This window comes from Empedobacter sedimenti (assembly GCF_030005555.1).
Classification (GTDB): domain Bacteria; phylum Bacteroidota; class Bacteroidia; order Flavobacteriales; family Weeksellaceae; genus Empedobacter; species Empedobacter sedimenti.
Window position 1 is genome coordinate 1 of sequence record NZ_JASCQG010000018.1, and the last position, 42,649, is coordinate 42,649.

The 42,649-nt window shown below is 31.3% G+C and carries 39 protein-coding genes; 20 read left to right on the forward strand and 19 right to left on the reverse strand.

The window, feature by feature from the left end; all coding sequences use genetic code 11:
- The first annotated feature begins 449 nt into the window (after positions 1-449).
- From QHG34_RS14385 to QHG34_RS14405, 5 genes are all read left to right on the forward strand, one after another.
- Positions 450-1,832 (forward strand): NAD(P)-binding domain-containing protein, encoded by a 1,383-nt coding sequence (locus QHG34_RS14385; RefSeq protein ID WP_282630926.1) that lies wholly within the window; start codon positions 450-452, stop codon positions 1,830-1,832.
- Between the two features lie 130 nt (positions 1,833-1,962).
- Positions 1,963-2,571, forward strand: a complete 609-nt coding sequence (locus QHG34_RS14390) for a trimeric intracellular cation channel family protein (protein ID WP_282630927.1) — start codon at positions 1,963-1,965, stop codon at positions 2,569-2,571.
- Between the two features lie 38 nt (positions 2,572-2,609).
- Complete coding sequence (locus QHG34_RS14395; protein ID WP_282630928.1) at positions 2,610-3,215, forward strand: trimeric intracellular cation channel family protein; 606 nt, start codon at positions 2,610-2,612, stop codon at positions 3,213-3,215.
- Between the two features lie 2 nt (positions 3,216-3,217).
- A complete protein-coding gene (gene hutG, locus QHG34_RS14400; protein WP_282630929.1) occupies positions 3,218-4,159 on the forward strand; it encodes a formimidoylglutamase in 942 nt (313 codons plus the stop codon).
- Positions 4,160-4,283: 124 nt separating this feature from the next.
- A complete protein-coding gene (locus QHG34_RS14405) occupies positions 4,284-5,150 on the forward strand; it encodes a sigma-70 family RNA polymerase sigma factor (protein WP_121933638.1) in 867 nt (288 codons plus the stop codon).
- Between the two features lie 37 nt (positions 5,151-5,187).
- Here QHG34_RS14405 and mgtE read toward each other — a convergent pair whose 3' ends face one another.
- A complete protein-coding gene (mgtE, locus tag QHG34_RS14410) occupies positions 5,188-6,507 on the reverse strand; it encodes a magnesium transporter (protein ID WP_282630930.1) in 1,320 nt (439 codons plus the stop codon).
- A gap of 103 nt (positions 6,508-6,610) precedes the next feature.
- Here mgtE and QHG34_RS14415 point away from each other — a divergent pair, with 103 nt between their 5' ends.
- From QHG34_RS14415 to rpe, 4 genes are all read left to right on the forward strand, one after another.
- Positions 6,611-6,997 carry a hypothetical protein gene (locus QHG34_RS14415; RefSeq protein ID WP_282630932.1) on the forward strand — a complete coding sequence of 129 codons (387 nt, stop codon included), beginning with the start codon at positions 6,611-6,613 and terminating at the stop codon, positions 6,995-6,997.
- Positions 6,998-7,071: 74 nt separating this feature from the next.
- The gene (locus QHG34_RS14420; RefSeq protein WP_282630933.1) at positions 7,072-7,668 is read left to right on the forward strand and encodes a hypothetical protein; all 597 of its coding nucleotides are present in this window, start codon (positions 7,072-7,074) and stop codon (positions 7,666-7,668) included.
- A gap of 61 nt (positions 7,669-7,729) precedes the next feature.
- Positions 7,730-8,326 (forward strand): hypothetical protein, encoded by a 597-nt coding sequence (locus tag QHG34_RS14425; protein ID WP_282630934.1) that lies wholly within the window; start codon positions 7,730-7,732, stop codon positions 8,324-8,326.
- Between the two features lie 84 nt (positions 8,327-8,410).
- Positions 8,411-9,058 carry a ribulose-phosphate 3-epimerase gene (rpe, locus tag QHG34_RS14430; RefSeq protein ID WP_282630935.1) on the forward strand — a complete coding sequence of 216 codons (648 nt, stop codon included), beginning with the start codon at positions 8,411-8,413 and terminating at the stop codon, positions 9,056-9,058.
- Positions 9,059-9,137: 79 nt separating this feature from the next.
- On the opposite strand, the gene QHG34_RS14435 is transcribed toward rpe, so the two are convergent.
- Complete coding sequence (locus QHG34_RS14435; protein WP_282630936.1) at positions 9,138-10,226, reverse strand: acyltransferase family protein; 1,089 nt, start codon at positions 10,224-10,226, stop codon at positions 9,138-9,140.
- A 101-nt stretch (positions 10,227-10,327) separates the two neighbouring features.
- Here QHG34_RS14435 and QHG34_RS14440 point away from each other — a divergent pair, with 101 nt between their 5' ends.
- The 3 genes from QHG34_RS14440 (at position 10,328) to QHG34_RS14450 (ending at position 12,152) form a co-directional block, all read left to right on the forward strand.
- The gene (locus QHG34_RS14440) at positions 10,328-10,828 is read left to right on the forward strand and encodes a regulatory protein RecX (protein WP_282630937.1); all 501 of its coding nucleotides are present in this window, start codon (positions 10,328-10,330) and stop codon (positions 10,826-10,828) included.
- Between the two features lie 95 nt (positions 10,829-10,923).
- On the forward strand, positions 10,924-11,571 hold the full coding sequence (locus QHG34_RS14445) for a DUF2306 domain-containing protein (protein WP_282630939.1): 648 nt from the start codon (positions 10,924-10,926) through the stop codon (positions 11,569-11,571).
- Positions 11,572-11,594: 23 nt separating this feature from the next.
- Positions 11,595-12,152: a hypothetical protein gene (locus tag QHG34_RS14450; protein WP_282630940.1), complete on the forward strand. Its 558-nt coding sequence runs from the start codon at positions 11,595-11,597 to the stop codon at positions 12,150-12,152.
- Positions 12,153-12,198: 46 nt separating this feature from the next.
- Here QHG34_RS14450 and QHG34_RS14455 read toward each other — a convergent pair whose 3' ends face one another.
- Positions 12,199-12,831 (reverse strand): CatA-like O-acetyltransferase, encoded by a 633-nt coding sequence (locus QHG34_RS14455; RefSeq protein WP_282630941.1) that lies wholly within the window; start codon positions 12,829-12,831, stop codon positions 12,199-12,201.
- Between the two features lie 74 nt (positions 12,832-12,905).
- Here QHG34_RS14455 and QHG34_RS14460 point away from each other — a divergent pair, with 74 nt between their 5' ends.
- Positions 12,906-13,532 (forward strand): Crp/Fnr family transcriptional regulator, encoded by a 627-nt coding sequence (locus QHG34_RS14460; protein WP_282630942.1) that lies wholly within the window; start codon positions 12,906-12,908, stop codon positions 13,530-13,532.
- A gap of 154 nt (positions 13,533-13,686) precedes the next feature.
- On the opposite strand, the gene QHG34_RS14465 is transcribed toward QHG34_RS14460, so the two are convergent.
- From QHG34_RS14465 to QHG34_RS14490, 6 genes are all read right to left on the reverse strand, one after another.
- Positions 13,687-14,631 carry an EamA family transporter gene (locus QHG34_RS14465; RefSeq protein ID WP_282630943.1) on the reverse strand — a complete coding sequence of 315 codons (945 nt, stop codon included), beginning with the start codon at positions 14,629-14,631 and terminating at the stop codon, positions 13,687-13,689.
- Between the two features lie 23 nt (positions 14,632-14,654).
- Complete coding sequence (locus QHG34_RS14470; protein ID WP_282630945.1) at positions 14,655-16,193, reverse strand: serine hydrolase; 1,539 nt, start codon at positions 16,191-16,193, stop codon at positions 14,655-14,657.
- Between the two features lie 43 nt (positions 16,194-16,236).
- Positions 16,237-16,581: a DUF4260 domain-containing protein gene (locus QHG34_RS14475; RefSeq protein WP_282630946.1), complete on the reverse strand. Its 345-nt coding sequence runs from the start codon at positions 16,579-16,581 to the stop codon at positions 16,237-16,239.
- A gap of 89 nt (positions 16,582-16,670) precedes the next feature.
- Positions 16,671-18,467 carry a translation elongation factor 4 gene (gene lepA, locus QHG34_RS14480; protein WP_282630947.1) on the reverse strand — a complete coding sequence of 599 codons (1,797 nt, stop codon included), beginning with the start codon at positions 18,465-18,467 and terminating at the stop codon, positions 16,671-16,673.
- An 86-nt stretch (positions 18,468-18,553) separates the two neighbouring features.
- Positions 18,554-19,648 (reverse strand): hypothetical protein, encoded by a 1,095-nt coding sequence (locus QHG34_RS14485; protein ID WP_282630948.1) that lies wholly within the window; start codon positions 19,646-19,648, stop codon positions 18,554-18,556.
- Between the two features lie 23 nt (positions 19,649-19,671).
- Positions 19,672-21,522, reverse strand: a complete 1,851-nt coding sequence (locus tag QHG34_RS14490; RefSeq protein ID WP_282630949.1) for a helix-turn-helix transcriptional regulator — start codon at positions 21,520-21,522, stop codon at positions 19,672-19,674.
- A 228-nt stretch (positions 21,523-21,750) separates the two neighbouring features.
- Here QHG34_RS14490 and QHG34_RS14495 point away from each other — a divergent pair, with 228 nt between their 5' ends.
- The 4 genes from QHG34_RS14495 (at position 21,751) to prfH (ending at position 25,394) form a co-directional block, all read left to right on the forward strand.
- Positions 21,751-22,071 carry a DUF4870 domain-containing protein gene (locus QHG34_RS14495; protein ID WP_282630950.1) on the forward strand — a complete coding sequence of 107 codons (321 nt, stop codon included), beginning with the start codon at positions 21,751-21,753 and terminating at the stop codon, positions 22,069-22,071.
- Between the two features lie 540 nt (positions 22,072-22,611).
- Positions 22,612-23,373 (forward strand): hypothetical protein, encoded by a 762-nt coding sequence (locus tag QHG34_RS14500; protein ID WP_282630951.1) that lies wholly within the window; start codon positions 22,612-22,614, stop codon positions 23,371-23,373.
- A 2-nt stretch (positions 23,374-23,375) separates the two neighbouring features.
- The gene (locus QHG34_RS14505) at positions 23,376-24,767 is read left to right on the forward strand and encodes an RtcB family protein (RefSeq protein ID WP_282630952.1); all 1,392 of its coding nucleotides are present in this window, start codon (positions 23,376-23,378) and stop codon (positions 24,765-24,767) included.
- Positions 24,768-24,773: 6 nt separating this feature from the next.
- Positions 24,774-25,394, forward strand: coding sequence for a peptide chain release factor H (prfH, locus tag QHG34_RS14510; RefSeq protein WP_282630953.1), 621 nt, complete (start codon positions 24,774-24,776; stop codon positions 25,392-25,394).
- A 26-nt stretch (positions 25,395-25,420) separates the two neighbouring features.
- Here the strand turns inward: prfH and QHG34_RS14515 are convergent, their stop codons facing one another.
- The 7 genes from QHG34_RS14515 to QHG34_RS14545 all read right to left on the reverse strand — a co-directional run bounded on the left by QHG34_RS14515 (position 25,421) and on the right by QHG34_RS14545 (position 35,821).
- Positions 25,421-26,557, reverse strand: coding sequence for a hypothetical protein (locus QHG34_RS14515; protein WP_282630954.1), 1,137 nt, complete (start codon positions 26,555-26,557; stop codon positions 25,421-25,423).
- 61 nt (positions 26,558-26,618) lie between these two features.
- The gene (locus QHG34_RS14520; protein ID WP_282630955.1) at positions 26,619-31,454 is read right to left on the reverse strand and encodes a DNA repair ATPase; all 4,836 of its coding nucleotides are present in this window, start codon (positions 31,452-31,454) and stop codon (positions 26,619-26,621) included.
- 87 nt (positions 31,455-31,541) lie between these two features.
- The gene (locus QHG34_RS14525; RefSeq protein ID WP_282630956.1) at positions 31,542-33,626 is read right to left on the reverse strand and encodes a flotillin family protein; all 2,085 of its coding nucleotides are present in this window, start codon (positions 33,624-33,626) and stop codon (positions 31,542-31,544) included.
- 102 nt (positions 33,627-33,728) lie between these two features.
- Positions 33,729-34,421 carry an OB-fold-containig protein gene (locus QHG34_RS14530; RefSeq protein ID WP_282630957.1) on the reverse strand — a complete coding sequence of 231 codons (693 nt, stop codon included), beginning with the start codon at positions 34,419-34,421 and terminating at the stop codon, positions 33,729-33,731.
- An 18-nt stretch (positions 34,422-34,439) separates the two neighbouring features.
- A complete protein-coding gene (locus tag QHG34_RS14535) occupies positions 34,440-34,640 on the reverse strand; it encodes a DUF4177 domain-containing protein (RefSeq protein WP_282630958.1) in 201 nt (66 codons plus the stop codon).
- A 71-nt stretch (positions 34,641-34,711) separates the two neighbouring features.
- The gene (locus tag QHG34_RS14540) at positions 34,712-35,416 is read right to left on the reverse strand and encodes a PspA/IM30 family protein (protein WP_282630959.1); all 705 of its coding nucleotides are present in this window, start codon (positions 35,414-35,416) and stop codon (positions 34,712-34,714) included.
- Between the two features lie 12 nt (positions 35,417-35,428).
- The gene (locus tag QHG34_RS14545) at positions 35,429-35,821 is read right to left on the reverse strand and encodes a type III secretion system chaperone family protein (RefSeq protein ID WP_038332747.1); all 393 of its coding nucleotides are present in this window, start codon (positions 35,819-35,821) and stop codon (positions 35,429-35,431) included.
- A gap of 93 nt (positions 35,822-35,914) precedes the next feature.
- Between QHG34_RS14545 and QHG34_RS14550 the strand changes: the two genes are divergently transcribed.
- The gene (locus QHG34_RS14550; protein WP_282630960.1) at positions 35,915-36,574 is read left to right on the forward strand and encodes a helix-turn-helix domain-containing protein; all 660 of its coding nucleotides are present in this window, start codon (positions 35,915-35,917) and stop codon (positions 36,572-36,574) included.
- 30 nt (positions 36,575-36,604) lie between these two features.
- Here QHG34_RS14550 and QHG34_RS14555 read toward each other — a convergent pair whose 3' ends face one another.
- On the reverse strand, positions 36,605-37,171 hold the full coding sequence (locus tag QHG34_RS14555; RefSeq protein WP_282630961.1) for a hypothetical protein: 567 nt from the start codon (positions 37,169-37,171) through the stop codon (positions 36,605-36,607).
- A 10-nt stretch (positions 37,172-37,181) separates the two neighbouring features.
- Positions 37,182-38,390 (reverse strand): acyltransferase family protein, encoded by a 1,209-nt coding sequence (locus tag QHG34_RS14560; RefSeq protein WP_282630962.1) that lies wholly within the window; start codon positions 38,388-38,390, stop codon positions 37,182-37,184.
- A gap of 108 nt (positions 38,391-38,498) precedes the next feature.
- On the opposite strand from QHG34_RS14560, the gene aspA reads away from it, so the two are divergent.
- Positions 38,499-39,896, forward strand: a complete 1,398-nt coding sequence (gene aspA / locus QHG34_RS14565) for an aspartate ammonia-lyase (RefSeq protein WP_282630963.1) — start codon at positions 38,499-38,501, stop codon at positions 39,894-39,896.
- Between the two features lie 97 nt (positions 39,897-39,993).
- Here the strand turns inward: aspA and QHG34_RS14570 are convergent, their stop codons facing one another.
- Positions 39,994-41,136 carry a DEAD/DEAH box helicase gene (locus tag QHG34_RS14570; protein ID WP_282630964.1) on the reverse strand — a complete coding sequence of 381 codons (1,143 nt, stop codon included), beginning with the start codon at positions 41,134-41,136 and terminating at the stop codon, positions 39,994-39,996.
- A 245-nt stretch (positions 41,137-41,381) separates the two neighbouring features.
- On the opposite strand from QHG34_RS14570, the gene QHG34_RS14575 reads away from it, so the two are divergent.
- Complete coding sequence (locus QHG34_RS14575) at positions 41,382-42,554, forward strand: trans-sulfuration enzyme family protein (protein ID WP_282630965.1); 1,173 nt, start codon at positions 41,382-41,384, stop codon at positions 42,552-42,554.
- Positions 42,555-42,649 lie beyond the last annotated feature (95 nt).

Genomic DNA, 42,649 nt, shown 5'->3' on the forward strand with positions numbered 1-42,649 from the left:
ATCACTTATCACTTATCACTTATCACTTATCACTTATCACTTATCACTTATCACTTATCACTTATCACTTTAAATGCCTTAGGGATACTAGAGGAAATCCTTTTTTGTTGATTGAATGAAATTGATATCATAACAAAAAAGATTGCAGCGAATAGCCCGACCGAAGGGAACGCCATAATAATTACGCTTATCATTATGTTTCATTAATATTTGTCCATCTGCTACAATTTTAGTAAATTGAAGAATAATTTAATTTGAATAAAATTTTATTTATTCAGCAAGAGATTTTCTATCTCTTTATATGTTGTAATCTATGGATTGCACATTCTATTCTGTTTTACACAGTTTTATAGAAGTTTGTTTCTATATCAAGTCGTTTCAGACATAAAAAATCAATTGCTATCGAGAGATAGTTGAGTAGTTCATATAAGTTTAATTAAAAACAATTCATGAGTTTAAAAGTAGGCATTATCGGGGCTGGACCAAGTGGTTTGGCAATGTTAAGAGCATTTGAGTCAGAAGAAAAGAAAGGTAACAAAGTTCCAGAAATTAAATGTTTTGAGAAGCAAGACAACTGGGGAGGAATGTGGAACTACACTTGGCGTACAGGAGTAGGTAAATACGGAGAGCCATTGCATGGCAGTATGTACAAATATTTATGGTCGAATGGACCAAAAGAATGTTTAGAATTTGCAGATTATACATTTTCTGAACACTTTGGTCAAACAATATCTTCTTATCCACCAAGAGAAGTATTATTCGATTATATAGAAGGGAGAATTAAACAAAGTAATGCACGAAAGTACATTCAGTTTAATACCGTTGCAAGGTGGGTAGATTATGTAGAGGATATAAAACAATTTCGCGTTGTTTTTGATGATTTAAAGAAAAACGAAACGTTCGAAGAGTATTTTGATTATTTAATTGTCGGAACAGGACATTTTTCTACACCAAATATGCCTTATTTTAAAGGTATAGAGAATTATACAGGAAATGTAATGCATGCGCATGATTTCCGCGGAGCTGATCCATTTAGAGACAAAGAAATTTTATTGATTGGTAGTAGTTATTCGGCAGAAGATATTGCGGTACAATGCTATAAACACGGAACTAAATCGGTCACAATTTCTTATCGTACAAATCCAATCGATTGTAAATGGCCAAATGGAATAGAAGAATTACCTTTGGTAACACATTTTGAGGATAAGAAAGCATTTTTCAAAGACGGAACATCAAAAGAGTTTGATGCAGTGATTATGTGTACAGGTTATCAACACAAATTTCCGTTTTTACCAGATAATTTTCGTTTAAAAACAAAAAACTGTTTGTATCCAGAAGGAATGTATAAAGGTGTAATATCAGATGTTAATGCTCAATTGTTATTTTTGGGAATGCAAGATCAATATTACACATTTAATATGTTTGATGCACAAGCATGGTTTGCACGTGATTATATTTTGGGACGAATTGATTTGCCTTCAAAACAGGATATTCAAAACGATATTCAGAAATGGATTGATTATGAAAAACAATCAATTTCAGCTGATGATCATGTAGATTTTCAAACTGATTATTTGAAAGATTTAATTCATTTAACGGACTATCCAATGTTTGATTTGGATAAAGTTGCTAATATGTTCAAATCTTGGTTAAAAGATAAAGAAGAAAATATTTTAACGTACCGAGACAAAACATATACATCAGTAATGGATCAAACAAAAGCAGAAAAACATCATACACCTTGGATGAAAGAGTTAGATGATAGTTTAGAACGCTATTTGGATGAAGATCCAATTGATGAGAAACAATTAGAAAAAACAAATTATTATTAATATTAACAAAAAGACTAACAAATGTGTTGGTCTTTTTTTATTTTCGATTGTATATTTATAAACATCAATTAATAAAGAAAAGTGTTTATTTTTGATCTTAGGCAATACAATATGATTTAATACAATAGAAATGGAAATTCAATATTTTTTCGAATTATTTGGAACACTTTTTTTTGGTATTTCAGGAGCTTTAGCAGCTGATGAAAAATCTGGAAATGATTGGTTCGGAGTTACATTTATAGCTTTTCTTACATCGATTGGTGGTGGTACTATTCGTGATATTTTATTATCCGTTGAAATTATGTGGATTAAAGATGTTAATTTAATTTATGCAGTTGCAATAGGAGTTATTTTAGCTGCGATTTTTTATAAACCGTTATTGAAGCTTCGTAAAACCTTTATGCTTTTTGATACACTAGGTATTGCATTATTTACAATTGTAGGTTTAGAAAAGGCATTAAATCTAGGTATTCATCCTGTAATTGCACCAGTTATGGGTATGTTTACAGCTGTTTTTGGATCGATTATTCGCGATATGATGTTGAACGAAGTTCCTATTATTTTCAAGAAAGAAATCTATGCCTTCGCATGTCTTTGTGGAGCAATTATTTACATGATTTTATGGAAATTAGATATTGATCGTAACATTAACTTCTTTGTCTCTGGTGCAGCAATTGTTGCTATTCGCCTTGCCGCAATCAAATACAATTTATCTTTACCGAAGTTCAAAAGTCATTAATTTATAGATTCGTATCTTTGCGAATTAATTTTTTATAGATGGAAATTCAATATGTTTTTGAATTGTTCGGGACGGTTGTTTTTGCAATTTCTGGTGCTTTAGCTGGAGATGAAAGACAAAAACATGATTGGTTCGGAATTGCTTGTTTTGCTTTTATAACAGCCGTTGGTGGCGGAACTTTACGTGATTTATTCTTAAATAGTTATCCATTGGTTTGGATAGATGACATGAATGTTATTTATGCAGTTTTTGCTGGAATTTTATTAGCAGGATTATTTTTTAAATACTTTTCACGTTTACGAACAACATTAATGCTTTTCGATACATTAGGAATTGCCTTATTCACAATAGTAGGTTTAGAGAAAGCTCATTCTTTGGGTGCAAACGATTTTATTTCTGTGATGATGGGAATGATGACGGCTGTGATGGGAGGTATGTTGCGAGATGTCTTAATGAATAGAACACCATCTATTTTTGTGCAAGAAATTTATGCAACAGCCTGTATTATTGGAGGTGTAGCTTATTTAGTTTTTGATGATTTTGGATTAGATCGTAATATCAATTTTATCGTTTCGGGCGCTATTATTGCTGCGATTCGTATTCTGACTGTAAAATATAATTTGTCGTTACCTAAATTTTATTAATCATGCAAAAAACACTATTTAATCAAGAAAATTGGACTGGAAGAATAGATTCTGAAGATGGAGAATTAGGATTAAGAATTCATCAAGTGATTTCTGATTATGATAAATTTGAATCATCATCTATTCAACCAAAAGTACTTTTAGGATTCTGTTCGGAAGAAGGTGTTGAACGAAATAAAGGACGAATTGGTGCGAAAAATTCGCCAGATTTGATCCGAAAAAGTTTAGCAAATTTGCCTTTACATTTTTCTGAAACTGATTTTATTTTCGATGCTGGAAATATTCACTGTGATGATAAAAATTTAGAATCTGCACGAGAAGAACAAATTAATCAAGTTAATAAAATCATCCAACAAAATCATTTTCCGATTGTAATTGGAGGTGGGCACGAAACAGCTTTAGGAAATTTTTTGGCTTTAGCAAAATCATACAAAAATATTGGAATCATCAATCTTGATGCACATTTTGATTTGAGAACACCAAATCCTCACTCTACTTCAGGAACGCCTTTTTACGAAATGGCTAAGTATTGTGAAGTGAATAAAATGAATTTCAATTATATTCCAATCGGTATTCAAGAATTAGGAAATACGAAAGCATTATTTCAACGAGCAGAAAATTTAGGCGTTCATTTTATTTTAGCAGATGAAGTGCACTTCAATTTGAATAAGGTTTTAGATGATTTGAAAACGATCATTCAACCATTTGATGCACTTTATGTGTCGCTGGATATGGATGTTTTTGATGCATCTTTTGCGGCAGGTGTGAGCGCAACGACAATTAATGGATTAACACCTTTACAAATTAAATATATTTTGAAGGTTTTAATGAACTCAAACAAAGTGAAGATCTTTGATTTAGTTGAATATAATTCGCTTTTTGATGTTGATAACTATACAGCGAAACTCTCTGCTCAAATGATTTATGAAGTTTTAAGATGTTAATTTTTAAATATTTTACAATTTTTTGTAACCTTTTTGAGTTATCTGCGTATACATATATACAGGTGTTCATAAGTCACCAAAAGAAATCGATAATAATCATTAATAATAGGAGGGTTTTAGTTAAATGAGACAGCTTAAAATTACAAAGCAGGTAACGAATCGTGAAACTGCGTCATTAGATAAATATTTACAAGAAATTGGTAAAGTAGATTTAATTACTGCAGAAGAAGAGGTTGAGTTAGCTCAACGCATTAAAGCGGGAGACCGTGTTGCCTTAGAAAAATTAACAAAAGCAAACTTACGTTTCGTGGTTTCTGTTGCGAAACAATATCAGAATCAAGGATTAAGTTTACCAGATTTAATTAATGAAGGAAATTTAGGTTTGATTAAAGCAGCGCAACGTTTTGACGAAACGCGTGGTTTCAAATTTATCTCTTATGCTGTTTGGTGGATTCGTCAATCTATCTTACAAGCATTAGCAGAGCAATCTCGTATTGTACGTTTACCATTAAATAAAATTGGATCGATCAATAAAATTAATAAAGCATATGCTTTATTAGAGCAAGAACATGAGCGTGCTCCATCTGCAGAAGAAATTTCTGAAGTATTAGATATGTCCGAAGGTGATGTAAAAGAGTCGATGAAAAACTCTGGTCGTCACGTCTCAATGGATGCGCCATTAGTAGAAGGAGAAGATTCTAACTTATATGATGTATTAAACATTGGTGAATCTCCATCTCCAGATATGCAATTAATGATAGAATCTTTACGTGTAGAGATTGAGCGTGCATTGCAAACATTAACGCCTCGTGAAGCTGATTTAATTCGTTTATACTTCGGTTTAAACGGTCAACACCCAATGACGTTAGAAGAAATTGGAGAAACATTTGATTTAACAAGAGAACGTGTTCGTCAAATTAAAGAAAAAGCAATTCGTCGTTTAAAACATACTTCAAGATCTAAGATTTTGAAAACGTATATCGGACGATAAAAAATACAAAATCCAGCCAATTGGCTGGATTTTTTGTTTATAATAATTTTCCGCTAAGTAACATTGCTGCAATTGTAAAGTAAATAATTAACCCCGAAACATCGACCAAAGTTGCGACGAATGGTGATGATGCAGTTGCAGGATCAAAACCTATTTTTCTCAAAATAAATGGAACCAAAGAGCCAGAAAGTGTTCCCCACAAAACAATAACAATTAAGGATAATGCAACTGTTAATGCTATGTAAAGCCAATATTCTCCATAGTTATAAATTCCGGTTAGTTGCCAAATAGCAATTCGTATAAATCCTACGAAACCAAGAATTCCTCCCAAGATTAATCCCGAAGCAAATTCCTTTTTCATCACATACCACCAATCTTTTAATTTCAATTCGCCCAAAGCCATCGCACGAATAATCAGTGAAGCTGCTTGTGAGCCCGAGTTTCCTCCACTCGAAATAATTAATGGAACAAATAAGGCTAAGACAACAGCTTTTGCAATTTCTTCATCATAATAACTCATTGCAGAAGCGGTAAACATTTCGCCAACAAAAAGAATGACCAACCAACCTGCACGTTTTTTGATCAATTCTACAATCGGAGTTTTGGTATATGAAACATCCAGCTCTTCCATACCACCGAATTTCTGAATATCTTCGGTGTCACGAATTTTCATTCGATCAAGGATGTCATCAAAGGTTACAATTCCGACTAAAATTCCTTTTTCAGTTACAATAGGAATCGTAAATCGATCATATTTCTCAAAAATTTCAAAAGCGTCTTCAATTTCGATGGTTGTTTTGAGCGAAATAAAATTTCTATCCATTAAATCTGAAACTTTTGTATCCTCGTCGGCCAATAATATTTGTCCAATTTTAAGGTCATCAATCAATCGATTTTGATCATCTACGATAAAAATATAATTTAAAGTTTCGGCTTTTTTTCCATACTTTTTGATGTGTGCTAAAACTTGTTGTACCGTGTAATGTTCTTTTACTTGGATGTAGTTTGGCGTCATCAAGCGCGCAATCGAATCTTCTTTGTATCCAATTAAATTGAGTGCGATAAGACGTTCTTCTGGATTTAGAAGATTAATTGAGTGTTTGATTAATTCGTCTGGGAAATTTTCAAAAAGTTCGGTTCTATCATCAGGATCTAAATTATTTAAGACTTCGGCCAAATCTTTGTCCGTCAAACTTTTGACTATTTCTTGCTGAATATCAGGCTCAAAATAGGAGAATACATCAACTTTATCATCATTAGAAAGCATATAAAAAGCAATGTTTCTGCTTTTTACATCTAATTCCGCCAATTGTTCTGCAACATCAGCAGGGTGTTGATTTAGCATATTATTTTCCATAAATTTGATGTTTTTTTATTCCATTTTGCAAAGTAAGTCCTTTTTAGATGAAGGAATATATGGAGTACACTTTTTTTCGCTAATTTTAATGTAGAATTAATTTATGAATGATCCTAAAATCAAAGAAATAGTTGACTTTATTCAATCTGTTAAGGTTGATGATCGCTTTGTGGGAATTTGGTCTGGAACAGATCATGGAAAATTTTTTAAAGGCGAAACAAATAGTTGGATTGTAACCAGAAGAAATGATGGTACAATGACTGTTAGTTTCAAAACAATACATAGTGATGATCGGGTAACTTATTCTGAAGACGAAGGAATTTGGTGTGTGCAAAACGAAGATTATTACGAGTTTAGAGAGTCTGACGAAAAGCCGGATCATTATACTTATTTATTTTTATCAAGAGATTCTATTCAATTTATTATTAATGAAGAATTGAAAGACGAAGAGCCTTATAATTTTATTGATACGAAAGTTTTTTTGGATTAAGTAATAATTAAATCTTAATAAACATCTCAAATAAAGTGATTTAAAATAATTATATTCGTTTTATTTGACATTTTATGAGAAAAATTTTATTTATTTTTTTACTATCTACTTCACTATTTGCACAAGAAAAAGCTACCAATTTACTTAATGTAGGGTTAGATGTTATCGGTTTTGGCGTACAATACGAGAAAGCTATTAACGATAATGTAACTACAGTTGGTTCGGTAGAATATATGGCTAATTTTTATTCAGTTGATCATCCATTAGAATTTGATTTGAAAACTATTTATACCTTAAAATTATCATTAGAAGGTCGTTATTATTACAATTTTGAGCAACGAATGGCTAGCGGGAAAACGACCACTAATAACTCTGCAAATTATTTTGGATTAAGAGGAAGTATTTTTCCGGATTGGTTAACTACAACTAATGAAGATGGCGCTGTTTTAGAAAAAAGAGGTATTATCTCGTTTAATTACGGATTTAAAAGGAGTTTTAACAAGTATTTATTTTACGAAGCTTATGGAGGAATAGGAATTTTATTTACCAAAAGAGAAGAATCTCAGCAGTTGTATCTAGATGAGAATAATAAATATCAGGAGAGAACTTATCGTCAAGGAAGTTCAGACGGTTCATTTGATATAGGATTTAGAATAGGATATAATTTTTAAGGAAAATAGCTAATATTATCAACAATATATTATATTCGTTTTAAATTAATTAACACAAAAAATGAAACAACTATTATTTACTCTTTTATTATCTTCTTCTTTATTTGCACAAGAAAAAGCGACAGATTTGTTTAATGCAAATGTTAGTTTAATTGGAATCGGAATTCAATATGAAAAAGCTTTATCCGAAAATTTCACTGCAATTGGAACTTTAGATTATATTGGAGGTTTTTCTTATACAGAGGATTGGAATGGTGAAGGAGATTTCAATTACATTCTTACAACAAGTATAGATTTGGAAGGACGTTATTACTATAATTTTAATAGAAGAATTTCAAAAAATAAAAATACAAAGAATAATTCTGCCAATTATATAGCCTTAAAAGCAAATTTTATTCCTGATTTATTGACATTGAAAAATGCTGGAGAAAGCTTGAAGCCTCAAGGTAGATTAACGCTGAATTATGGATTGAAACGTTCTTTTGCTCAAAATTTCTTTTACGAATTTTATACAGGATTAGGAATTGCGCTTTATCAAAACACAAATGTATATGATGATTACGATTATACAACACAAACTTCGCATTACAGGACAGTAAAAACAACTGACAAAGATGTTGCCTTAGATTTAGGTTTTCGAGTTGGATATAATTTCTAAAAAATATAAATCGTTGCGTTTTCAACGATTTTTTTATTTCCTTACCTTTGCAGAACAAAATACAAACAAACAACAAATAAGATTATGCCAATAGTAGCACCATCAATTTTAGCAGCTGATTTCGGTAATTTAGCAAAAGACATCGAAATGGTGAATAATTCGCAAGCCGAATGGTTTCATTTAGACGTTATGGACGGCGTTTTTGTTCCGAATATTTCTTACGGAATGCCAATTATCGAAAAAATTAATTCGTTAACAAACAAAGTTCTTGATGTACATTTAATGATTGTTGATCCAGATCGTTACATTTCAACTTTCAAACAAGTTGGAGCAGATATCTTGACAGTTCATTACGAGGCATGTACACATTTACATCGTACGCTACAAGCGATAAAAGCAGAAGGTATGAAAGCTGGTGTGGCGCTTAATCCACATACGCCTGTTTCGGTTTTAGAAGATGTGATTAATGATTTAGATTTGGTATTAATCATGAGTGTTAATCCAGGTTTCGGAGGTCAGAAATTCATCGAGAATACTTATAATAAAGTTTCTAAATTAAAGAAAATGATTACTGAGGCTGGTGCAGATGTTATTATTGAGATTGATGGAGGAGTTGGTATTCATAATGCCTCAAAATTGGTTGAAGCTGGAGCAGACGCTTTAGTAGCTGGTTCGGCAGTTTTTAATGCAGAGAATCCAACAGATTACATTGCTGAATTGAAGAAGGCTTAATAAAAATAGTATTGAGATATTAGAAGTTCATATATTTCTTTTAACTATTTAAAATAGATAATATAAAAAAGCTGAATCCTTAGGATTCAGCTTTTTGTTTATGTGAAAATAGTATTTTTTTGATGAAATTAGAAATTGGTCTTTCCAAATATTTGTAACTAAACAATCCAAAGATTACAACAGAAATTATCATTACAAAATAAATGAAATAAGATTGCTTACCAACATATTGATTATACATTTCAATAATTCCTAAACCCAAATAACTATGTATAAGATAGATTGAATATGAACTAACACCAATCTTTGTGATAATAGGATTGGTCAAGAAATTAAGGTAATTAGGTTTATAAACAAATGCTAAATAAACCATTACTGTAAACATAGTTAAAAGAGTAAACCCAATATCAAGTTTTTCTTGTAAGACCAATATTAAAGCACAAATTAAGATGTAAACAATATATTTTTTGTCCGATTTGTTGTTGTATAGCTTATATAAAAACATTCCGATCATAAACCAAAAACTTTCTCGGAATAACACCAAACATCTACTTACAAGTTTCAGATAATCTAATGTAGATGTACTAAAGTATGGTTGCAGATATTGATGTACAAAACTACTACTCATTGCAAAATAGATAGGAAAACCAACAGCGCAAATAAGAATGAAATTTCGAATGTAAGTCTGTTTGTTTTTAAAATATAGAAACCCAATCAAAAGATAAAAACATACTTCTACCCAAAGACTCCAATACGAACCATCGATGTAATAATAGTTGAGTGATCCTGTAGCTAAATTAAAAACATGCGGATCTATAAAAGTATTTGCAATTAATAAATTTGCGAAAGATTTTGAGTTTGTAAAATCATCTCCCGTATATATAAATCTGAAAAAACTAAATGTTATAACGGAACAAATTAACATACCCGGAGCTAATCTGATGTATCTTTTTTTCAAGAAATCAGTATAACTTTTTGTTGCTCCTAACGAATAAAGTATAACAAAACCAGAAATAACAAAAAAGAATGGAACGCCAAAGTAACCATAGCTTCGGATAAACTCTAAAAATTGATTACCATGTAAGTCATAATTATGTAAATAGTGTCCGATAATTACAATGAGAATTGCAAATACACGCAAACCATCGAGGATAGAAATTCTATTCATCAAAAAAAGTAGTATTTATAGTTTATTTAAGTTATCACAAATATATTGAATTACTTCGTATTGAGTGTTGATGAATAACTATTTAAAAATATCTTTGCAATATGAGTTTCTCCAAAGACAATCCCAAAAAGATTTATACAATCAATGAGATAAAAGATAAAATGGCAAAATATTGTCTGTATCAAGATCGTTGTCATTGGGAAGTAGAGAAAAAACTACGCGAGTTTGATTTAATTCCTGAAGCGAAAGATGAAATTTTGTTCAAATTAATTGATTATGGTTTTCTGAACGAAGGACGTTTTGTGCATAGTTTTGTGCGAGGAAAAGTGAACCAAAAAATGTGGGGAAGAAATCGCTTGCGTCAAGAACTAAAACTGCGTCAAATTAACCAAAAGATGATTGACATTGCATTGAAAGAAGAGATTGACGCAGATAAATATTGGTCAAACTTGTTACATCTTACGCGAAAAAAGTTCAATTTATTGGCTTCAGAGCGCGAATCTTTTAAGAAAACAAATAAAGTAAAAGCTTATTTGGCTTACAAAGGTTATGAGTTTGATTTGATGAATGATGCTATCGAAATAGTGAAATCTGAAGATTAATTACAACTCATCCTGAAAATTCAACAATTCGGTAAACTATTTGAAAAAAGTAAGTGTTCTTAGATTACTTTTATTCCATAATTAATTAACACATTATGGAAAATTTAGTCAAAATCATTATTTACATTCACGCATTTTTCGGAGGAATTGGTTTAATTTCAGGAACTGTTGTTATGTTCATGAAAAAAGGAAGTTTGATGCATAAGAAAGTCGGAAAAGTATTTTCGATTGGGATGTTAGTCAGCTCAATTCTTTCGCTAATTATTTGTGCTTTTCCTAATCATCACAATTCTTTTCTTTTGATGATTGGTATTTTCACGATTTACATGATTTTGATGGGAAATAGAATACTGAATTATAAACGTAAAAAATACACAAATAATTTAGATAAAGTAATTTCAGGCGCAATGCTTTTTACTTCGATAATAATGCTTGTTTTCGGAATACTTCCTTTATTTTCAGGTGACGGAATCGGAATTTTGTATTTAATTTTCGGAGGTTTAGGCGCATTTATGGCTTATCGTGATTTTGTTTTTTATAAAGATGTCAATAATTTTAAAAAATGGACGATGAGTCATGTGGGTAAAATGGTAGGTGCTTACATTGCTTCGGTTACTGCATTTTTGGTTGCGGGAGCTGGTTTTGGAGATAATATTTATTTCTGGATTGTACCTTCTATTATCGGAACGATTTATATTATTTCGTGGGCAAAAAAACTAAATAAAAAAGTTGCAGTGAATTGATTATCTTTAATCAAAACACTTGTATGAAATATATCTATTCAGTTTTAATTCTTTTGTTTTTATTAGGTTGTCAAACAAACAAGATTAACTCGATTCCAAAAGAAATTAAAGATAAAAATTTTTATCAAGCATTAGAACAAACAACTATAATTGCGAAATCAAACCATTTAAATGTAGAAAATATAGGAGTTATTTTTACAGAGGATAACTTGTATATTTATATTTCTGAAGTAAAAGAAATTAATTTGAATAGTGACTTCAAATATTTACAGACTAAAATAAATGGTAGAATTTATAAATTAATAGTTAATCAAGATGATAAAATTGTCGAAAAATTTGTAGATATAAGAAAAGCAATTAAAGTACCTTTTGAAGAAACTGATATTTTTGAGGATGAAGAAAAAGGTTATAAAATTAGATTTCAAAGAAATTTAGAATCCAATCAATTTATTTTGCAAAGATTATCGCATTATTACGAGTATGATAAAGATTTTATTTTAAAAGAAGATGAAAAATATTTTCCAAACATGAAAATTATTTTACCAGAGCCAATAAATGAACCTCGGATGGAATCAGAATAAAATATTAAAACCGAATTTCGAAACTCAAAATTCGGTTTTACTATTTCTAAAATTTACTTAACTCTTTTTCAAATTCTTGTAGATAATTTGCCAAATGAAAACCATCTACAAACCCATGATTGGCTTCTACCGAAACAGGCATGTACATTTTGTCGTTTTCTTTATAAGCTTTACCAAAAATAATTCGCGGAATAGATTCTTTTGTTCCAAAATTAGATGGTTGTGTTAAACCTGTAAATCTTGACCAAGGAAATGTAGAATGACGAACCAAACCAATGGTAATTTCTTCGTTTTTGATGTGCAAACCAACCGAATTTTCTACACTCGCAATTTGTTCTTGTAGTTGAGTATTAAAAATCTCAAAATCTTCAGTGAAATTCATTAATCCAAAACCAAAAGTTCCGTCTTTTCTACCAATTGTAGTTCCGCAATCTAAATGATCGTAAACAAAAATTTCTTCATCTTCAATGCGATATTTAAATTCTTCGATACGATTTTCGGCTAACATAGAGCAATGTAAATAAACCGCAAAAAAAGATAAATTATTTGCTTTTGCAAATTCATAAGCTTTAGAGCATTCAACCTCCGCAACAATTCCGACATATGGATTATCCATATTAGAAAACATATTGAAATGTTCTTGTCGTTTCCAATTTTCAGGATTAAATTTTCGTTTCATTGTTGCAAAAATAAGCATAAAAAATTTCTATATTTAATTATCAATATTGAAATCTATTACCTAAACTAAATTAAATGAAGAAATTAATTTCAGAATTATTTTCAGAGAATGAACTTATTACTGAATTTTCGAACGAAATTCAAACAATGAGATTTCCAGCTTCTACAGTTGCTATAAAACCTGGACAATACATTAGAAATGTGCCAATTGTACTTTCTGGTGTGATTAAGGTTTTGCGCATTAATGAAAACGGAGACGAATTGTTTTTGTATTACATAGGATACGGAGAATCTTGTGCAGAATCTTTGGCAAAATGCATTAGAGATAAACCAAGTAATATAAAGGCTGTGATTGATGAAGATGTAGAATTACTGGCAATTCCGGCGGAAAAAGTAAAAGAATGGTTTTCGAAGTATGGAAGTTGGCAACAATATGTGCTAAAAATGCTTGATTTAAGGTATGATGAAATTATACATGCGATAGATAATATTGCTTTTAAGAAAGTTGACAGTCGTTTGATTGATTATTTGTTGATGAAATCTAATGCAATTCAGAGTAAAGAAATGATTATCACACATCAGGAAATTGCAACGGAGTTAGCGACTTCTAGAGAAGTTGTTTCGCGTTTATTGAAAACGTTAGAACAAGAAGGAAAAGTGAAACTATTTCGGAACAAAATTGAGATAATTTCGCTTGTGTGACAAAACATACAGAGTTTTAAAAATCTATAGACGATATTTGATTATAATAATTTATTATATTGATTTTTTTAAAGAAAATCATCGAATCTAACTGACCACCTATAACATGAAAACCTACAAATGCAACTGTAATTGTAGGTTTTCTATGTATTGTTTAAGCAGCAGCTTTCTTCAGCTTTTTATTTTTGTATGCATCGGAAATAATATTTAAGGTAACGCCAATAATGATCATTAAAACGCCTAATGCTAAATTGAGTGAGAAATGTTCGCCAAACATCATTACACTAATTGCAACAGCTACAACAGGCTCAAAAGCTCCTAAAATGGAAGTTGGTGTAGAGCCAATATATTTGATTGCATAAACCAATGCAACGCTAGAAATAACTGTTGTAACAAACGCAAAAATAGCAATATTGATTCCGGTTTGGAATGATGGTATTGCAAAACTACCTTTCCCGATGATTAACTTAGTTCCATAATAAGCAGCTGAGATAATAAAAGAATAAAAGGTAAGAGTTGTTCCATTTAATGTTTTTACACTCGATTTATTTACTGTAACAATATAAATTGCATAGCCTAAGGCACTAATAAAAACAATAAATAATCCGATTAAATTCAAATCAAATTTTCCATTTTTTATACTCAATAATATAACGCCTGCAATTGTGAAAACGATGGCTAAAATAGAAGCCATTGTTAAGCGTTCTTTGTAAAATACAGCCATAATGATGGCAACAATAAGTGGATAAACAAATAATAATGTGGAAGCAATTCCGGCGCTTAAATAATCGTAGGCTTTGAATAAAGCGTCTGATGAAATTCCGTAACACATTCCTAATAATAAAATGATTGCAAGATGTTTTTTCTCAACTTTCAATGATTTTCTAGCAATGACTAGATAACTTCCAAGTAAAAGAGCTGAGAAGAAAAATCGATAAAATAAAGTTGTATCCATCGAGAAACCAACCTTTTTTAAAGGCAAAATAAACAACGGGATTAATCCGTAAGAGATAGAGGATAGTAGACCAAAAATGTATCCTTTTACTTTCATAATATAGATAAAAAATGAAGTTCGAATTGTACAAAACTCGAACTTCATGATATAATTAATTGTATTGTAAATTATTTTCTTGTAAAGCTTAAATCTTGAAAATCATAGCTAAAATCTGTTAATGGAGAAATAGGTTTCATTGTAAAACCACTTAATTTTCCATCTTGTATTTCTGTAAAGACAAAAGCATCAGCATGGAAATAACGATTATTCCATTTTACGGCAAAAGTATTGTCTTTATAGAAGAATAATTCTCCTGTTAATTGTGGCGAACGCTTAGATTCGAAAATCAACTTTCCTTTCTTTTCATAAATCGAAACATCTCCAAACCAATTGTCTTTGAAAGTTCCTACAAAAGATTTTGGATCAAATTTGATGGCTTTATTCTTTTGATTAGCCTCTACGGTTTTCCAAACAGCATTTGTTATATCATCAGCAGCTTCTACATTTTTTTTCAAGATATCACCATAAGTTTTTACCCAATCAGTTGGTTTGTTACCTAAATAATGATCTTTAATGGTATTAGAAATTGCTCTAAAGGCCATTCCTTCTTGCTGATTTGTTAAAATAACAATTCCGAGATTTAACTGCGGATAAAACATTGTTTGTGTTACAATTCCTTCTAATCCACCAGTATGCGAAACTTCTAGTTTACCATTCATATCTTGTAATTGCCAACCCAAACCATAAGCTTTGAACAACGAATTGTAAGGAGCGGTTGTGCGAATTGGTTGTAAAGTTTGAGGCGAAATCATTTCTTGCATTTGCTTTTCAGAAATAATTTGTTTTCCGTTAACTTTTCCTTTATTAAGATTGAACTGCAACCATTTCGCTAAATCATCTACATTAGAATAAAGCCCTGCAGCTGCATCAAAAATAGGGTTTTTGTAACGCTCTATCACTTGTAATTTACCATCAATAGGCACATGAGGATCAATTACATCTTTACGATCTTTTAAGACATTCCAGCTTGCAGCTGTATGCGTCATTCCAATAGGCTCTATTAATCGTTTTGTAACAAAATCTACCCAAGATTGTCCCGAAACGCGCTCTACAACAACACCTGCAATAATATACAATAAGTTATCGTAGTCATATTTTGCTCTAAATCCAGATACAGGTTTTAGATAATGAATATTGTTGATAATATCTGTTGGAGTAAAATTGTGACCATCTGGCCAAACCATCAAATCTCCAGCTCCTAATCCAAGTCCACTTCGATGAGTAAGTAAGTCGCGAATTGTAAACTCGTTTGTTACATAGTCGTTGTACATCTTAAATTCTGGAATATAGTTGATGACTTTATCGTCCCATTTAATTTTATTTTCGTCTACCAAAATAGCTAAAGCTGCTGCTGTAAACGCTTTCGAATTTGATGCAATTCCGAAATTAGTTGAAGATTGTACTTTTTCTTTGCTTTTGATCGACTTTAAACCATATCCTTTACTGTGTACAATTGTACCATCTTTGATAACGGCTACCGAAATTCCAGGAACATCAAAGGTTTTTATTGCATTTTCAGTAACTTGATCAATAGTTTGATTTGATATATTTTGTCCAAAAGCCGAAATAGAGGCTAATGTAAGTAGTGTAAATAGTCTATTTTTCATGTTTTGATTTAAAGAATAGCTAAGGTAGAAAGTTTATTCGGAATTATAGTTTATTAAGATGTGTAAACTTAAAACCTTCAAATGTTTTTAGACCAAAACCAAGGAAACGATCAAGTGCAGTATGCGCAGTAAAGATTAATCCTAACATAATACACCATTCAACTTTGAAAAAATAACCGATTAATGCAAGTCCAATTGTGAGAATATAATTGTGTATAAAATTATAGCTAATTGCACCAACTTTATTTCCAAATAAATAACCGATCATAAAAATATCTGGAGCAAGAAAAAGTACAGCAAACCAAAACCAGGAATAATCAAGTTCATAGTAAATCAATATTGAAGCGACTAAAATTGCAAGTTGTTCTAGTTTAAGGAAAGTTTTCATACTATTTTTATTAATAAGTAGAAGTTAAGAATTTTTTGTTACAAAAAAAGCCGTTCTAATGAACGGCTTTTAATATATAAAATGAAATCTTAATCATTCAATTTCAAAACAGCTAAGAAAGCAGATTGTGGAACCTCTACACGTCCGATTTGACGCATTTTCTTCTTACCAGCTTTTTGCTTTTCTAATAACTTACGTTTACGAGAAATATCACCACCATAACATTTAGCAGTAACGTCTTTACGCAACGCTTTGATTGTTTCACGCGCAATAATTTTTGCACCAATTGCAGCCTGAATTGGAATGTCAAACTGTTGACGAGGAATTAATTCGCGTAATTTCTCACACATCTTTTTACCAATATTGTAAGCATTATCAACGTGAATTAAGGCAGATAAAGCATCTACAACTTCACCATTAATCATGATATCAACTTTTACCAATTTGGAAGCTTTCATTCCAGAAGGTGCATAATCAAACGATGCATATCCTTTTGAAATAGATTTTAATCGATCATAAAAATCAAAAACAACTTCAGCCAAAGGCATATTGAAAATCATTTCTACTCTATGTTGAGTTAAATAATTTTGAGATTGTAATTCACCACGTTTTTCAATACATAAACTCATTACTGGTCCAACAAATTCAGACTTTGTAATAATCGCTGCACGAATATATGGTTCTTCAACACGATTTAATCCTGATGGATCTGGTAATTCAGATGGATTATGAACCGGAATCATTTTTTCTGGATCTTTCTCCAAATAAGCTTCATACGAAACGTTAGGAACAGTCGTAATTACTGTCATGTTGAACTCACGCTCTAAACGCTCCTGAATAATTTCTAAGTGTAACATTCCTAAGAATCCACAACGGAAACCGAAACCTAAAGCAGCAGAAGATTCAGCCTCAAAAGTTAAGGAAGCATCATTCAAACGTAACTTTTCGATAGAAGCACGTAAATCTTCGTAATCTTCTGTATCAACTGGATAAATACCCGCGAAAACCATTGGTTTTACTTCCTCGAAACCATCAATTGCTTCAGTAGCAGGATTATCAACCAACGTAATTGTATCACCAACTTTTACCTCAGAAGCTTCCTTAATTCCAGAAATAATATAACCTACATCTCCAGTTTTAATATTTTTTTTCTCAACTTGGTTCAGTTTCAGTGTTCCAATTTCATCAGCACCATATTTTTTACCTGTTGCCATGAATTTTACTTGATCCCCTTTTTTGATTTCTCCATTTACTACTTTATAAAAAGCTTCAATTCCTCGGAAAGGATTATAAACAGAGTCAAAAATCAAGGCTTGTAACGGCGCATCTGGATCACCAACCGGAGCAGGAACTTTCTCGATAATTGTATGTAACAACTCTAAAACTCCTTCACCTGTTTTTCCACTTACACGCAGCACATCTTCTGGCTCACAACCAATTAAATCAACAATATCGTCTGTTACTTCTTCTGGATTTGCAGAAGGTAAATCGATTTTGTTCAAAACTGGAATGATCTCCAAATCATTTTCTAAAGCCAAATAAAGGTTAGAAATGGTTTGGGCTTGTATACTTTGCGCAGCATCTACAATTAACAAAGCTCCTTCACAAGCGGCAATCGAACGAGAAACCTCGTAAGAAAAATCCACGTGACCAGGAGTGTCAATTAAATTTAAAATATATTTTTCACCATCTTTTTCATATTCCATTTGGATGGCGTGCGATTTAATTGTGATTCCGCGTTCGCGTTCCAAATCCATATCGTCTAAAGTTTGATTTTGTAACTCACGATCAGAAATCGTGTTTGTTACTTGCAATAAACGATCGGCCAAGGTACTTTTACCATGGTCAATATGGGCGATAATACAGAAATTACGGATATTTTTCATATTCTATTTGTCGAATAGGCAAAAATAATCTTTTCCGTGCAGACTGCAAGTATTTTGAAAAATATTATGAATTATATTTTAATAAATTAACGAGAGTTGAAGTGAGAATAAGCAAAAAACTTTACACCTAAATCATAATAAGTAGTTTTTCCATTTTTATAATTAATCTCAATACAGCTATCATCTGCGAACATAGATTTAATTTCTTCAGTTCTATATTCGTTCAGATTTAATTTATATTTTCTATCAAATTTATTGGTTTCCTTTGCTTTATTTAGAAGAAAATAGAGATAATTGGATTCAATATCTGTAAGATTTCGTTCAATATCACTTTTTAAATAGGTATAACTTTCTACGTTAAAAAAAGGAATTGGATATGAATTATTTGTTAGTTTAAATTCAGCTTTTTCTATTGCTTTTCGTGTGTAATAAATAGCTTCTTCAATCTTTGGATTTCCTGAATCGTTTTCATTAAGAATAGATTTGTTTATAATATTGTTCTTTGTAAACAAAAGTTCAATTCCGCCACCATCCTTAATAGATATTTGGGGAGTTGTTGTGTTTGGTTGATAATATAATTGAGTATCTTGGTATTTTTGAAATAGAAAATCTACTTCTTCTTTTGTTAATTTACCTTGATGATTTTCTAAAATTTTATTTGTAATAAATTTATTCACAATTCCATTCTTATTAATCGTATAATAATCAACAAAACCTGTTGTATATCCAATCGAACTAAAAACAATTTCATCAAAATCGATATTTTTATAAGGAGATTTTAATCTTTTTTTATTGTTTTCTAAATCTCTGTAATAGATAAAATAATCGGTTATGCTATCTAAATAATACTTTTTTTGATAAATTTTTGAGGTTGCATCTAATATCCAAACTTCATTTCCTTTCAGTTTATAAAGTTTGAATGTTTTCAAATCTCGCTTAAAGAAAGAAAAATCTTCATCATTACCACTTGAAATATATTCTATTGTATTATCATAAATTTTAAAATAATTTAAACCCCAAGAAACATCAATATAGACATCGTCTTTTTTTAATTTATTATTTTCTTGCTCAATATTATATTGATTATCATAAGTCCAATCTCCTTCAATATTAAATTGCGGTTTTTCTTCGCAAGAAAGTATGAATAGAACTAAAAATAGAAAGTAGATTTTTTTTCTCATATAATAATTTGACTTTTATAAGTTTAAGTAATTATCTGATGAAAAAAGAGATTTAAATCTTTGTCTTTAGTTAAACCAAATTTTTGTTTTAAGCGATACTTTGTCATCCGAACACTTTTTGGTTCAATATTTAACAAGTGTGCAATTTGCTTGGTATCCATTCCGAGATAGATATACGAACAATATTTCAAATCTAAGGGAGTCAACTTTTGTTTCGCATGATCAGAAAGATTTTTGAAAAAATTAGGATGCGTTTCTTGAATAATAAATTGTGTTTTCTCAAAATTATTATCCAATAGGGATTCTTCTCGCAAAATTTGCTTCAGATTGATAGGTTTATCAGTCGAGATTTTATCTTTTAGGGTTTGTAAAACCTGATTTTTATGCTCTAAATGTAATTGACTTGCCAAAACTTCGTCCTGCAATTTTTGCTGTTGTAACGTCAATAATTCTTGTTCAGCCAAAATTCTGGCTTGTTCTTCGTCTTGTAATTGCAACTTTAGATGAGCTTCCTGTTTTTCTGAATGAAGCTGATTTTCTCTCCCAATTGAGTAACGCAATTTAAAATGATAAGAGCGAAACATAAAAAAAGCACCAATAAGACCTAAAATTCCTAAAATAACATACAGAAAACGTTCTTTTTTGATGCTTTGTGTTTTGGCTAATAAAGAGTCTAATTTCAAATCTTTTTCTTTGGTTTGAAACTGTGCTTCCAGCTTTTTTGATGTTTCCGCTTGTCCTTGATCATAAAGCAAGTTGGAATATTCTGTTACTTTTTTTTGAAACTCAAATGCATTTTCAAACATTTTATTTTGACTATAAAAATCAGCCAAATCCGTTGTGACACTTATCAAAGCATAATAATCTTTTTTGTTCTGTGTAAGCAAAATATCATTAGCTTGTAATAAATAGTTTTCAACCAAATCAGGACGATTTTCGTCTTTTGCAAGTTTACTTAATATACCTAAAGCGCCAGAAGTTACATTTTGAGAATTTGGAATATTTTTACATAATTCAACTATTTTTAGTGAATTTTTTTTGATTTCTTGCTTAATTTGAGCAGATTGTACTGAAAAATTAAGTTGATAATCTGATAAGTTTAGTAACGCAATCGCGTAATTGTATTTAGATACTTGATCGGGATATTTTTGACTGATTTCAACCGCCTTTTTACTTGTAATAATCAGTTTATTTAAGTCTTCTTGTTTTTTACTTTCCAAATATTTCAACGATTCTGCAACGCCCAAATTCGCGTAAGCTGTAACCAATAGATTTTTATCACCAGATTTTTCAGCAAAATCTAACGATTTCTGTGCATAAAGAATAGAATTTTTCGCGTCGTTCCAGTTGGCATGTACTCCGTAAAGAAAATAATTTGATTTAGATTTTAAACTATATTCTTCAGGCATTTTTTCTAATTCTGGAATGTAATTTTGAATTGTTTTTAGACATTTTTCATATTCATTTAGATTAATATAATGGTAAGCCTGTAGATAGTTAACATATGCTTTTATAATAAAAGTATTGTTGTTTTTTGTGATAGAATCTAATTGATCAAGAACTTTTTGAGCTTCATTGTATAATTGTTGATTCTCATAAATAGTTCCTTTTTGTACATAAGCTCTAACCAATTCTAATTGATTGTTTTCTTTTTTAGCCAGTTTTATTTGCTCGTCAAGGTAAATATTAGCTTGTTTATATTGATCAGAAGTTCTACTTATTTCGGCTAAAACATTGTAAAGTACAAATTTTTCTTTTGACGTTTTCTGCGTTTTTAATTCATTTTTCAAGCTATCCACATAACTATTTTGAGCATTTACAAAACTTGAAATACTTATTAAAAACAAAAAGATAAATTTAGAACGTTTCATCATATTTCAAAATTCGTTATAAAAATTCAAATTTTCATAAATAATAAGAAATAGCTTCTAAAAATTGTTAAGTATAAATGATTGTTTTAAAGTGTATTATAAAAACATGTAGTCGTTTTGTAGTAATTGTATTTTGATGATGTAGTAGCTATGTAGGTATGGTTTTTTAGTTTTTATAACTCAAATAAAAGAATTTTGGAAAAGAATTTTAATCAACTAAAAAGTACAATTATGGACAACAAAACTTTATCAATCGTATCATACATCACAATTATCGGATGGGTAATAGCCTATGTAGTTGGAAAAGACAAAGCAGATGATTTATTAAAGTATCATCTAAAACAAGGTTTAGGATTAGTTATATTCTCATTCGTTTGGGGAATACTTCTTAACATCATCATGTTTGCAGTTGATATTCCATTTATCGGAATTTTAGGATTTGCTTCTCTAATATTAATGATTATCGGAATTATTAATGCGGCGAATGGAGTAAAAAAACCTTTACCAATTATTGGATCAATGTTCGAAGATAAATTTGCTTTTATTGGATAAGAGGGTTAATAGAACTAACAAGACCAACCATTTTTCATAATAATTATTTTGATTGGGATTACAGAAAACATTTTCTTGATCCCAATTTATCTCAAAAAACATTTACTAAATAAATTTAAATCTCAGTTTAATTTCAAAGTTTATAAGCTAGATTTATGAGAAGAGATTGTGAGTCGCAATCTCTTTTTTTCTCCCTATTTTTAGTGAAATTTCACAAACGATTTGGAAATGTGAATTTTATTGACTTAAATTTGCACTGATAAAAATCATAACGTATAACAATTTAATAACGAAGAAATAAAATGTTCAAAGAAACGACATATCAGTTTTCAGCTATTGCAACAGATTTTGCAATGAGCATTCTTCGTGCTTATAAATCGTAAATAATTTACTTATTATATCAAAAGCCCGGAGGATTCTTCGGGCTTTTTCTTTTATTATTCCATTCTAGATTCAGAATAACTTCTAAAAACTTCCGAAGAAGAAATAATTAGCGCTAATTATTTCAAAACAATTATTTGCAATCAAATAATCCATTTTATGGAAGATTCAATTTTCTTTTCAGCTCGATTACGAACAAAAAGAGCAAGGAAAAGAAGCGTAAAAACAGCGAAAGAAAAAAGTGTAAGAGAGAAATATAAACGTCGAAAAGAAATTTTTAAAGAGCAAAAAGCAATTCCGCTTGTTCCTTTAAAAGAGCCATATCAAAAAGGTTTCGAACGCTATTTTGTGTTGAGAGATGATATTAAAAAGGAAAATGAGATTGAGTTTTTTACTCAAATTCTGAAGAAAATTAACACTTCTCAATATGCTGAAACACGAAAGTTTGTAAAAAAACAAAAACGTAACGGAAAGCGAATTTATATTCCGAGAATTCAAGAATTGAAACAATTACAACCTTACGAATATTCTGGTCCGCATTCCATTTTGAATGATGAAGAACGTCGATATTTTGCGTGTATTCAGGTATATGATCCAGAAACAAAACGTTTCAAAGGAATTTATGAATTTCTACAACCGTGGCGTTTTCGGTTAATCATCAAACCAAATATGATAACGCATTACAAACCGCTTGATATTGACTTGAAGCGTGAAGAAGCACAAATCGATCATTTTTTTGACAAGTATAAAAATCAAGGAATCCTCTTAAAGAAAATAGTTGGAGGAGGATATTCGTATAAGTTAAAACCAAAATTTAAAAATCCCTTTACGAAAAGGAAATTTTTTAACAACAAAAATTCGGCGACAGAAATCGCTGAAATGCTGATGGAAAAAGAGCATCAGCTATCTAAAAGACATTAATCATGGGAAATAAAATCTCTGGAAAAGACTTTATAAAAATAGGCTTTCCAAAAAATAATTCGATCAATATTGCAATTGGGCAAATTCATCGATACAGAAAAAAAGAAAAGAAACAAACGATTCTCAACGAAGCTAAAGAAGTTTTGCTTGAGCCAGAAAAATACATTGGTCACGGAATTTGGGGAAAAGTTGCGGAAGGATTGATAAAACCAGTTGAGGTTAGATTACAAGAATTGAAAACGACGCGTTCGCCTTTTTCGATTTTTGGCGAAAATGAAATTGATGAGCAAGCAAAATTTCAATTATATGATGCGTTAAAATTGCCAATTTCGGTAAAAGGAGCTTTGATGCCAGATGCACATTCTGGTTATGGATTGCCGATTGGTGGCGTTTTGGCGACGGATAATGCAGTGATTCCGTATGGAGTTGGTGTGGATATTGGTTGTCGAATGAGTCTTTCTGTTTACGATTTACCAGCAAGTTTTTTGAAAGGAAAATCGCATCAATTGATTCAGGTTCTGCAAGATCATACCAAATTCGGAATGTATGAAACGCATAAATTAAAAGCAGATCACGAAATTTTTGAGCGCTCTATTTTTGATGAAATTCAAATCCTGAAAAGTTTAAAAACAAAAGCTTATCAACAATTGGGAACTTCGGGCGGAGGAAATCATTTTGTAGAATTTGGGATTGTGAAATTAGATGAGGTAAAACCAGAATGGAACTTGATTCCAGGAGAATATTTGGCTGTTTTATCGCATAGTGGTTCGCGTGGTTTGGGAGCAAATATTGCAAAACATTACACGTATTTGGCGGCGAAACAATGTCCACTTCCGAAGCAAGTTCAGCATTTGGCTTGGTTGGATTTGGATACGCACGATGGGCAAGAATATTGGGCTGCGATGAATTTGGCAGGAGATTATGCCAAGGCTTGTCACGACGATATTCATCGAAGAATTGCGAAAGCTATAGGAAAACGTATCGCTTTCAACATCGAAAACCATCACAATTTTGCGTGGAAAGAAATAGTTGAAGGAACGGAACGAATTGTTCACCGTAAAGGAGCAACGCCAGCCGGAGAAGGAGTTTTGGGAATTATTCCAGGTTCGATGACTGCAAACGGTTACATTGTCGAAGGCTTGGGAAATGAGTTAAGCATTAATTCGGCTTCGCATGGTGCGGGACGAAAAATGTCGCGTGCGAAATGTAAATCAACGATTACCAAAAGCTTTATGAATGCACAACTTAAAGATGCAGAAATTGAGCTGATAGGAGGAAGTGTTGATGAAGCGCCATTTGCGTATAAAAACATCAAAACGGTGATGAATTTACAAACCGAATTAGTGAAAGTGTTGGGAACTTTTACGCCGAAAATTGTAAGAATGGATAAATAAATGATGATGAAAAAAATTATTCAACTTACATCGGGTAGAGGACCTGCAGAATGCAATTTTGTGGTAACTAATGTTTTTAAAAAGTTTTCGGAAGCGTGCACAAAATCCGATATTAAGTTTGACGTAATCGAAAGAGAAATTGACAAAGATTTTAATCAACTTTCGTCTGTGATTATAGAACTTGAAGGAAATGATTTAAACACATTTTTGAAACCTTGGTTTGGAACAATTTTATGGATTGGTAAAAGTCCTTATCGAAAATTTCATCAACGAAAAAACTGGTTTATTGGTTGTTTTGAATTAGAAATTCCGAAAGAAAATTCAATTAATCCAAATGAAATCGTTTATCAAACAATGCGAAGTTCTGGAAATGGTGGACAGAACGTAAACAAGGTAAATTCGGCTGTTCGTGCAACGCATCAACCAAGCGGAATTTCTGTGGTTTCGATGGATTCACGTTCGCAACATCAGAACAAAAAAATTGCAACAACTCGTTTGTTATTGAAATTGCAAGAATTTGAAACTAATAAATTGAAGGACTTGGTTCAAGAAAAATGGAATAATCAAACGTCTATTGCAAGAGGAAATCCTGTCAAAATATTCAGAGGAGATAAATTTAATGAATAAAATAAGCCGCTCATTGAGCGGCTTATTCATTCATCTTCATATTTTTTAAAAAGACTGTTAATCGTTTTTTGAACTTCATCTATAGAATTAACTTTTTTAGTAAAAGTCACTTTTTCTTCTCTATAATATTCAACCAAATATTTTTTTCCCGTTTCAGTAATTTTAACACCCCAATCAGGATTTCCATTTTTATTATAATTTAAACTTGAAAGTACTTTATTTGGACCTTCTATGAACGACTCTTGCCCATATAGTTTTTGAATATTTTTTGATTTAAAAATTTCTACAAATTGATTAAATAATTCATCCAATTTTATCGTTCGATTATAGGCAACCGAAGAATAAATGATTGCAATAATTGGATTAATTTCCTTATAAATCAGTTCATATAGAGGATTTACATCTTTTAATGAAACATATTCTTCTTTCAACTGATTGTTTTCTACTTTATAAATTGTATTAGAATTTGGAGAGCCTTTTTGTACTTCTTTTTGTAGATTATTGATAATCAACTTTCCATTTTCATCAAAAACCTCAGTAAAAATTCCATTACCTTTTTCGGTTAATTTGATTGAAGTTTGCTTTTCAAAATCTTTCATAACCAATTCTTTCTCATTATAATCAAATGTAAATCGGTTAAAAGCGTGCATCGCAAAAAGATTTAATTCAAGATAATTTGCTTTTTCATTTTTGTAACCAATACGTGATAGAGTAGCATTGTCTTCGTTATCAATAAACTCAAAACCGTCTACAATTTTTCCATTTTTGTAGACACTTTTTTGGTCATATTCATAAAATTGATAATTATCTAATTGCTTCAAAAAATCAAAAGAATATTGATATTTTAGTTCACCTTTTTCGTAAAAATCAACCAAAGGAATTTCGTTCAAAATGATTTTATTAATGAAATATCCATCATAAGGTTGTTCATTTTTGTAATAACCTTTATAAGATGATTGAGGTTTTTCTTTGATTAAAAAGTTAGAATAGATAACAGATTTTAGTTGATTGTTTTGAACTATTTTTTTCGTAGTCTTTTTTTTCTCGAACTTACTTAAATCTTTACCTGAAATTGTATCGCCTCTATGATCAATGAAAATTGTATCTTGAGAATAGGAAAAAATTGAACTAAAAAGCACAAAAATAAGAGCGATCTCTTTCATAATAGATGTTTTGGTTGAGGTTAAATATAAAAAAAACCGCTCAAAATGAGCAGTTTTAATATTACTTTTTTAAGATCGCTTGGATAATTCCTTCCAAATTTTCGTTGAATTCGAGCAATTGGGTAAAAACTTTATCGTCTTTATTCAAGCCGCCATGTTTATTGTTTTTAACGAATGTTGTTTTGATTATTTCCCAACGTTCTTTTTCTTCAGGAGTCATCAAACTTGCAATTTCTTTTAAGCGCAAAAGATTCGATTCTGTATCTGTTGTCAACGTTTGCGATTCACTTTCGTAATGTGCCAATATCGTTTCATTAATTTCTTTTTCGTTCATCATCGGAACAATTTTCGAAACTAATTTTGACATATTTCTGTACGAACCTTGCATCTTGAAAGGTGGCTCAGTTCTGTAATCATCTTGCATTGCTGCGCTTGCAATATAATTTTGATTGACTTTTACGACTATATTTCTAATCTTAATCACATGTTTTAGAACCGCAATAAAATCATCAATTTCTTGTTTCAAATAATTGCCTTCCAAATCTGGAAGTTGTTCTTGATTTTCGGTTACAAAATTTGTTAACTTGTAAAAATCGGACAAACTTTTTGAAGCAATTTTATCCAAATAAGGATTATCGCCTGTCGCATTTTCAATTAAACTCATATTGAACAACGTTTCAGTATCACCAATTACATCACCCAAATTATACACGTCAGCACGATTGGCCAACATATCTGGAATCTGAAATTTAGAGCCGCTTTCAGTATATGGATTTCCAGCCATAACGATGCAAAAACGTTTTCCACGTAAATCGTAGGTTTTACTTTCTCCTTCGAAAATTCCATCAATTTTTCGCTGTCCATCGGCTAATGAAATAAATTTCTGCAAAAATTCTGCACTCAAATGCTGAATATCATCCAAGTACAACATCACATTATCAGCCATTTCGAACGAAAGATTGATCTTTTTCAATTCCTCTCTTTCTCCAGAAGTTTTGGCTTCGATTGGATCGATTGACGTAATGTTATGCCCAATTGTTGGTCCATTCACTTTCACAAAATGCAAGCCCATCGTTTTGGCTAAATATTCCATCAAGGTCGTTTTTCCATAACCTGGCGGCGAAATTAACAACAACATTCCCATACGTGCAGTGCGCTTGTTTTCGCCTGCTGTTCCCAATTGCTTGGCTAAATTATTTCCGATTAAAGGAAAATAAACTTCGTTGATTAATTTATTTCTTACAAATGATGTCAAAACTTTTGGTTCAAATTCTGCGATTTTTAAATCTTTTTCATACGACTTAGAAATTTCTTCTTTTAGCTTTTGGAATGATTTAAAATTTGGAACATCAACAGTTGAAAAATGTTCTAATTTCGAAATGATTTCATGATAATTTTGAGTATAAATTCCGTCAACAATTACCGCATGATTTCCTTTTAAATCTTCAATTTTTATGATAGAATTTCCTTCATTGATATGATATTGATCTTTCGAAAATAAAAGCATTGTTGCCACTTCATTCACCACATTTCTGTAATTTAAGAAGTTTTCATTTTCATCAATAAAAGAATGAATCCAGTTTTCGATCAAGTAAAATTTTTCGGTTGAAGAAAATTGTTCATCTTGAATTAATGCATTAAAATCGTCCGAATTTTTATTCTTTTCTAAATAATTTACAAATTCATTTCGGAAAGTTTCAGCTTCTTTACTCATCGAAAAAGCTTGATATTTCGTGAAAGTTGTAAATAAATAATTGGCTATTTTTTCTGATGATGTTTGCGATTTATCCCATTCCGTTTCCCAATTTTCAAAAAGCGATTTTATTTCATTTAGAATGTTTTCAAAACGATTTGAATTTGGAAAATTTTTCAAAATTAATTGAGCAGAATTAATCATCGCATTCAATTTTTCTTGCAAATTCTTTTCTAAAGAATGCCAAAAAATCTGAGTAGTTGTACGTGTTTGAGCATCAAATTGCAACACGTCTAATTTAGAATTGACATGCACTAATTCAGTAAAAATTCGAAGTGCGTCAAAATTATGAACACCTTTTATATAACCTTCCGAATAATTTTGTTCAATGATTTGATTGATGAATTTTTCAGCACCGAAATCTTTTTCATTTCTCGCTAAAAAAGCTTGATAAGCCAAATATTCAGCACGATAAACCAATTGATTTTCTGAAACAAATTCTTGGTTCCAAATATCTTGATAACGATAAATTTCTTCGTTTTTAACTTTTTGATAGAAACTTGTTCCTGTCAAATGATAAAATAATTCGTTGTTACGATTCAACAAAGTCAGCGCTAATTGCTGCGTATTGACCATAAATTTATTTTGCCCAAGCGCAATAATATTTTGTCCATCAACAAAAAGTTCAGTTTTATCACGTAAAACTCGAAGCGTATCTTCTTGCGATTTTTTCAAAAGATTTTCAAGGTTTTCGGCTTTCGAAACATTTTTTAAATCTTTTAATTCTTGAATGATTTGACGCATTTTGTCAATCATCAAATCCGAAGAATAAAACGCTAAAATTTCTTCTTTTTCAGAAAAAGTTTTGGATTTATTTTCGATATTTTTCAAGACACGCAAACCAATTTGTTCTAATGAATTGGTACGTTTATTGGTTTGTTCAACCAATTGTTCGCGTTTCGAATTGAACGCTTTGATAATTTCGTCGCGTTTATCTGCAATTTTTAAAGCGAAATCATCAAAATCTGAAAATTTACTTTCTAATTCTTCGAGCTGAACAATGATTTTTGTATTGTATTCTTCCGTTTTTTCGGCAGTTGTTGATAATTCTAAAAAGTTAACCACACTTTGTTCCAACAACGTGATTTGAGCAGAAAATTCGGCAACCGCTTCTTTACTTTTTAAGGCAGAAGTTTGACGTGTTAATTGAGCTCGAACTTCGTTAAGCGAAGCAAAAATGACAGAAATTTTTTCAATAATTTTTGTCGTTTGTGTAGCGTCTTCAATTTTTAAACTGTTCAGAATATCAATCAACAATTCTAATTCGGAAGCAATTTTAAGACACGCTTCTTCGATTACTTTCGCATCAACAACTTTCTCAATCGAAGCCACTAAATTTTTCTGTTCTTCAACTTTTTCTTCGTACGGAATCAGCGCTTCATCCAATAAAAGAAACTCAATTGTTTTGGTTGATAAACTTTCGTTGACTTCTTGTAATTGATTTTCTAATTCTTGAACACGTTCTAAATTGATATAACGAATCGAACGTAAATCAATCACTTTTCCTTGAATTTTACGCGCTTCAGCTAAATGTTCAACCAATAAATCCAATTGATTGTACGTTGTACTATTTATTTTGAAAACGATTTCTTCTATCGATTCTTCCGTTTTTTCTAACGTTTCTTGCGCAAATTTTTTCTGAACTTGGACTTTTGCAAATTCATCAATCGCTGTATTGGCAACCGTTTTGATTTCTAACAAAGGAATCGCAAGCTCAAAAGTATCTTTGTCATTGATCCAAAAATATCCATCAACAATATTATTCGCTTTTTTTACAATGTCTTCATACAGACCTTCGTACGAATCTTCTTTGTTAATTAATTGGATAACTTCTTGAGATTCAGCCATTGCTTTTACAATGTCTTTGTTTCCAATTTTGTATAATGGATGATTTGTTTTTTCTTGATTTTCCACCAAACGCTCGACATAAGGTGTTTCCCAAATTTGAACTTGATGATGTCGTGTTGCTTCTTCTTCGGTACGGAAATAAATTAAACTTCCGTCTTTAAAAATCGTGAAACCATTGCAAACAATAGGCGTTTCGACGTTTTGTTGAATGATATTGTATGATAAAAGAATGTATGTATTGGTTTCATCTTGATTGAAAATATACATAAAATCTTCTCCGTTTGGAGAATTTATACGACGGAAAAATTGAAAATTATCTAACTTATTTTCGAAAATATGATAGGTTCCGTTTTGTAAATAATAACCATTCGAAAAAATTAAACCTTGGTTGTCTGGCAACAAAACAGCCGCATCTAAAAGAGCTGGAATGTTAATGACTTCCTTGGTACGAACATTGTAAATATACGCTCTGAAATCTTCTTGAAATGGTTTGATTTTAACCGCAATCAGATTTCCTAAATCGGCGTAATAATATTCGGCATCGTCTAATTGTTGATCTAAATGCGTAACTTTTTCAGTAAAAATTCCTTTTCCTGTATCTGTATTATCCTCAATTTTGAATGTAATATCGCCACCAATCGCTTCGATAAAAATTTTATCTAAAATAGAAATGTGTGGAAATTTTCCTAATCGACGATCATCAATCGATGTTTTTTGCCATTCGAAATCAAATTGATCTGCTTTTTTAACTTCGTGAATGCTGCGATCATCTTGATAAATTAATTTTCCGTCTTTGATTAACCATTTAAACGCTTTTAAATCTTGTGCGCTTTTACTGGTTTGGAAAACCATGTACAAATAATTATCTGTTCTACGAAATTTAGAAAAGATAGAATCGCGGTAATATTTATATAAATTCTGAAAATCTGTAAAGAAATTCTGATCGTTAATTAAGTCGAGAGGTTGAGGAATAAATTGATTTTCTTGAAACAGATAAATACTAAAAACATCGCTCAACTGAATGTCTGTGCGTAAACCGAAATGCACGTTGTACCCAAAAATACACAATTTATCGAACGCGATAATTCCACGTGAAATACAGGTGTTTTCTGTCGTAATTCTTTGGTTTGCGCTTAATGCAAAATTGGTAGAATTGAACACCTCTTTACGAGCTTCGTTCAATTTCGTTAATCTTTCCGAAAGAAAATCTTTTTGTGTAAGAAGTCTTTTTCGGATGATTTCGTACGCGCCTGCATCAAGCGTTTCGGTAACGTTAATATTTTTTTCTTCTTGCATTAAATTAAAATCTAAAAGGTGATTAAACGTGTTGATAAGAGCGATTGAAACAATAAAATTTCAATCACTCTATTATTGTTTAATGGATTAACCTATTTTTTTATTTGAAACACCTAATTGATTCGCAATTCCGAAAAGAGAATTGATAAATCCTGTGTCTTCACTGTTTCCAGAAGCCGAAGCAGCTTGCTGTAATTTAATTAATGCAGCAGTAATTGTTAAGTTTTTGATGTCGTTTGACGAAATACCATATTTATCGGCAAGACTTTTCACTTTTCCAGCTAAATCGCTTCCACCATCTTCGTCAATCAACGCATTTTTGATATCTGTTGCATGTTTAGAATTGTCGATTAAATGGTCGAAACCTTTTGCATTCGAAACTTGTTTGACAATATTTTCGAAGAACATTGTTTCTCCACCAACAATGTCAATTTTCGCAGATTTTAATGCATTTGATAATACCTCAGCTTGCGCTCCAGCAATATCTTTTTGAATGTTGATTTGAGCCAATTCGATGTCTTTTTCTTTTTGTAATTGAAGTTTGAACTCTTCGTGCTCTTTTCCAACACCGTCCAATTTCTTCATTGCTTCTGCTTTTTCTTCAATTCCTTTCGCTTCTGCCAACGCTTTTTCACGTACAACTTCCGCTTGCGCTAAACCTTCTTTACGCAACGCTTCCGCTTTTTTCTCGATTACAGACGCTTCTACAGTTCCTTGTTTTTCCTCTGCTTCTGCTTTCGCAACCATTACTTCTGCCTCAGATAAACCAATTGCAGCTTCTTCTTTAGCTTGTGCTTCTGCAATAATTTTGCGTGCTTCCGCTTCTTTTGCAGATGCTTCTTTTTTCGCTTCCGCATCAATTAATAACTCTTGTGCTTTACGTTCTGCAACTTGTTTTTGAGCATCGGCTTCGATAACTTGACGAGCAGCTTCTTGCTCTGCTGCAATTTTAGCAGCTTCCGCAGCTTTTACAGTTTCGATTAAACGCTCTTCCGCTTCTTGAGATGCAGCAATGATTCCGGCTTGTTTCTGACGTTCAACTTCACGATAAACTTCAACATCTTTCACACCTTGTTGCTCTTCAATCACGCCTTTTTCTAAAAGAACACGTTCTTTGATAACGCCTTGGATATTTTTCTTCTCAACTTCGATTGATCTTTCTTTATCAATCTGCGCTAAAGTCACAATTCGTTCACGTTCTGTTTGCTCTAATGCACGATCTTTTTCTACACGCTCTGTTTCGATGGCATCAGTACGAACTTTATTTTTTTCTGCGATAATAATTTGACGCAATTTATTTTCTTCTTGTACCGCCAATTGCTCTTCTGTTGTAATACGAACAGATTCAGCTTTTAGACGTTCTTCTTCACGAACTTTTGCAATTTCTGCTTCTTCGCGTGCTTTTATATTTTCGATTTCTCGGCGTTGACGCTCTTCTTTTTCGGCTAATTGACGCTCTAATTCTAAGATTGCTTCACGCGCTTCAACGTTTTGTTTTTTGATAACTTTTTCTTCTTCACGACGAATTAAATTGGCGTTCATATTTTGTTGAGCCGTTAATTCAGTGATTTTTTTGATTCCTTCTGAATCTAAAATATTGTCTGGACTTAAAAATTGTAATTCAGTTTGTTCTAAATAATCAATTGCACAGTCATCTAAAATATATCCATTCAAATCTGTTCCGATGATATTTAAAATTTCATCTCTAAATTCACGTCTTGCTTCGTATAATTCGATAAAATCGAATTTTTTTCCAACTGTTTTTAAGGCTTCTGAGAATTTCGCTTCGAAAATACTTTTTAATGTTTCTGGTTCTGATGCTCGTTCTGTTCCTAAGTTTTGCGCAACATTGATAACATCATTCACCGATTTATTAACGCGAACAAAAAATGCAACTTTAATATCAGCTCTAATGTTGTCTTTACAAATTAAACCGTCGCCTTGTTGACGAGCAATGTCAATTTTTTTGATTGAAATATCCATAATTTCCATCTTGTGGAAAACAGGAATTACATACATTCCTTTGTTAAAAGCGACTTGAGAACCGCCAACACCAGTACGAACGATGGCTTTTCCTTGTGGAACTTTTTTATAGAAAATGCTTAAGACAATGATGAATGCAATAAAGATGAAAACGATAACACCAACTGCTAAAAGAATAAAATTTGACATGAGATTTTTTTTATAAGTTTTTGATTGATTTAGTTTATAATTATGGTTAGAATTTCTTCGATAAGAAACGAAGTAAGTTGAAATAGTAGTGTCATGATTGTGTTAAATATTGTTTAAGGTTATATGTTTAATGACTAAATAATAATGATCTGAAGGTGATTCGTCTGTAATAATAATGGTGTCTCCAAAATTAATTTCTTCGCCGTTTTGACTTTTGATGTTAAGGGTAATAATATCTTTTTCGATTTGAAATTCGGCAGAACCTATTTTATCACCTATTATTTTAGACTTCGATTTTCCGATTCTGCCGATAAAATCAGTTTCTTCTTCTCCGTGATAGCCTAATTCTGCATACATTTTCACCAATGGTTTCGTTATCCAATGCATCATAAAATAAGCAATGATGAAAATTGGAATTAATACTAAAATTGAATATAAACCTAATTTACCTAATCCGAAAACAATCGAAGAAATAATGGTAATAACCCAACTGATGAATTTGAACAAAGTAATAATTACCATTAACGGAACTTTACCAACATTGATAAATTCTAAACATTTTGCCCAAAAACCTGGCTCGTGATGCACGTCTGCATCAGCATCGTGATCGCCGTCAATTTCGTGGTGCGCATCAACATCATTGATATCTCCTATATGAAAATCAGAATCAGTTCCAAGGTCAATTCCGTCACCAGCTAATAATTGAAACACCCAATAGACAAGAGAAAATCCCATCAAAATGGTCATAATTCCGTTAGCAACAGGATTAAAAAGAAGGTTTAAAATTTCGGACATTTAGTGTTAATTTTTAGTTTATTGCATCACTCTCTTGAAAGTATAATAGACTTTGTAAGACATCATCCCTACATAATTTGCAGGAACAGAAGTTACCAATTCCCATCCTTGTTCACCAAGTTCTGAAAATATTTTATCAACATGGTCAGTGTAAATAGTAATTTTACTAAGTCCAACACTTGCGGTAATTTCGATTGTTTTATACTCAAATTTTTGCATAATCATAAAATTTAAAATGGTGGTTTAAGATCTGAAATTTTTTATAGAAATAACTCACTATAAAAAGTGATTTATTCTTGATTTTTTGACTGAATTTTTAGCTTCAAAGCTTCTAATTCATTCTGAATCAAATCTCCTTTCAAAGTATCATTAATTTCATCATCAGCCGTTTTTGAATTATCCGCTAAACTTCCGTAAGCTTGCGCAAGCGCTTCGTCTTCTTCTACTTTGGCTTTCATGCGTTCTAACATACTAATGGTGCTATTCGCATCAATTTTTGCCATTTGTTTGTTCACTTGTTTTGTGGCATCAGCAACTTTTACACGCGCTTTTAATGTTGTTAATTCATTTTCCCATTTATTAATGTTGAATTTTAGAACTTCGACATTTTTATGGACTTCATTTGCAGATTTTTCATGAATAATTACTTGATTTTCTAATTCAGTAATTTCTTCTAACAATTGATTCTTTAAGCCCAAAGCTTCTTTCGCTAAACTTTCGGCTTGTTCAACTGTAATTTCACTTCGCCCAGCTTTTTCTAACAAAAGAATTGCTTTTCGTTCGTAATCTGCCGCTTCTTCTTTCTTTTTGTCTACGCTATTTTGCGAACGAATTGCCATCGCTTTTACTTTTGCATAAGCTTCTAATGATTGATTAAGATCATCGCGCATTTCGCGAATTCCTTGTTCAGTCATTTTAATTGGGTCTTCCATTTTTTCGACAACCGAATGTATTTCCGCTTGTCCAATTCTAAAAATACGTTTGAAAATATTCATAGTGATATTGTTTTATTGTTTAGAAAATTCGATTAATTGAGCAGAATATTCGCTCATCAATAAGCTCAAAGAGTTTAACGTTGCTTCAAATTCGTTTTGATCAAGATTCGCAATTTGAAGTGTGTAACGATAAATAACTTTGTTTCCGTCTTCTGTTATTGCAAAAGCACCATGAATGATATCGCGATTTTTCATCAACAAAGCTTTTAGCATTTCCAGATTATCATTTGTAATTGTAAATAAATACAACTCGAAAATGATAACAGGTGGTGCAATTCCTACAATCAGATTTTGAACACCATCCAATAAATTTTCAATCATAAAAACACCTTCTTTTTCGTCTTTGTAACTGATGGTGTAATTGATGTTTTGAATAAAATTTTCAATCTTAGAAAAATAATTCATTTTGTTGTTATTAGTGTTTTTTGTAATTTGTTTCCATAAAATTAAACAATTTGCTAAAATAATTAGCAAATAAAAATGTTAAAATTTTAAATAATGACAAAAATAGGTGAAAATATAAAGAAATTAAGACAGGTTAAGAACTTAACTCAACAGGCTTTTGCTGATTTGTTTGAAGTTAGTAGAGGAAATATTTCATCTTACGAAGAAAAACGTGCAGAACCAAAAATTGAAACGATTTCTCAAATTGCTAAATATTTTAGCATTCCAATAAGTCATTTGATCGAAAAAAACTTAACAGTTAACGAAATATTACACTTTGATAACTATTTTGAGGAAGCTGATATGTTGCGAAATGTTAAAAATTTGAGCGCGATTCCTTTTTTATCTCGAGAAGTTATTCAAGCAAAAAAAGAGTTGTTTTCGAACTTAGAAAATTATCCTTCAATCTATTTTCCGATTTATAATTCGCATCAATTTATTGCGTTAGAATATTCTTCGAGTATCGCTTCACCTATCGATTTTACAGAAGAAGAGTCGTCTATTTTATTTTTTGAGCATTTGGAAGTGGAAAATTTACATTTGGTTAATGATAAATTTGGTTTGTATTTGAATGATGATGAAATTTTTGTCGGAAAATTTATTCAACGCGAAAATCAGTTGATTTTGGAATTAAATCAATGGAAACAAATTATTTTTGATGTTGAAAATATTCAGCATTTTTATCAGTTTTATGCTGTTTATAAGAAGGTTTAGCTAGAATAGAGGATTGATTATGGTGTGTTTTTATTTTGTTTTTAAAGTAACTAATCGCATTTTAAAATCAATAAAATCTACTGTTTTGTTTCCATCTTGGTCATAAGATATAAGAGTCTCACCAGCTTGTTGATAATTATAATTTTTAGGCAATCCGAACTTTTGAATTAAATTATCGTATTTTAAATATTCTTTTGGTCTGGAATTATAAAAAGTCAATGCAGATTTAATGTCATATAATAAGGTATCTGAAATTTCATGTAATTGTCCATTTTTAAAAATTAATCGTTCTTCATAGAGGCACGAACAGTATTTGTCCTTTCCAACGGAAAAGCTAAAATCACTTGGACAATCATTGATTTCTTTAGAAGATTTTAATTTTTCCAAACGATTAATAATTGAATTAAATTCGTTCTCATTAATTAAAACAATTTCAGAATCTTTATTATAATACCCATTGTTTTCTTGACATTCAGGAGGTATATTATAATCTACGTAATTAGGAGGAAAAGACGCAATAATATCATTGATTTCTTTTTGTTCATTGCAAGAGAAAAAATAGAAAAGACTTAATAATCCAATAATAAAATACTTCATAATTAAGATTTTAAACTTTAATATAAATCTTCTTTTTGTCTAATAAATAAGCTAGCCACCAAAAGAAAGCTAAGAAAATTAGCGAATAAATAAATGAACCAATTTCTGGAATTCCAGGAATTTTTGCACAAACATTTTCGTAGAACCAACCCAATGGTGAAATGAATTTGATTTCGCCTTTATCATTTAAACCAGCTTCAATTCTGATTAAACCTAATAATCGAGGTAATAATCCGCTCAAAACAAAGATGAATAAAGGATTTTTTCCGAAAACATCAAAGAATTTCATGAAGCTATTTTTGATTCCTAAAATTTCAATAAACCAAATCATTGCGCCAATTGTCAAGATCGCTAAACCAGTTGTGTTGAAAACATAAGAGCTGCTCCAAATCTTTTTATTGTATGGAAAGTCCCATTGCCAAACGTAACCAATTGTCAACGCAATTGTTCCTAAAACAAATAAACCAGCTAACATTTTATATTGCGGATTGTCAGTTTTTGGTAACGGACGATTCAACCAATTGATATTCCCTTGTTTCTGAATATAATCACCAACCAAATACCCAAATAAAACTTGTGGAATGGTAGAAATTGTACTGAAAATTCCTTCTGGGTCAAATGGAACGCCTTCTCCTTTGTAAATATGTGCTAAACCAAGCAATTGATTATCTATTTTAGTTCCGATAAAACCTTCTAACGAATAAGGATCAGAAGTTCCAAGTCCGAAAGTTAAAACCCAATAAAATAAAAGAATCGCACAACTTATCAATAAAACTTGTTTTTGTTTAAAATAAAAAGCAATCACAGAAGCAAAAAAATAAGCAATTGCAATTCGTTGTAAAACGCCCATAATTCGGATTCCGCTTTCTTCTGAATCTTTCCATGCTTTGAAAATAAGTTCATTGTTATCCCACTTAAAAAATGGCCACCAATTGATGAATAATCCAATTCCGAAAATTAGAATTGTTCGTTTTATTACTTTTTGCCAAAAAATCTGTTGAGGTTGTTTTTGCAATTTAGGAATTACAAAAGCCATTGCATTTCCTACTGCGAATAAAAAGAAAGGAAAAACCAAGTCTGTAGGCGTACATCCGTGCCAGCTTGCATGTTTCAAAGGTGCGAACATAGCTGACCAATTGCCAGGATTATTGACTAAAATCATCAACGCAACAGTTGCGCCACGAAAAACGTCTAAGGAGTAATAACGAGCTGCTTTCATCTTTTTTGTGTTAATGTTTTAAAGATATAGATTTTTTGAAATTTTTAGTAAAAAGCTTTCGTCTTTTATCCTTTAATAATTCTTACCTTTAATTGACATAAATAAACAATGAATAAAATGAGAACGGAGTCTGATTTATTAGGAGAATTACAAATTCCTGAAACGGCTTATTATGGTGTGCAAACGCAGCGCGCTATTAATAATTTCAAAATTTCGACGAATTATTTGTCACATTATCCCGAATTTGTAAAAGCGCTTGGTGTGGTGAAATTAGGTGCTGCACAAGCAAATCATGAATTAGGAATATTATCGAAGGAGTTATTTGAGGCAATTTCTTTTGCGTCGAATGAATTGATAAATGGTAAATATTTAGATCAATTTCCGATTGATATGATTCAAGGTGGAGCAGGAACTTCGACTAATATGAATGCGAACGAAGTAATTGCCAATATTGCTTTGGAACATTTGGGGAAACAGAAAGGAGATTATCAATTTTGTTCGCCAAATGATCATGTCAACCTTTCTCAGTCTACAAATGATGCATATCCATCAGCTTTGAAATTGGCTTTGTTTGATATGAACAAACCGTTGGTTGAAGCGTTAACAAACTTATATTTAGCCTTTGATAAAAAAGCAAAAGAGTTTGAGAATGTAATCAAAATGGGGCGTACGCAATTACAAGATGCGGTTCCAATGACGCTTGGACAAGAGTTTGAAGGTTTTGCGAATACATTACACAAAGAAGTTGATAATTTGAATAGAATTGCTGCCGAATTATTGGTGATTAATATGGGTGCAACTGCAATTGGAACTGGATTGAATGCTGTTCCAGGTTATGCGCAATTGTGCACAACTAAAATCGCAACAATTTTGAATGAAGATGTTGTTTTGGCAGATAATTTAGTGGAAGCAACTTCGGATACGAGTTCGTTTGTGGATTATTCTTCTGCGTTGAAACGTCTTTGTGTGAAGTTGTCAAAAATTTGTAATGATTTACGTTTGTTGACTTCAGGTCCGAGAACAGGTTTGTTTGAGATTAATTTACCTCCAAAACAACCAGGGTCTTCGATTATGCCAGGGAAAGTGAATCCAGTAATTCCGGAAGTTGTCAATCAAGTTTGTTTTAAAGTGATTGGAAATGATTTGTCAATTACAATGGCTGCAGAAGCGGGACAATTACAGTTAAACGTAATGGAACCTGTAATTGGTTTCTCGATTATGGAATCTATTCAATATTTAACAAATGCGATGAATACGTTACGTGTTGAATGTGTAGACGGAATTACAGCGAATGCAGAGCATTTAAAAAATGAAGTTCAGAATAGTATTGGAATTGTGACGGCGCTAAATCCGTATATTGGTTATAAAGCAAGTACAAAAATTGCGAAAGAAGCTTTAGAAACGGGTGGAAGTGTTTATCAATTAGTTTTAGATCATGGTTTATTGTCGAAAGAACGTTTGGACGAAATCCTTGATCCTAAAAATATGCTTGGACCACATATTTAAAGTGCATAATGAAAAAAGAAAAATGATATAGCAAAAAATTATGAGTAATGAGTTCAGAGAAAACTTAGAACTTATTACTCATAACTTAAAACTTATTTTAGAATCCGTGCAAATTCACCTCATCAGTTGGAAGTAAATCAACTTTTTTACCCATTTTTTTCTGAATGATTTTGAAATGATGCAAATCTTCTTCTGTAATCAAACTAATTGCTTTTCCGTTTGCATTCGCACGACCTGTACGCCCAATTCTGTGTACATAATCTAAAGGCGAACGAGGTAATTCGTAATTAATAACAGTTGGTAAACCTTCGATATGGATTCCGCGTCCAATCAAATCTGTTGCAACCAAAACTTTAACATCACCTAGTTTAAAATCTTCCAAATTATCCATTCTCGCACCTTGGGATTTCTTACTATGAATCGCCATTGCAGAGATTTTATTCTTTTTTAATTTTTCGACCAAATTATCCGCAGTTCGTGTCGAAGAAACAAAAACCAATACTTGCTCTAAATTTTCAGATTTGATTAAATAACGTAAAAAAGGACCTTTTGTTTCTGCATCAACCTTGTAAGCAATTTGCTCGATTTGTTCTAAATCAATTTCTTGCTTTTTGATTTCAACAACAATTGGATTTATGTTTAATGTAGATTTTATTTCATCAATTTTATCATTTAAAGTGGCAGAAAAAAGAATCGATTGTTTCTTTTTCGGAACACTTTTCAGGATTCGATTCATTTCATCTCCAAATCCCATCTGAAACATTTTGTCCGCTTCATCAATCACCAAATATTGCAATTGATCTAACGTAAATGCATTATGATCCATCAAATCCAATAATCGACCAGGCGTTGCAATTAGAATTTCTGTTCCATACAAATTTTTCATCTGTGGATTAATCGAAGTTCCTCCATAAACAGCTTGCGTTTGTACTTCACGACGTAAAGCAGATTGTAATCCTGCAAAAGTTTGCTCAATTTGAACTGCTAATTCACGTGTTGGAACTAAAATCAAGGCTTTTACAGCACGAGATTTTTCGTACGATTGATGCTGAATTTTTTGTAACAAAGGCGCAACAAAACACAACGTTTTTCCAGAACCAGTTTTTGCAATTCCCATCACATCTTTTCCTTTAAGAATAGATGGAATTGTTTCGGTCTGAATTTCAAAAGGTTTTAAAAATCCAAGTTTTGTAATTGCTTTTGATAAATATGGTGATAATCCTAAATTTTCGAATGACATAAATTGATATAAGACTGCAAAGGTAGAGATTAAATCTGAATGATATTTTATGAAAAATTGTTCGAATCATCATTTTTAATCATAATGAAAATGAAAGATTTACTTTCGATTCTGAAATATTTCCAAAAAAACATTTTATAATCGAATTTTAAAATGAAAATCATAAATAAAAACAGAAATAATTTCGGTTTAAAACTTGTAAAAAAGCTTTTGACTTAATGAAACTATCGTTAACTTTGATTCTTATGAAAAAAGATCAGTCTAAGATAATTCGTGAGCAAGCACCAAGATCAGCTACTCGCGAGCATTCGGTTCCATTATATTTAACATCAAGTTTTATTTTTGATAGCGCAGAACAAGGTCGCGCAATTTTTGCGGAAGAAGAGCAAGGGATGGTGTATTCGCGTTATGCAAATCCAAATACAACAGAGTTTATTAATCGTGTTTGTGCGTTAGAAAAAGCAGAAGCTGGATTGGCTTTTGCATCAGGAATGGCAGCGGTTTTTGCATCATTTGCATCATACATCAAAAGTGGAGATCATATTGTGTCGAGTCGTGCTATCTTTGGTTCTACGCATCAATTAATTACGCAATTGTTTCCGCGTTGGGGTGTAACTTATACTTATGTTGAAACGCCAAATATCGAAGATTGGGAAAAAGCAATTCAACCAAATACGAAAATTGTTTTCTTAGAATCACCTTCAAATCCTGGATTAGAATTATTCGATTTAGAAGCTTTAGCAAAATTGAAAGAAAAACATCCACATGTTATTTTTGCAATTGACAATTGTTTCGCAACGCCATATTTACAACAGCCTTTGCAATTTGGATTTGATTTATCGATACATTCTGCAACAAAATACATGGACGGACAAGGTCGAGTTTTAGGTGGAGTCGTTGTTGGAAATGAGGAATTAATCAACGAAATGATGTTTTTTATTCGTCATACAGGACCAGCAATGTCTGCTTTTAATGCATGGACAATTTCTAAAAGTTTAGAAACTTTACCTCTTCGTATGGATCGTCATTGTGAAAATGCATTGGCTTTGGCAGAAGCGTTGGAAAATCATTCTGAAATTGAAGATGTTAAATATCCATTTTTACCATCGCATCCGCAATATGAGTTAGCAAAAAAACAGATGAAAGGCGGTGGCGGAATCGTTACATTTGAGGTAAAAGGCGGAAAAGAGCGTGCTTTTGAATTTATTGATGCATTAGAAATGATTTTATATACATCTAATTTAGGAGATTCGAGATCGATTGCTACGCATCCTGCAACAACAACTCATGCAAAATTATCAGATGCAGAGCGTGCAGATTTAGGAATTATGCCGGGTTCTATTCGATTATCAGTCGGTTTAGAGGATAAAACAGATATTATCGAAGATATTTTGCAAGCATTAGAAAAAACGAAGTAATAATATTTTAAATCAATATGTAAATTTTCAGCAAAAAGTGGACATCTAAGACCTAAAATTTAAGGTAGTGTTTTTAAAATCATTAACTTTAATTA

Bases quoted from the DNA above. Each gene is read 5' to 3' on its own strand.
- QHG34_RS14500 (WP_282630951.1), top strand. From the start codon at position 22,612: ATGGAAGATTCAATTTTCTTTTCAGCTCGATTACGAACAAAAAGAGCA.
- QHG34_RS14495 (WP_282630950.1), top strand. From the start codon at position 21,751: ATGGACAACAAAACTTTATCAATCGTATCATACATCACAATTATCGGA.
- QHG34_RS14570 (WP_282630964.1), bottom strand. From the start codon at position 41,136: ATGTCATTCGAAAATTTAGGATTATCACCATATTTATCAAAAGCAATT.
- QHG34_RS14455 (WP_282630941.1), bottom strand. From the start codon at position 12,831: ATGAAACGAAAATTTAATCCTGAAAATTGGAAACGACAAGAACATTTC.
- aspA (WP_282630963.1), top strand. From the start codon at position 38,499: ATGAATAAAATGAGAACGGAGTCTGATTTATTAGGAGAATTACAAATT.
- QHG34_RS14560 (WP_282630962.1), bottom strand. From the start codon at position 38,390: ATGAAAGCAGCTCGTTATTACTCCTTAGACGTTTTTCGTGGCGCAACT.
- QHG34_RS14435 (WP_282630936.1), bottom strand. From the start codon at position 10,226: ATGAATAGAATTTCTATCCTCGATGGTTTGCGTGTATTTGCAATTCTC.
- QHG34_RS14485 (WP_282630948.1), bottom strand. From the start codon at position 19,648: ATGAGAAAAAAAATCTACTTTCTATTTTTAGTTCTATTCATACTTTCT.
- QHG34_RS14530 (WP_282630957.1), bottom strand. From the start codon at position 34,421: ATGTCCGAAATTTTAAACCTTCTTTTTAATCCTGTTGCTAACGGAATT.
- QHG34_RS14520 (WP_282630955.1), bottom strand. From the start codon at position 31,454: ATGCAAGAAGAAAAAAATATTAACGTTACCGAAACGCTTGATGCAGGC.
- QHG34_RS14415 (WP_282630932.1), top strand. From the start codon at position 6,611: ATGAATGATCCTAAAATCAAAGAAATAGTTGACTTTATTCAATCTGTT.
- QHG34_RS14540 (WP_282630959.1), bottom strand. From the start codon at position 35,416: ATGAATATTTTCAAACGTATTTTTAGAATTGGACAAGCGGAAATACAT.
- QHG34_RS14390 (WP_282630927.1), top strand. From the start codon at position 1,963: ATGGAAATTCAATATTTTTTCGAATTATTTGGAACACTTTTTTTTGGT.
- QHG34_RS14505 (WP_282630952.1), top strand. From the start codon at position 23,376: ATGGGAAATAAAATCTCTGGAAAAGACTTTATAAAAATAGGCTTTCCA.
- QHG34_RS14465 (WP_282630943.1), bottom strand. From the start codon at position 14,631: ATGAAGTTCGAGTTTTGTACAATTCGAACTTCATTTTTTATCTATATT.
- QHG34_RS14385 (WP_282630926.1), top strand. From the start codon at position 450: ATGAGTTTAAAAGTAGGCATTATCGGGGCTGGACCAAGTGGTTTGGCA.
- QHG34_RS14450 (WP_282630940.1), top strand. From the start codon at position 11,595: ATGAAATATATCTATTCAGTTTTAATTCTTTTGTTTTTATTAGGTTGT.
- QHG34_RS14445 (WP_282630939.1), top strand. From the start codon at position 10,924: ATGGAAAATTTAGTCAAAATCATTATTTACATTCACGCATTTTTCGGA.
- QHG34_RS14395 (WP_282630928.1), top strand. From the start codon at position 2,610: ATGGAAATTCAATATGTTTTTGAATTGTTCGGGACGGTTGTTTTTGCA.
- QHG34_RS14545 (WP_038332747.1), bottom strand. From the start codon at position 35,821: ATGAATTATTTTTCTAAGATTGAAAATTTTATTCAAAACATCAATTAC.
- mgtE (WP_282630930.1), bottom strand. From the start codon at position 6,507: ATGGAAAATAATATGCTAAATCAACACCCTGCTGATGTTGCAGAACAA.
- QHG34_RS14555 (WP_282630961.1), bottom strand. From the start codon at position 37,171: ATGAAGTATTTTATTATTGGATTATTAAGTCTTTTCTATTTTTTCTCT.
- QHG34_RS14575 (WP_282630965.1), top strand. From the start codon at position 41,382: ATGAAAAAAGATCAGTCTAAGATAATTCGTGAGCAAGCACCAAGATCA.
- lepA (WP_282630947.1), bottom strand. From the start codon at position 18,467: ATGAAAAATATCCGTAATTTCTGTATTATCGCCCATATTGACCATGGT.
- rpe (WP_282630935.1), top strand. From the start codon at position 8,411: ATGCCAATAGTAGCACCATCAATTTTAGCAGCTGATTTCGGTAATTTA.
- prfH (WP_282630953.1), top strand. From the start codon at position 24,774: ATGAAAAAAATTATTCAACTTACATCGGGTAGAGGACCTGCAGAATGC.
- QHG34_RS14460 (WP_282630942.1), top strand. From the start codon at position 12,906: ATGAAGAAATTAATTTCAGAATTATTTTCAGAGAATGAACTTATTACT.
- QHG34_RS14420 (WP_282630933.1), top strand. From the start codon at position 7,072: ATGAGAAAAATTTTATTTATTTTTTTACTATCTACTTCACTATTTGCA.
- QHG34_RS14535 (WP_282630958.1), bottom strand. From the start codon at position 34,640: ATGCAAAAATTTGAGTATAAAACAATCGAAATTACCGCAAGTGTTGGA.
- QHG34_RS14515 (WP_282630954.1), bottom strand. From the start codon at position 26,557: ATGAAAGAGATCGCTCTTATTTTTGTGCTTTTTAGTTCAATTTTTTCC.
- QHG34_RS14475 (WP_282630946.1), bottom strand. From the start codon at position 16,581: ATGAAAACTTTCCTTAAACTAGAACAACTTGCAATTTTAGTCGCTTCA.
- QHG34_RS14470 (WP_282630945.1), bottom strand. From the start codon at position 16,193: ATGAAAAATAGACTATTTACACTACTTACATTAGCCTCTATTTCGGCT.
- QHG34_RS14425 (WP_282630934.1), top strand. From the start codon at position 7,730: ATGAAACAACTATTATTTACTCTTTTATTATCTTCTTCTTTATTTGCA.
- QHG34_RS14405 (WP_121933638.1), top strand. From the start codon at position 4,284: ATGAGACAGCTTAAAATTACAAAGCAGGTAACGAATCGTGAAACTGCG.
- hutG (WP_282630929.1), top strand. From the start codon at position 3,218: ATGCAAAAAACACTATTTAATCAAGAAAATTGGACTGGAAGAATAGAT.
- QHG34_RS14550 (WP_282630960.1), top strand. From the start codon at position 35,915: ATGACAAAAATAGGTGAAAATATAAAGAAATTAAGACAGGTTAAGAAC.
- QHG34_RS14490 (WP_282630949.1), bottom strand. From the start codon at position 21,522: ATGATGAAACGTTCTAAATTTATCTTTTTGTTTTTAATAAGTATTTCA.
- QHG34_RS14440 (WP_282630937.1), top strand. From the start codon at position 10,328: ATGAGTTTCTCCAAAGACAATCCCAAAAAGATTTATACAATCAATGAG.
- QHG34_RS14525 (WP_282630956.1), bottom strand. From the start codon at position 33,626: ATGTCAAATTTTATTCTTTTAGCAGTTGGTGTTATCGTTTTCATCTTT.